Source organism: Pseudomonas sp. P110(2024) (assembly GCF_057480795.1).
The window spans coordinates 55,611-113,281 of sequence record NZ_JBLIYT010000002.1; the positions used below are offsets into that span (position 1 = coordinate 55,611).

The 57,671-nt window shown below is 63.8% G+C and carries 47 protein-coding genes and 1 pseudogene (2 of these 48 cut by a window edge); 17 read left to right on the plus strand and 31 right to left on the minus strand.

Going from position 1 to position 57,671, the window contains the following annotated elements:
• From AC25ND_RS03245 to AC25ND_RS03255, 3 genes are all read left to right on the plus strand, one after another.
• On the plus strand, positions 1 to 2,145 hold the 3' portion of the coding sequence (locus AC25ND_RS03245; RefSeq protein ID WP_028690105.1) for a transglycosylase domain-containing protein. It extends 975 nt beyond the left edge of the window; the window shows 2,145 of its 3,120 coding nt (coding positions 976-3,120); the start codon falls outside the window, past its left edge; its stop codon occupies positions 2,143 to 2,145.
• Positions 2,146 to 2,249: 104 nt separating this feature from the next.
• Positions 2,250 to 2,783 (plus strand): PadR family transcriptional regulator, encoded by a 534-nt coding sequence (locus AC25ND_RS03250; RefSeq protein WP_486976100.1) that lies wholly within the window; start codon positions 2,250 to 2,252, stop codon positions 2,781 to 2,783.
• Complete coding sequence (locus AC25ND_RS03255; RefSeq protein WP_028690107.1) at positions 2,780 to 3,541, plus strand: siderophore-interacting protein; 762 nt, start codon at positions 2,780 to 2,782, stop codon at positions 3,539 to 3,541. Before AC25ND_RS03250 ends, AC25ND_RS03255 begins: the two co-directional genes overlap by 4 nt.
• Positions 3,542 to 3,687: 146 nt before the next feature.
• On the opposite strand, the gene AC25ND_RS03260 is transcribed toward AC25ND_RS03255, so the two are convergent.
• Positions 3,688 to 4,314 carry a Pr6Pr family membrane protein gene (locus AC25ND_RS03260; RefSeq protein WP_486976101.1) on the minus strand — a complete coding sequence of 209 codons (627 nt, stop codon included), beginning with the start codon at positions 4,312 to 4,314 and terminating at the stop codon, positions 3,688 to 3,690.
• Positions 4,314 to 4,535, minus strand: coding sequence for a VF530 family protein (locus AC25ND_RS03265; RefSeq protein WP_028690109.1), 222 nt, complete (start codon positions 4,533 to 4,535; stop codon positions 4,314 to 4,316). Before AC25ND_RS03265 ends, AC25ND_RS03260 begins: the two co-directional genes overlap by 1 nt.
• Positions 4,536 to 4,904: 369 nt before the next feature.
• Here AC25ND_RS03265 and AC25ND_RS03270 point away from each other — a divergent pair, with 369 nt between their 5' ends.
• The 7 genes from AC25ND_RS03270 (at position 4,905) to cmoB (ending at position 15,939) form a co-directional block, all read left to right on the plus strand.
• Positions 4,905 to 6,956 carry a TonB-dependent receptor gene (locus AC25ND_RS03270; protein WP_486976102.1) on the plus strand — a complete coding sequence of 684 codons (2,052 nt, stop codon included), beginning with the start codon at positions 4,905 to 4,907 and terminating at the stop codon, positions 6,954 to 6,956.
• 301 nt (positions 6,957 to 7,257) lie between these two features.
• Entirely contained in the window at positions 7,258 to 8,604 is a 1,347-nt protein-coding gene (locus tag AC25ND_RS03275) for a carbohydrate porin (RefSeq protein WP_088852669.1), read from the plus strand.
• Positions 8,605 to 8,635: 31 nt separating this feature from the next.
• Entirely contained in the window at positions 8,636 to 11,047 is a 2,412-nt protein-coding gene (locus AC25ND_RS03280; RefSeq protein ID WP_028690112.1) for a glucose/quinate/shikimate family membrane-bound PQQ-dependent dehydrogenase, read from the plus strand.
• 152 nt (positions 11,048 to 11,199) lie between these two features.
• The gene (gene lon / locus AC25ND_RS03285) at positions 11,200 to 13,620 is read left to right on the plus strand and encodes an endopeptidase La (protein ID WP_062363506.1); all 2,421 of its coding nucleotides are present in this window, start codon (positions 11,200 to 11,202) and stop codon (positions 13,618 to 13,620) included.
• A 139-nt stretch (positions 13,621 to 13,759) separates the two neighbouring features.
• Positions 13,760 to 14,152 carry a protease inhibitor I42 family protein gene (locus tag AC25ND_RS03290; protein WP_186594365.1) on the plus strand — a complete coding sequence of 131 codons (393 nt, stop codon included), beginning with the start codon at positions 13,760 to 13,762 and terminating at the stop codon, positions 14,150 to 14,152.
• A gap of 90 nt (positions 14,153 to 14,242) precedes the next feature.
• Positions 14,243 to 14,986 (plus strand): carboxy-S-adenosyl-L-methionine synthase CmoA, encoded by a 744-nt coding sequence (gene cmoA, locus AC25ND_RS03295; RefSeq protein WP_028690115.1) that lies wholly within the window; start codon positions 14,243 to 14,245, stop codon positions 14,984 to 14,986.
• Positions 14,983 to 15,939 (plus strand): tRNA 5-methoxyuridine(34)/uridine 5-oxyacetic acid(34) synthase CmoB, encoded by a 957-nt coding sequence (cmoB, locus tag AC25ND_RS03300; RefSeq protein WP_062573023.1) that lies wholly within the window; start codon positions 14,983 to 14,985, stop codon positions 15,937 to 15,939. The genes cmoA and cmoB overlap by 4 nt, the downstream gene beginning before the upstream one ends.
• Before the next feature lie 70 nt (positions 15,940 to 16,009).
• Here cmoB and AC25ND_RS03305 read toward each other — a convergent pair whose 3' ends face one another.
• Complete coding sequence (locus AC25ND_RS03305; RefSeq protein WP_062364203.1) at positions 16,010 to 16,213, minus strand: hypothetical protein; 204 nt, start codon at positions 16,211 to 16,213, stop codon at positions 16,010 to 16,012.
• Positions 16,214 to 16,482: 269 nt separating this feature from the next.
• Between AC25ND_RS03305 and AC25ND_RS03310 the strand changes: the two genes are divergently transcribed.
• The gene (locus AC25ND_RS03310) at positions 16,483 to 17,157 is read left to right on the plus strand and encodes a heavy metal response regulator transcription factor (protein ID WP_062364201.1); all 675 of its coding nucleotides are present in this window, start codon (positions 16,483 to 16,485) and stop codon (positions 17,155 to 17,157) included.
• Positions 17,154 to 18,554, plus strand: a complete 1,401-nt coding sequence (locus AC25ND_RS03315) for a heavy metal sensor histidine kinase (RefSeq protein WP_486976103.1) — start codon at positions 17,154 to 17,156, stop codon at positions 18,552 to 18,554. The genes AC25ND_RS03310 and AC25ND_RS03315 overlap by 4 nt, the downstream gene beginning before the upstream one ends.
• A gap of 2 nt (positions 18,555 to 18,556) precedes the next feature.
• Here AC25ND_RS03315 and rdrB read toward each other — a convergent pair whose 3' ends face one another.
• The 12 genes from rdrB to rpoE form a co-directional block, all read right to left on the minus strand.
• Positions 18,557 to 21,307 (minus strand): antiviral RADAR system adenosine deaminase RdrB, encoded by a 2,751-nt coding sequence (gene rdrB / locus AC25ND_RS03320; RefSeq protein ID WP_486976104.1) that lies wholly within the window; start codon positions 21,305 to 21,307, stop codon positions 18,557 to 18,559.
• Entirely contained in the window at positions 21,304 to 23,961 is a 2,658-nt protein-coding gene (gene rdrA / locus AC25ND_RS03325; protein WP_486976105.1) for an antiviral RADAR system adenosine triphosphatase RdrA, read from the minus strand. The genes rdrB and rdrA overlap by 4 nt, the downstream gene beginning before the upstream one ends.
• A 74-nt stretch (positions 23,962 to 24,035) precedes the next feature.
• Complete coding sequence (gene pdxJ / locus AC25ND_RS03330; RefSeq protein ID WP_486976150.1) at positions 24,036 to 24,758, minus strand: pyridoxine 5'-phosphate synthase; 723 nt, start codon at positions 24,756 to 24,758, stop codon at positions 24,036 to 24,038.
• Positions 24,759 to 24,820: 62 nt separating this feature from the next.
• Positions 24,821 to 25,504: a DNA repair protein RecO gene (gene recO / locus AC25ND_RS03335; protein WP_062364196.1), complete on the minus strand. Its 684-nt coding sequence runs from the start codon at positions 25,502 to 25,504 to the stop codon at positions 24,821 to 24,823.
• Between the two features lie 103 nt (positions 25,505 to 25,607).
• Positions 25,608 to 26,510: a GTPase Era gene (gene era, locus AC25ND_RS03340; protein ID WP_028690122.1), complete on the minus strand. Its 903-nt coding sequence runs from the start codon at positions 26,508 to 26,510 to the stop codon at positions 25,608 to 25,610.
• Entirely contained in the window at positions 26,503 to 27,192 is a 690-nt protein-coding gene (gene rnc / locus AC25ND_RS03345; protein ID WP_028690123.1) for a ribonuclease III, read from the minus strand. Before rnc ends, era begins: the two co-directional genes overlap by 8 nt.
• A gap of 161 nt (positions 27,193 to 27,353) precedes the next feature.
• The gene (gene lepB / locus AC25ND_RS03350) at positions 27,354 to 28,208 is read right to left on the minus strand and encodes a signal peptidase I (RefSeq protein WP_028690124.1); all 855 of its coding nucleotides are present in this window, start codon (positions 28,206 to 28,208) and stop codon (positions 27,354 to 27,356) included.
• 5 nt (positions 28,209 to 28,213) lie between these two features.
• Positions 28,214 to 30,013, minus strand: coding sequence for a translation elongation factor 4 (lepA, locus tag AC25ND_RS03355; RefSeq protein WP_028690125.1), 1,800 nt, complete (start codon positions 30,011 to 30,013; stop codon positions 28,214 to 28,216).
• 270 nt (positions 30,014 to 30,283) lie between these two features.
• Positions 30,284 to 31,690: a DegQ family serine endoprotease gene (locus AC25ND_RS03360; RefSeq protein ID WP_371263124.1), complete on the minus strand. Its 1,407-nt coding sequence runs from the start codon at positions 31,688 to 31,690 to the stop codon at positions 30,284 to 30,286.
• 200 nt (positions 31,691 to 31,890) lie between these two features.
• Complete coding sequence (locus AC25ND_RS03365; protein WP_182322150.1) at positions 31,891 to 32,856, minus strand: MucB/RseB C-terminal domain-containing protein; 966 nt, start codon at positions 32,854 to 32,856, stop codon at positions 31,891 to 31,893.
• Positions 32,857 to 32,869: 13 nt separating this feature from the next.
• Complete coding sequence (locus AC25ND_RS03370) at positions 32,870 to 33,460, minus strand: sigma-E factor negative regulatory protein (protein WP_028690128.1); 591 nt, start codon at positions 33,458 to 33,460, stop codon at positions 32,870 to 32,872.
• Positions 33,461 to 33,491: 31 nt separating this feature from the next.
• Positions 33,492 to 34,073 carry an RNA polymerase sigma factor RpoE/AlgU gene (rpoE, locus tag AC25ND_RS03375; protein WP_003252049.1) on the minus strand — a complete coding sequence of 194 codons (582 nt, stop codon included), beginning with the start codon at positions 34,071 to 34,073 and terminating at the stop codon, positions 33,492 to 33,494.
• A 436-nt stretch (positions 34,074 to 34,509) separates the two neighbouring features.
• On the opposite strand from rpoE, the gene nadB reads away from it, so the two are divergent.
• Complete coding sequence (nadB, locus tag AC25ND_RS03380) at positions 34,510 to 36,123, plus strand: L-aspartate oxidase (RefSeq protein ID WP_028690129.1); 1,614 nt, start codon at positions 34,510 to 34,512, stop codon at positions 36,121 to 36,123.
• A gap of 39 nt (positions 36,124 to 36,162) precedes the next feature.
• Here nadB and AC25ND_RS03385 read toward each other — a convergent pair whose 3' ends face one another.
• Positions 36,163 to 37,125, minus strand: a complete 963-nt coding sequence (locus AC25ND_RS03385; protein WP_062364188.1) for an NAD(P)H-quinone oxidoreductase — start codon at positions 37,123 to 37,125, stop codon at positions 36,163 to 36,165.
• 144 nt (positions 37,126 to 37,269) lie between these two features.
• Here AC25ND_RS03385 and AC25ND_RS03390 point away from each other — a divergent pair, with 144 nt between their 5' ends.
• Positions 37,270 to 39,351 carry a carboxy terminal-processing peptidase gene (locus tag AC25ND_RS03390; RefSeq protein ID WP_028690131.1) on the plus strand — a complete coding sequence of 694 codons (2,082 nt, stop codon included), beginning with the start codon at positions 37,270 to 37,272 and terminating at the stop codon, positions 39,349 to 39,351.
• Positions 39,352 to 39,459: 108 nt separating this feature from the next.
• Positions 39,460 to 41,217 carry a bifunctional diguanylate cyclase/phosphodiesterase gene (locus tag AC25ND_RS03395; protein ID WP_207851271.1) on the plus strand — a complete coding sequence of 586 codons (1,758 nt, stop codon included), beginning with the start codon at positions 39,460 to 39,462 and terminating at the stop codon, positions 41,215 to 41,217.
• A gap of 69 nt (positions 41,218 to 41,286) precedes the next feature.
• On the opposite strand, the gene AC25ND_RS03400 is transcribed toward AC25ND_RS03395, so the two are convergent.
• From AC25ND_RS03400 to AC25ND_RS03455, 12 genes are all read right to left on the minus strand, one after another.
• The gene (locus AC25ND_RS03400) at positions 41,287 to 41,655 is read right to left on the minus strand and encodes a hypothetical protein (protein WP_028690133.1); all 369 of its coding nucleotides are present in this window, start codon (positions 41,653 to 41,655) and stop codon (positions 41,287 to 41,289) included.
• Positions 41,652 to 41,996 carry a helix-turn-helix domain-containing protein gene (locus tag AC25ND_RS03405; RefSeq protein ID WP_069016064.1) on the minus strand — a complete coding sequence of 115 codons (345 nt, stop codon included), beginning with the start codon at positions 41,994 to 41,996 and terminating at the stop codon, positions 41,652 to 41,654. Before AC25ND_RS03405 ends, AC25ND_RS03400 begins: the two co-directional genes overlap by 4 nt.
• 89 nt (positions 41,997 to 42,085) lie before the next feature.
• Positions 42,086 to 42,526, minus strand: a complete 441-nt coding sequence (locus AC25ND_RS03410) for a YkvA family protein (protein ID WP_028690135.1) — start codon at positions 42,524 to 42,526, stop codon at positions 42,086 to 42,088.
• Between the two features lie 279 nt (positions 42,527 to 42,805).
• The gene (gene bamJ / locus AC25ND_RS03415; RefSeq protein WP_028690136.1) at positions 42,806 to 43,528 is read right to left on the minus strand and encodes a BamJ family beta-barrel-assembly machinery protein; all 723 of its coding nucleotides are present in this window, start codon (positions 43,526 to 43,528) and stop codon (positions 42,806 to 42,808) included.
• Positions 43,529 to 43,729: 201 nt separating this feature from the next.
• Positions 43,730 to 44,734, minus strand: a complete 1,005-nt coding sequence (locus AC25ND_RS03420; protein WP_028690137.1) for a response regulator — start codon at positions 44,732 to 44,734, stop codon at positions 43,730 to 43,732.
• A 51-nt stretch (positions 44,735 to 44,785) separates the two neighbouring features.
• Positions 44,786 to 45,799 (minus strand): chemotaxis response regulator protein-glutamate methylesterase, encoded by a 1,014-nt coding sequence (gene cheB, locus AC25ND_RS03425; RefSeq protein WP_069016065.1) that lies wholly within the window; start codon positions 45,797 to 45,799, stop codon positions 44,786 to 44,788.
• The gene (locus AC25ND_RS03430; protein WP_028690139.1) at positions 45,796 to 48,090 is read right to left on the minus strand and encodes a hybrid sensor histidine kinase/response regulator; all 2,295 of its coding nucleotides are present in this window, start codon (positions 48,088 to 48,090) and stop codon (positions 45,796 to 45,798) included. The genes cheB and AC25ND_RS03430 overlap by 4 nt, the downstream gene beginning before the upstream one ends.
• Positions 48,087 to 48,752: a chemotaxis protein CheW gene (locus AC25ND_RS03435; protein ID WP_028690140.1), complete on the minus strand. Its 666-nt coding sequence runs from the start codon at positions 48,750 to 48,752 to the stop codon at positions 48,087 to 48,089. The genes AC25ND_RS03430 and AC25ND_RS03435 overlap by 4 nt, the downstream gene beginning before the upstream one ends.
• Complete coding sequence (locus AC25ND_RS03440; protein ID WP_069016067.1) at positions 48,749 to 49,996, minus strand: CheR family methyltransferase; 1,248 nt, start codon at positions 49,994 to 49,996, stop codon at positions 48,749 to 48,751. The genes AC25ND_RS03435 and AC25ND_RS03440 overlap by 4 nt, the downstream gene beginning before the upstream one ends.
• On the minus strand, positions 49,993 to 50,514 hold the full coding sequence (locus AC25ND_RS03445) for a chemotaxis protein CheW (RefSeq protein WP_028690142.1): 522 nt from the start codon (positions 50,512 to 50,514) through the stop codon (positions 49,993 to 49,995). Before AC25ND_RS03445 ends, AC25ND_RS03440 begins: the two co-directional genes overlap by 4 nt.
• A gap of 5 nt (positions 50,515 to 50,519) precedes the next feature.
• On the minus strand, positions 50,520 to 52,142 hold the full coding sequence (locus AC25ND_RS03450) for a methyl-accepting chemotaxis protein (protein ID WP_263154786.1): 1,623 nt from the start codon (positions 52,140 to 52,142) through the stop codon (positions 50,520 to 50,522).
• A 128-nt stretch (positions 52,143 to 52,270) separates the two neighbouring features.
• Positions 52,271 to 52,939, minus strand: a complete 669-nt coding sequence (locus AC25ND_RS03455) for a tellurite resistance TerB family protein (RefSeq protein WP_486976106.1) — start codon at positions 52,937 to 52,939, stop codon at positions 52,271 to 52,273.
• Positions 52,940 to 53,060: 121 nt separating this feature from the next.
• Between AC25ND_RS03455 and AC25ND_RS03460 the strand changes: the two are divergent.
• Positions 53,061 to 53,258: pseudogene (locus AC25ND_RS03460) on the plus strand (type II toxin-antitoxin system HicB family antitoxin); the annotation flags it as partial.
• A 1-nt stretch (position 53,259) separates the two neighbouring features.
• Here AC25ND_RS03460 and AC25ND_RS03465 read toward each other — a convergent pair.
• The 3 genes from AC25ND_RS03465 to AC25ND_RS03475 all read right to left on the minus strand — a co-directional run bounded on the left by AC25ND_RS03465 (position 53,260) and on the right by AC25ND_RS03475 (position 55,510).
• Complete coding sequence (locus tag AC25ND_RS03465) at positions 53,260 to 54,366, minus strand: NADH:flavin oxidoreductase/NADH oxidase (protein ID WP_486976107.1); 1,107 nt, start codon at positions 54,364 to 54,366, stop codon at positions 53,260 to 53,262.
• Positions 54,367 to 54,521: 155 nt separating this feature from the next.
• On the minus strand, positions 54,522 to 55,310 hold the full coding sequence (gene map, locus AC25ND_RS03470; protein WP_028690146.1) for a type I methionyl aminopeptidase: 789 nt from the start codon (positions 55,308 to 55,310) through the stop codon (positions 54,522 to 54,524).
• Positions 55,307 to 55,510: a ParD-like family protein gene (locus AC25ND_RS03475; RefSeq protein ID WP_028690147.1), complete on the minus strand. Its 204-nt coding sequence runs from the start codon at positions 55,508 to 55,510 to the stop codon at positions 55,307 to 55,309. The genes map and AC25ND_RS03475 overlap by 4 nt, the downstream gene beginning before the upstream one ends.
• 295 nt (positions 55,511 to 55,805) lie before the next feature.
• On the opposite strand from AC25ND_RS03475, the gene AC25ND_RS03480 reads away from it, so the two are divergent.
• Positions 55,806 to 57,671 carry the 5' portion of a bifunctional nitrate reductase/sulfite reductase flavoprotein subunit alpha gene (locus AC25ND_RS03480; RefSeq protein WP_486976108.1) on the plus strand. 2,115 nt of this gene lie beyond the right edge of the window, so the window shows 1,866 of its 3,981 coding nt (coding positions 1-1,866); its start codon is at positions 55,806 to 55,808; its stop codon lies off the right edge, out of view.

A 57,671-nucleotide genomic window follows, 5' to 3' on the forward strand; every position in this document is an offset into this window, starting at 1 on the left:
AGCATGGCCGAACGCGGCTTGGCCCTGCGCCAGGTGCTGTCGCTGATGATCGCCCAGCGCCGCCCTTCGCATTACCTGTCCAAGGGCCGCATCGAACTGGCCGAGCTCACCGATTCGCACATCCGCGTACTCGCCGCCAACGGCATCATCGAGCGTGCCCTGGCCGACGCCGCCCTGGCCAGCAAGGCGGTGTACCGCGACTGGGTGGCCCAGCCGACCATCGTGCCGATTATCACCAACAAAGGCATCAGCCTGGCCCGCAACCGCCTGGCAGCCATGCTCAACCGGCCGCTTTACGACCTCGACCGCCTCGATCTGTCGGCCACCAGCACCCTGCAGGCCGACCTGCAGGTGCAGGTCAGCCAGTACCTGAAAAACCTCGCCGACCCGGTATTCGCCGCGCAGATGGGCCTGATCGGCGAACGCCTGCTCACGGCCAAGACCACCGACCAGGTGAGCTACAGCTTTACCCTGTTCGAACGTACCGCCGACGGTTCGCGGGTACGGGTGCAGACCGACAGCACCAACCAGCCCTTCGACATCAATGAAGGCAGCAAGCTCGAACTGGGCTCCACCGCCAAGCTGCGGGTGCTGACCACCTACCTGGAAATCATCGCCGAGCTGCACGACAAGTATGCCGGCAAGCCGGCGGCCGAGCTGAAGAAGGTCCCGGTGGCCGAGCTCGACCGCATCACCCAGTGGTCGCTGGAATGGCTGATGCAGAACAGCAAGAACCAAGGCCTGGATGCCATGCTCGACGCGGCGCTCGAGCGCAAGTACTCGGCCAACACCGGCGAGGCCTTCTTTACCGGTGGCGGCATGCATGTGTTCAACAACTTCCGCAAGGAAGACAACAATCGCAACCCCACGCTCAAGGATGCCCTGCGCGAGTCGATCAACCTGCCGTTCATCCGCCTGATGCGCGACATCGTGCGCTACGTCACCTATCAGCAGCCGTTCAACCGCGAACCACTGCTCAGGGACGACAGCGATCCGCGCCGCCAGGAATACCTGGCGCGCTTCGCCGACCGCGAAGGCTCCAACTACACCATGCGTTTCTGGAAGAAGTACCAGCGCAAGACCTCGCAGCAGCGCCTGGACACCTTCCTCGACAGCATGCGGGTAACCCCGCAGCGCTTGGCCGCGGTGCACCGCTACCTGTTCCCCGAGGCCGGCCAGGAGACCTTCAACGCCTTCGTTCGCGCCCACAGCAAGGAAGACAAGAAGGCCATGGCCAAGCTCACCGACGGCCGCCTGGTGGAGATGTACGAAGCCTACGGCCCGGGCAAGTACGACTTGCCTGACCAGGGCTACATCGCCAAAGTCCACCCGCTGGACCTGTGGCTGCTCGGCTACCTGCTGAAGAACCCCGGCGCCTCGCTCAAGGACGCCCTCAACGCCAGCCGCTTCGAGCGCCAGGAGGTCTACAGCTGGCTGTTCAAGAGCCGCCACCAGGGCGCCCGCGACAGCCGCATCCGCACCATGGTCGAGATCGAGGCGTTCACCGATATCCACCAGCGCTGGAAGCGCGTCGGCTACCCGTTCGACCACCTGGTACCGTCGCTGGCCACCGCCATCGGCAGCTCCGGCGACCGTCCGGCCGCGCTCTCCGAACTGGTCGGGATCATCCAGAACGACGGCGTGCGCCTGCCCACGCTGCGCATCGACACCCTGCACTTCGCCCAGAACACCCCCTACGAAACGCAGCTGATCAGCGACCCGGACCGTGGCCAGCGGATTCTCCCGGTGGAAGTCGCCCGGGCGCTCAAGGGCGCCATGTCGCAGGTGGTCGACGCCGGCACCGCGCGGCGCATCTCCGGCAGCTTCAAGCTGCACGACGGCACCCCGCTGGTGATGGGCGGCAAGACCGGCACCGGCGACAACCGCATCGAAAGCTTCGGCGCCGGCGGCCGGTTGATCGGCTCGCGTTCGCTGAACCGCACCGCGACCTTCGTGTTCTTCCTCGGCGACAACCACTTCGGCACCCTTACCGCGTTCGTCCCGGGGCGCTCGGCAGAAGCGTTCACGTTCACCTCGGCGTTGCCGGTGCAGGTGCTCAAGGGCATGGCACCGATTCTCATGCCGTATCTGGAGCCGGGCAATCCCACCGCCTGCAAGGCACCACAAGTGGCGGGCCAGTCCTGAACCATCAAAAAAACAGATGATAATCATCTGCATTTGAGGGCTTGTCTTTAGATATATCTTGAGTAATATCTTGCGATATATCTAAACAGACGGAGCCCTTCCCCATGCGCGACCACGACCCCTTCGAACGCCGTCCCGGCCGCGGCGAACGTGGCCCGCGGGTATTCGCCCCCGGCGACCTGAAGTTGCTGATGCTTTCGATGCTGGCCGAGCAACCCGGCCATGGCTACGACCTGATCCGCCAGATCGAGACCCTCTTCGACGGCAGCTACAGCCCCAGCCCCGGGGTGATCTACCCCACACTTAGCTATCTCGAGGAAGCCGAGCTGGTCACCGGCGCCATCCAGGGCAGCAAGCGCCTCTACGCCATCACCGATGCCGGCCGCAGTGCCTTGCAGGAACAGGCCGTCGCCCTCGACGGCGTGCGCATGCGCATCGAGGTTAGCAAGCGCGCCCTGCGCGGCCACGACCGGCCGCCGGAAATCCATGAAGCGGTCGGCAACCTGCGCCACGCCCTGCACATGCACAGCGGCCGCTGGACCAGCGAAGAGATCGAGCGGGTGCGCAACCTGCTCAACGACACCGCCAAGGCCATCGCCTCCAGGCCGGCCAACCTTGTTACGGAGAACACCCCATGAGCGACACCATTCATCGCGTCAACCATGAGATTCGCCAGCGCCGCCTCGAAGTGCTGCGGGTCACCGACCTCACCCCGCGCATGCGCCGCATTACCCTCGGTGGCGCGGAGCTAACCGGTTTCACCAGTGTCGGCACGGACGACCACATCAAGCTGCTGTTCGCCTGCACGCCCGAAGAGCAGCAGGCCATCGACGCGCGCAACCTGGGCCGTGATGGCGGCGCCCGGCCGACCATGCGCGAGTACACGCCACGGCGCATCGACCTGGTGAACAACCAGCTGGATATCGATTTCGTCCTGCATGGCGATGGCCCCGCCTCCACCTGGGCGGCCCAGGCCGCGCCCGGCCAGACCCTGGACATCGCCGGCCCGCGGGCCTCGATGGTGGTGCCGGATATCTTCGACAGCTACTTGCTGATCGGCGACGAGACGGCGATCCCGGCCATTGCCCGTCGCCTGGAAGAACTGCCGGCGGGCCGCCAGGTACTGGCGGTGATCCAGATCGAGGACGAGCAGGAGCGCCAGGTGCTGACGAGCAAGGCCCAGGTCGAGGTGATCTGGGTGCGCCGGCACCAGGAGGATGTGCTGGAGCGGGTGAAGCACCTGGCGTTGCCCCAGGGCCGGTTGTATGGCTGGGTGGCGCTGGAGAAGGCTCTGACCCGCCAGGCCAAGGCGCTGCTGCTGGAGAAAGGCGTTCCCGAGGATGCCCTCAAGGCTGCGGCTTACTGGCGAGCTGACGGCACTGCCGACGACGAATGATCAGAATCTGCACACCCCGTGTAGGAGCGGCCTTGCCGAGGTGTCGGCCCGGTCGGAAAGGGCTGCAAAGCAGCCCCGGGATCTCAGCGCCAAGGCAGAAATTGCCGAGGCAAGGCCGCTACTACAGGGATTGCATATGGCCAATCTCATGAATGCCTGCGCCAGCGATCCAACCCCAGCAATACCAACCCGATCCCCCAGAATCCCGCCAGCACCATCAGGGCATTGCCCAGCACCTGCCCATATCCCAACCGTGCCACGTCGATGAACGGATAGGGATAGACCCCAATCTCATGCCCGCGTAGCAGCACGAAGGCAAAATACAACACCGGGTACAGCGCCCAGGCCGCCAGGTGCCAGAGCCGCAATTGCCCCTTGGGCACCTCCAGCCACCAGTACAGGACGAACACCAGCGGCACCACATCGTGCAGCAGTTCGTCCGCCAGCCACTGCCAGCCCCGGGGCTGCCAAAGGTGGCGCAGCAACAGGCTGTAGGCCAGTGCCACCAGCAGAATGCTCGCGGCGATGCATGAGCTCACAGCGGGTGACAAGAACCAGCGCCTGGCCGCCGACTCGCGGCCGAACGCGGCCTGGCTGAGCACGGTGGCCACCAGCGTATTGCTCAACACCGTGAAAAAACAGAATAGGTTAACCAGCCCGCCGATCAGGCTGGCCTGCTCCTGCCAGCGCGCCAGCAGCACCAGGTACAACTGGATCGCCAGGCCCGTCCAGCCGAGGACGGCCGCCAGGGTCAGCCAGGGGCGGGGCGGCATCAGCCTTTGCGCTGCAGCTTCACGTACAGCTGCTCGACCTTTTCCCGTGCCCACGGGGTCTTGCGCAGGAAGGTCAGGCTCGACTTGATGCTCGGGTCGCTTTTGAAGCAGCGGATGTCGACGCGCTCGGCCAGGCCCTGCCATTGGTAGTGCGCCACCAGTTCGGTAAGGATCTGCTCGAGGGTCTTGCCGTGCAGCGCGTTGTGATTGGCCGTGCTCATGCCAGTGCTCCAGGTTCGGGAAGGTGCGCACCTTACACGAGTGTAGTGGCATCTACAGCCTCTACCGCTGAGCCCTGTAGGAGAGTGCCCAGCCCTTCGGGCCACGCTGTCGCGCTGGAAACTGTCCTCTGTGGGAGCGGCCTTGCGTCGCGAAAGGGGCGCGCAGCGGCCCCAGGTTCTGAGCCACCATCAAAAATTGCCGGGGCTGCTGCGCAGCCCTTTCGCGACGCAAGGCCGCTCCCACAGGGCTGGACGATCGCCTACAGGGTAAACACGTTACTTCACAAAGTACTGGCCCATGGCAAACAGCTTGTGATGAAATGTTATAAAGTAACTATTAACAATTCTGCCAAGGAACGCCACATCCCCATGCGTCACATGCCGCTGCACCTCTCTCCCCTTGCCGTCGCGCTCTGGCTGGCCTCCACCTCCAGCCAGGCCGTGGAACTGCAACCCCAGGTGATCACTGCCAACCCGCTGGGCAACGCCCAACTGGCCGCGCCCAGCACCGTCCTCGAAGGCGACGACCTGCTGCAACAGCAACACGCCAGCCTCGGTGAAACCCTCAACAAACAGCCCGGCGTCGCCTCCACCTGGTTCGGCCCCGGTGCCAGCCGCCCGGTAATCCGCGGCCTGGACGGCGACCGTATTCGTATCCTGCGCAACGGCGTCGGCGCCCTGGACGCCTCGTCGCTGTCCTACGACCACGCCGTGCCACTGGACCCGGTCACCGTCGAGCGGGTCGAGATCGTCCGCGGCCCGGCCGCCCTGCTATATGGCGGCAACGCCATCGGCGGCGTGGTCAACACCTTCGACAACCGCATCCCCGACTCACCCATCGACGGCATCCATGGCGCGGGCGAGCTGCGCTACGGCGGCGCCGACACCACCCGCAGCAGCGCTGGCAAGCTGGAGGCCGGCAACGGCGCCTTCGCCCTGCACCTGGACGCCAACAGCCGCCAGTTCAACGACCTGCGCATCCCCGGCTACGCCCGCAGTTCGAAGGTCCGCGATGCCGACGAGCCCGGCGGCAAGCACCGCCTGGAGAACAGCGACGGTCGCCAGGACGGCGGTGCGATCGGCGGTTCGTACCATTGGGATCACGGCTACACCGGCCTGTCCTACAGCCGCTACGACAGCAACTACGGCTCGGTGGCCGAGCCCGGCGTGCGCCTGGACATGCAGCAGGACCACTACGGCTTCGCCTCGGAACTGCGCGACCTCGACGGGCCGTTCAGCTCGGTCAAGGTCGATGCCGGCTACACCGACTACCAGCACCGCGAAATCGAAAGCGGCGAGGTGCACACCACCTTCAAGAACAAAGGCTACGAAGCGCGCATCGAGGCCCGTCACCAGCCGCTGGACCCGGTCGAGGGCGTGGTCGGCGCCCAGGTCAGCCGCAACGAATTCTCCGCGCTGGGCGAGGAAGCCTTTGTCCCGCACACCGATACCGACAGCCTGGCGCTGTTCCTGCTTGAGCAATGGCAGGCCAGCGAACGCCTGAACCTGAGCCTGGGCGCGCGCCTGGAACACACCCGGGTCGATCCGGATGCCAAGGGCAACGAGAACTTCGCCGGGGCCGACAGCGCCAGCAGCTTCAACGCCTTGAGCCTGTCCTCGGGCGCGGTGTACCAGCTCGACCCGATCTGGTCGCTGGCCGCCAACCTTGGCTACACCGAGCGCGCGCCGACTTTCTACGAGCTGTACGCCAACGGTGCCCACGTGGCCACCGGCGCCTACGAGATCGGCGATCCGAACCTGAACAAGGAGAAGGCCATCTCCACCGACCTGGCCCTGCGCTTCGACAACGGCACCCACAAGGGCAGCGTCGGCGTGTTCTACAGCCATTTTCGCAACTACATCGGCCTGATTGGCACCGGCAACCTGCGTGAAGGCCATCATCACGACCACGACGATCATGACCATGACCACGATCATGATCATGACCACGGCGATATCCCCGAGTATGCCTATCAGGGCGTGCGGGCACGTTTCTACGGCATCGAGGCCCAGGACCGCTGGCAACTGCTGAAAAACCGCTACGGCAGCTTCGCCCTGGAACTGTCCGGCGACTACACCCGGGCCAAGAACCTCGACAGCGGCGAGCCGCTGCCGCGCATCGCCCCGCTGCGCCTGAACAGCGGCCTGGTCTGGGAGCTGGACCGCTGGCAGGCGCGTGTCGATGTGCAGCACGCGGCGTCACAGCATCGCAAACCGGCCAACGAGACCAGCACCGATGGCTACACCACCCTCGGCGCCAGCCTGGGGTATCGCTTCGACATCGGCCAGAGTGAATGGCTGGCCTTCGTGCGCGGCGAGAACCTCACCGACCAGACCGTGCGCTATGCCAGCTCGATCCTGCGTGATATCGCGCCGGCGCCGGGGCGTAGTGTGCAGGTGGGGCTGCGTACCAGCTTCTGATTGCCAGGGGCGCTATGCGCCCCTTTCGCCGGCAAGCCGGCTCCCACAGGACTGCGCTGTACCGGTGGGAGCCGACTTGCCGGCGAATAGGCTACAAAGCAGCCTCCTGCGCACTTACTGTTACCCCGTCAGCAACAATCCCCTGCGACATTTTGTCTTTTTTTCTTACAACTTCCCCTATATCCTCCCCGCCGCAAGCTGAATCGCTTCATTCGATACCCAACGCAGTCATTTCCCTTCGAAGATCTCGCACTTCGTTGCGCTTGCCGTTTCTTCAACAATCAAAAGATAGCGCTATCTCATGCTCCAGCTGCCCTATACCCGCTACTCCGGCCTCGCCCTCGCCACCCTGCTCGGCGCCCTGTCCCCCACCACCAGCGCCAGCGAAATGTTCGCCAAGGACTCGCCGTGGATGCTCGGAGACTGGGGCGGAACCCGCAGCGAGCTGCTGGAGGAAGGCTATGACTTCACCCTCGGCTACACCGGCGAGATGGGCAGCAACCTGCACGGCGGCTACAGCCATGACCGCGCGGCGCGCTACAGCGACCAGTTCACCTTCGGCGTGAACATGGACCTGCAAAAGATCCTCGGCTGGCAAGACACCGAGTTCCAGCTGACCGTCACCGAACGCCATGGCGACAACATCAGCAACGACCGCATCAACGACCCGCGCGTCGGCGGTTTCACCTCGGCCCAGGAGGTCTGGGGCCGTGGCGAGACCTGGCGGCTGACGCAGATGTGGATCAAGCAGAAATACTTCGATGGCACGCTGGACGTGAAATTCGGCCGCTTTGGCGAAGGCGAGGACTTCAACAGCTTCCCCTGCGACTTCCAGAACCTGGCGTTCTGCGGCTCGCAGGTGGGCAACTGGGTCGGCGGCATCTGGTACAACTGGCCGGTCAGCCAGTGGGCCCTGCGCGTGCGCTACAACCTGAACGACGCACTTTACGCCCAGGTCGGCGTTTTCGAGCAGAACCCCTCCAACCTCGAGAGCGGCAACGGCTTCAAGCTCAGCGGCAGCGGCACCCAGGGCGCGGTGATGCCGATCGAACTGGTCTGGAGCCCGCGGGTCAATGGCCTGAAAGGGGAATATCGCGCCGGCTACTACTACAGTAATGCCAAGGCACAGGATGTACTCAAGGACAGCACCGGCGCGCCTGCCGCCATCAGCGGCGCCGCCTACCGCAGCAGCTCGAGCAAGCATGGCCTGTGGCTCGGCGCCCAGCAGCAGGTAACCGCGCTGGCCTCCGACCAGTCGCGCGGCCTGAGCCTGTTCGCCAATGCCACGGTGCACGACAAGAAGACCAATGCCATCGACAACTATGTGCAGGCAGGTGTGGTTTACAAAGGGCCCTTCGATGCCCGCGCCAAGGACGACATCGGTTTCGCCCTGGCCCGCGTGCACGTCAATCCCGGCTACCGCAAGAACGCCCGCCTCATCAACCAGGCCAACGGCCTGGACGACTACGACAACCCCGGTTTCCTGCCCGTGCAGGACACCGAATACAGCGCCGAACTCTATTACGGCATCCACCTGGCCGACTGGCTCACCGTGCGCCCGAATCTGCAGTACATCCGCCATCCGGGCGGGGTGTCGCGGGTCGACGACGCCCTGATCGGCGGCCTGAAGATCCAGAGCAGTTTCTAACCCGACCCTTTCACACTACGGAGAACAGACGATGAGCACTGACGGTGCCAAGAATGGAACCCGCTGGCTACCGCGCCTGATGGGCGTATTGCTGCTGCTGATGGGGCTGGCCCTGCTGGCCGGCGGCATCAAGCTGAGCCAGCTGGGTGGCTCGCTTTACTACCTGATTGCCGGTATCGGCTTCGCCTTGTCCGGCATCCTGCTGCTGGCCAAGCGTCGCATCGCCCTGGGCCTGTATGGCCTGATGCTGCTGGGCAGCACCGCCTGGGCGCTGCTGGAAGTCGGCCTGGACTGGTGGCAGCTGGTGCCGCGCCTGGCCATCTGGTTCGCCATCGGCGTGGTCCTGCTGCTGCCGTGGGCACGCCGCCCGCTGGTCGGCCCCGCGTCGAAAGTCAACACCGCCCTGCTCAGCGTCGCCGTGGTCGCCTCCGGCGCCACCGCCGTGGCCAGCCAGTTCACCCACCCGGGCGAGATCCGTGGCGAGTTCACCCGCGACAACAGCGAGATGGGCAGCGCCGCTCCGGCCATGCCGGAGGGTGAATGGCAGGCCTACGGCCGCACCGAACACGGCGACCGCTACTCGCCGCTGCGCCAGATCACCCCGCAGAACGCCTACCGCCTGGAAGAGGCCTGGCGCATCCGCACCGGCGATCTGCCAAGCGAAAACGACCCGGTGGAGCTGACCAACCAGAACACCCCGCTGAAGGTCAACGGCATGCTCTATGCCTGCACCGCCCACAGCCGCCTGCTGGCCCTGGACCCAGATACCGGCGCCGAAATCTGGCGCTACGACCCCCAGGTCAAGAGCCCTACCGGCACCTTCAAGGGCTTCGCCCACATGACCTGCCGCGGCGTCTCGTACTATGACGAGAACAACTACGTCAGCCGTGACGGCAGCCCCGCGCCGAAGATTACTGACGCCGGCCAGGCCGTGGCCCAGGCATGCCCGCGCCGCCTGTACCTGCCCACCGCCGACGCCCGCCTGATCGCCATCAACGCCGACACCGGCAAGGTTTGCGAAGGCTTCGCCAACCAGGGCGTGATCGACCTGACCCGCGGCATCGGCCCGTTCACCGCCGGTGGCTACTACTCCACCTCGCCCGCGGCGATCACCCGCAGCCTGGTGATCATCGGTGGCCATGTCACCGACAACGAATCGACCAACGAGCCGTCCGGCGTAATCCGCGCCTACGACGTGCACGACGGCCACCTGGTGTGGAACTGGGACAGCAACAACCCGGACGACACCAAGCCCCTGGCCGACGGGAAAATGTACAGCCGCAACTCGGCCAACATGTGGTCGATCGCCAGCGTCGACGAAGACCTGGGCATGATCTACCTGCCGCTGGGCAACCAGACCCCCGACCAGTGGGGTGCCGACCGCACTCCGGGTGCCGAGAAGTACAGCGCCGGCATCGTCGCCCTGGACCTGGCCACCGGCAAGGCGCGCTGGAACTACCAGTTCACCCACCACGACCTGTGGGACATGGACGTCGGCAGCCAGCCGACCCTGGTTCACCTGAAGACCGACGACGGCGTCAAGCCGGCGGTCATCGTGCCGACCAAGCAAGGCAGCCTGTACGTGCTCGACCGCCGCGATGGCACGCCGATCGTGCCGATCCGCGAGATCCCGGTACCGCAGGGCGCCGTGAAAGGCGACCACACCGCGCCGACCCAGGCCCGCTCCGACCTCAACCTGCTCGGCCCCGATCTGACCGAACAGGCCATGTGGGGCGCCACGCCGTTCGACCAGATGCTCTGCCGCATCCAGTTCCGCAGCCTGCGTTACGAAGGCCAGTACACGCCGCCTTCCGAGCAGGGCAGCCTGGTCTACCCAGGCAACGTCGGCGTGTTCAACTGGGGCAGCGTGTCGGTCGACCCGGTGCGCCAGATCCTCTTCACCTCGCCGAACTACATGGCCTTCGTGTCGAAAATGATCCCGCGCGAGCAGGTAGCAGAAGGCAGCAAACGCGAAAGCGAGACCAGCGGCGTGCAGCCGAACGCCGGCGCGCCGTACGCGGTGACCATGCACCCGTTCATGTCGCCGCTGGGCATCCCGTGCCAGGCACCGGCCTGGGGCTATGTGGCGGCCATCGACCTGTTCACCAACAAGGTGGTGTGGAAGCACAAGAACGGCACCACCCGCGACAGCACCCCGGTGCCGATCGGCATGCCGGTGGGCGTGCCAAGCATGGGTGGCTCGATCGTCACCGCCGGTGGCGTGGGCTTCCTCAGCGGCACCCTGGACCAGTACCTGCGCGCCTACGACGTGAAGAACGGCCAGGAGTTGTGGAAGGCTCGTCTGCCGGCCGGCGGCCAGGCCACGCCGATGAGCTACACCGGCAAGGACGGCAAGCAGTACGTGCTGGTCACCGCGGGCGGCCATGGCTCGCTGGGCACTAAAATGGGCGACTACATCATCGCTTACAAATTGGCTGAGTAAGCGTCACGCCTGTCGCAGGGCAGGCCCGCTCCCAACCAGGGAGCGGGCTTACCCGCTATTGTTCCCCCCGCGGTTCTCCCCCCTTCGTCTACCATTGAAACCTGCCCACCACCGCCCCATCTAAGCACCATAGCCATTCACGCAGGTGCCCCATGAGCGACCAGCAGGATTTCCCAGAACATCCCGACGAACACAGCGAAGTCGAACACCTCGATCCCCAGGCCGCCCCCGGCCACCACCTCGCCCTGCCCGGCCAGCAGCTGCCGGACAAGGTCTATGTGATCCCGATCCACAACCGCCCATTCTTCCCCGCGCAAGTGCTGCCGGTGATCGTCAACGAAGAACCCTGGGCCGAAACCCTCGACCTGGTCGCCAAGACCCCGCACCACGCCCTGGCGCTGTTCTTCATGGACACCCCGCCGGAAGACCACCGCCACTTCGACACCAAGGCCCTGCCCGAGTACGGCACCCTGGTGAAGGTCCACCACGCCAGCCGCGAAGGCGGCAAGCTGCAGTTCGTCGCCCAGGGCCTAACCCGCGTGCGTATCCGCACCTGGCTCAAGCACCACCGCCCACCCTACCTGGTGGAGGTCGACTACCCACGCCAGCCGGCGGAGCCCACCGACGAAGTGAAGGCCTACGGCATGGCCCTGATCAACGCGATCAAGGAACTGCTGCCACTCAACCCGCTGTACAGCGAAGAGCTGAAGAACTACCTCAACCGCTTCAGCCCCAATGACCCCTCGCCACTCACCGACTTCGCCGCCGCCCTCACCTCGGCCACCGGCAACCAGCTGCAGGAAGTGCTCGACTGCGTACCCATGCTCAAACGCATGGAAAAGGTCCTGCCGATGCTGCGCAAGGAAGTCGAGGTGGCCCGGCTGCAGAACGAGATCTCCGCCGAGGTGAACCGGCAGATCGGCGAGCACCAGCGCGAGTTCTTCCTCAAGGAGCAGCTCAAGGTCATCCAGCAGGAGCTGGGCCTGACCAAGGACGACCGCAGCGCCGACCTGGAGCAGTTCCAGCAGCGCCTGGAGGGCAAGACCCTGCCTGACCAGGCGAAAAAACGCATCGACGAGGAGATGGGCAAGCTAGCCATCCTCGAGACCGGCTCGCCGGAGTACGCCGTCACCCGCAACTACCTGGAATGGGCCACGGCTCTGCCCTGGGGCGTGTACGGCAAGGACAAGCTCGACCTCAAGCACGCGCGCAAGGTCCTCGACCGCCACCACGCGGGCCTGGACGACATCAAGGAGCGCATCCTCGAGTTCCTCGCCGTGGGCGCCTGGAAAGGTGAGATAAGCGGCTCCATCGTGCTGCTGGTGGGTCCGCCGGGCGTCGGCAAGACCAGCATCGGCAAGTCCATCGCCGAGTCCCTGGGCCGACCGTTCTACCGCTTCAGTGTCGGCGGCATGCGCGACGAGGCCGAGATCAAGGGCCACCGCCGCACCTACATCGGCGCCCAGCCAGGCAAGCTGGTGCAGGCGCTGAAGGAGGTCGAGGTGATGAACCCGGTGATCATGCTCGACGAGATCGACAAGATGGGCCAGAGCTACCAGGGCGACCCGGCCTCGGCGCTGCTGGAAACCCTCGACCCGGAACAGAACGTCGACTTCCTCGACCATTACCTCGATCTGCGCCTGGACCTGTCCAAGGTGCTGTTCGTCTGCACCGCCAACACCCTCGACTCGATCCCCGGCCCGTTGCTCGACCGTATGGAAGTGATCCGCCTGTCCGGCTACATCACCGAGGAAAAGCTGGCCATTGCCAAGCGCCACCTGTGGCCCAAGCAGCTGGACAAGGCCGGCGTGGCCAAGACCAGCCTGAGCATCAACGACGCCGCCCTGCGTGCGGTGATCGAGGGCTATGCCCGCGAAGCCGGTGTGCGTCAGTTGGAGAAACAGCTGGGCAAGCTGGTGCGCAAGTCGGTGGTCAAGCTGCTGGAAGATCCGCAGGCCAAACTCAAGATCGCCGCCAAGGACCTCGAGCCCGCCCTGGGCATGCCGGTGTTTCGCAGCGAGCAGGTACTGGCCGGCAAGGGCGTGATCACAGGTCTCGCCTGGACCAGCATGGGCGGTGCCACCCTGCCGATCGAGGCCACGCATATCCACAGCCTCAACCGCGGCCTCAAGCTCACCGGGCAGTTGGGTGACGTGATGAAGGAATCGGCAGAGATCGCCTACAGCTACATCAGCTCGAACCTCAAGCAGTTCGGTGGCACGCCCGGCTACTTCAACGAGGCGTTCATCCACTTGCACGTGCCCGAGGGCGCCACGCCCAAGGATGGCCCCAGCGCCGGCGTGACCATGGCCAGTGCCTTGCTCTCGCTGGCCCGCGACCAGGCGCCGAAGAAAGGCGTGGCCATGACCGGCGAGCTGACCCTGACCGGCCAGGTGCTGCCGATCGGCGGGGTGCGCGAGAAAGTGATCGCCGCGCGACGGCAGAAAATCTTCGAACTGATCCTACCGGAGGCCAATCGTGGCGACTTCGAAGAGCTGCCTGACTACCTGAAGGAAGGGTTGAGCGTGCACTTCGCCAAGCGCTTTACCGACGTGGCGAAAGTGTTGTTCTGACAGCCCGTCTTCGCGGGGCCAGCCAGCTCCCACGCATACGATGTGGGAGCTGGCTGGCCCCGCGATGGCCCCCCCCACCACCCCACAAAACTGCGACAGCTTCGGTTATCCTCAGGCCATTCCAGCTTCAGGAGCCAACATGTCTCTCCCTCGCCTGCTTGTTCCCGCCGCCCTGGCCCTGCTCACCGCCTGCGCCCAGCAACCGCAACGCTCCGTCGAACTGGACGGAGAAAGCGAGTGCCCCAAGCGCCTGGTCGTCGGCCAGACCATGACCCTCACCCTGCCCAGCAACCCCACCACCGGCTACCGCTGGCTGCTGCAGAACCCGGCTTCGGAGATCCTGCGCAGCCTCGGTCCCGAGGTATACAGCTCCCCGGAACAAGCCGGCATCGTCGGCAGCGGCGGGCTTTCCACCTGGCGCTTCCAGGCCAAGGCCGCCGGCGAAGGCCACCTGATCCTGGTCTACCAGCAGCCCTGGGCCCCTGAAGTGCGACCGGTGCAGACCTTCGATTGCGCCATCCGGGTGAAGTGAGCGCACGGCGCCGGTCAGCGAGTCATGCAAGCTTGCCGTGGTTTGGCTAGAATGCCGCCCCTGTAGATTGCCAGCCGCCTGGACCCGCCCGTGAGCAAACAACCCGACCGCCTTTTCGCCCAGCCCCTGGAGCAGGTGCCCGACTTCGTCTTCAACGAAGACGTGGTGCAGGTGTTCCCGGACATGATCAAGCGCTCGGTGCCCGGTTACCCGACCATCGTCGAGAACCTCGGCGTGCTGGCCGCGCGCTTCGCCCAGCCGAACTCCGTGCTGTACGACCTCGGCGCCTCGCTGGGCGCGGTGACCCAGGCGCTGCGCCGCCATGTGCGCACGGACGGCTGCCGGGTCATTGCGGTGGACAACTCCGCGGCCATGGTCGAGCGCTGCCGCCAGTACCTCACCGCCCAGGACTCGATGTTCCAGGAGCTGCTGCCGGTACAGGTGCTGGAGGCGGACATCCTCACCCTGCCCTTCGAACCGGCCTCGGTGGTGGCGATGAACTTCACCCTGCAGTTCGTCGCCCCAGAGCAACGCCTGGAGCTGCTCGGCCGCATCCATCAGGCCCTGTTGCCGGGCGGTGCGCTGATTCTCTCGGAAAAACTGCGCTTCACCGACGCGCAGGAGCAGGACCTGCTCAACGAACTGCACCTGGACTTCAAACGTGCCAATGGCTACAGCGAACTGGAAATCGCCCAGAAACGCAGCGCCATCGAGAACGTGATGAAGCCCGACACCCTGGAAACCCATGAGCAGCGCCTGCGCGCCGCCGGCTTCTCCAAGGTCGTGCCCTGGTTCCAATGCCTCAACTTCGCCTCGCTGATAGCCCTGCCATGATCGATCTGTCCCCCCTCGTCCGCCGCCTGGCGGGCACGCCCCTTGCCACCTGGTCCCAGGGCCTGCAGGCGCAACTCGAAGCCAAGCTGGAAAAGGGCCACGGCGATCTCGACCGCTGGCGCGGCGCCCTCGAGGCACTGCCGCGGCTGACCCCCAGCGAAATCGACCTGGTCGACGGCCTGCGTCTGGACTGCGCCTGCGACGACGCCACCCGGGCGCAGATGCGGCAGGCACTGATGGGCCTGTCACCCTGGCGCAAGGGCCCGTTCGACCTGTTTGGCGTGCATGTCGACACCGAGTGGCGCTCTGACTGGAAATGGTCACGGGTCGGCCCACACCTGGACCTCAAGGGCAAGCGCGTGCTCGATGTAGGCTGCGGCAACGGCTACTACCAGTGGCGCATGCTCGGCGCCGGCGCCGACATGGTCATCGGCGTGGACCCCAACTGGCTGTTCTTCTGCCAGTTCCAGGCCGTGCAGCAGTACCTGCCTGAACTGCCGGCCTGGCACCTGCCGTTCGCCCTCGAGGAGCTGCCGGCCAACCTCGAAGGCTTTGATACCGTATTTTCCATGGGCGTGTTCTATCACCGCCGCTCGCCCATCGAGCACCTGCTGGCGCTCAAGGACTGTCTGGTCAAGGGCGGCGAACTGGTGCTGGAAACCCTGGTGATCGAGGGTGACGAAAACCAGGTGCTGGTACCCGAGGATCGCTACGCGCAGATGCGCAACGTCTGGTTCCTGCCGTCGGTGCCGGCCCTGGAGCGCTGGTTGCGCCGCGCCGGCTTCAGCGATGTGCGCTGCGTCGATGTCAGCGTCACCAGCGTCGAGGAGCAGCGCAGCACCGAGTGGATGCGCTACCAGTCGCTGGGCGACTTCCTCGACCCGAACGACCACGGCAAGACCATCGAAGGCCTGCCAGCCCCGCGCCGCGCCACGCTGCTGGCACGCAAATAAAAAAGGGCGCCCGTTCGGGCGCCCAGGTTCACCTGCGCCGAGGAGCTGTCGCGGCGCAAGTGTGTGGTACTCAGTCCTTGGCCAGTTCCCGGGCCTTTTCCTCGGCCTTGCGCTCGCGCTCGGCCAGCGCCTGCTGCTTGTCCCCGTACAGGCGCGCCTGGTCGTCGCGGAACGCTTGCCAGAATTGCTTCGAACGCTCAGCCCCGCCTTCGGCGAAAACGCTGGTGCTGCCCAGGGCGAGAATCGCCAGCAGCAGGTACTTGGTCAGGTTCATCGTGCTTGCCTCGTGATAACCGTTTCGACAGGGCCATCATCGCAAGCGGGAGCTAACACCAAGGTGAGGCGGACATTACAGTCTTGCAAGAGAGCCGTATCGCGGTGCAAGCCCGCTCCCACAGGATCGCCCTGTCAGGCACATGACCCGCGCATTACAAATCCGTTATTCCCGCCGCTTGCCCATTCGCATCCAGTAACATCCTCGCCGCTTGACCCTGATGTCACTACAGGGTCGAGAATCGCCCCCTTTCCACACAGAGCCCGACCATGCGCCTACTGATCATCGAGGACGAACCCCGCACCGCCGACTACCTGCAACAGGGCCTGCGCGAGAACGGCTACGTGGTCGACTGCGCCCATACCGGCACCGACGGCCTGCACCTGGCCCGCCAGCAGGCGTACGACCTGGTGATCCTCGACGTCAACCTGCCCGGGCTCGATGGCTGGGGCGTGCTGCAGCGCCTGCGCGCCGAATCCTCGACGCGGATCATGATGCTCACCGCCCATGGCCGTCTGGCCGACCGGGTCAAGGGGCTGGACCTGGGCGCCGACGACTACCTGCTCAAGCCCTTCGAGTTTCCCGAACTGCTGGCGCGCATCCGCAGCCTGCTGCGGCGCAACGACCAGCACCTGCAGCCGAGCACGCTGAAGGTCGCCGACCTCGAACTCGACCCCGGCCGCCACCGCGCCTGGCGCGGCGGCCAGCGCATCGACCTGACCGCCAAGGAGTTCGCCCTGCTGCACCTGCTGATGCGCCAGAGCGGCGAAGTGCTGTCACGCACACAGATCATCTCGCTGGTGTGGGACATGAACTTCGACTGCGACACCAACGTGGTTGAGGTCTCGATCCGCCGCTTGCGAGCGAAGATCGACGACCCGTTCGAGGACAAGCTGATCCACACCCTGCGCGGCGTCGGCTACGTGCTCGAGGCCCGGGCGTGAAGCGCCGCCCGAGCCTGTCGCTGCGCCTGGGCCTGACCGTCACCCTGCTCGGCGCGGCACTGGTCTTGCTGCTGGCGTGCCTGGCGGTGTTCGCCCTCGACCACGAGCTGGACAGCCGGGCGCGCAAGGACCTGGCGCGCAAGATGCTGCAAGTCGAGCACAACCTGCGCGTCGATCTGCGCAGCGATGACCTTGGCGCCCGCGCCCACCCGCTGCTCGACCTGGTCATGGGCCATGACAACCTCAGCCTCAGCGTGATGGCCATCAACGGCCGCCACCCGGCCCTGCTCAGCCTGGGGCCGGCGCTGCAGTCGCAGCACCTGCTGGACCTGGAGGCCGACAACCGGCTGACCTTCCACACCTGGCGCGACGACGATGGCAACCAGATCCTCACTGTCAGCCGCCTGATGCGCCTGCGCGACGACACCCCGGTCAAGGTGCTGATGTCGCTCAACCGCAGCGACGACAACAGCCTGTTGCAGGCCTACCTGCACTCCACCCTGCTGGCCCTGCCGCTGCTGCTGGTGCTGATCGGCATCGCCGCGTGGAAGCTGGTGCAGCGAGGCCTGCGCCCGCTGCGGCACTTTCGCCGGATCGCCGGGCAAGTCTCGGCCCAGGACCTGGAGCATCGCCTGCCGGACGAGGGCCTGCCCGTCGAACTGGCCGACCTGGCCCGCGCCATCAACGTGATGCTCGACCGGCTCGACCAGGGCGTGCGTCAGCTGTCGCAGTTCTCCGACGACCTGGCCCACGAACTGCGCACGCCCATCGGCAACCTGATGGGCAAGGCCCAGGTGACCCTGGCCCGCGAGCGTGATGGCGACAAGTACCGCGAGGCGCTGGAAGACAGCGTCGAGGAGCTGACTCGGCTCAACCGCATCATCAACGACATGCTGTTCCTGGCCCAGGTCAGCCAGCCGCAGACCCAGGTGGCTCTGGTGCCGGTAGCGCTGGCCGACGAGATCGCCCGCGTCAGCGAACTGTTTGCCTTCAGTGCCGAGCTCAAGGGAATATCCCTGCACCTACAAGGTTGGGGAACGGCGCTGGTGGACAAACTGATGTTCCAACGCGCGCTGTCGAATCTGCTGAGCAATGCAATCCGCCATGGCTCGGAGGGCAAGCCTGTGGCCGTGGGCATCGAGCGGCATGACAACGGGATTGATGTATGGGTGGAAAACCAGGGAGCTGGTATTGGCCTGGCGCAGCAGCCACACCTGTTCGAACGCTTCTACCGGGCAGGCGCCGGGCGATCACGACTCGAAGGAGGGACCGGGTTGGGGCTGGCGATCGTAAAGTCGATCATGCAACTGCACGGGGGGCGGGTCGAGGTGCAAAGCCGGGCCGAAGGGCCGACCCGGTTCACATTGGTGTTCAAGGGCATCCAATCGCAAGACTAGCCTCAAACAGCAGTAAACACCGCTTGATGGTTGCGATGGAACTGGTCGACACCATACTGGCGCAACCGCTCCAACCACTCCTCGGCCACGGTACGTGAATACCCTAGGTCGATCGCGGCCTCGCGTATCAGTTCGAACTCGGTTCGCAGTGTGGTGGGCATGATGCCCGGATCATCGGTATTGATCAGAACGCGCATCGGTCCTCTGCGCAGGCCGAATCGGTTGTATTCCCCACCTTCGTGGAGTTCGCGTTCATCGGGTGGATTCCAGCGGAAGATGGGGTGTTCGCCGTAGTGTTCCAGGCGGGCAACATACAGGTTCGAAGTAGGGTTGGCTTCGATGATCAGCCCCTTGCGATCGTATTCATCCAGCAAATGATCCTGCAGCGCCTGCATGAACGCCAGCTCTTCAGGTGTCTCGAAGTCTCGCAGCGGTGAGTCGGAGCTTTCACCAGGGCGATTCGCCAACTCGTGACGCTTGCCCTTGTCGCAGGCCTCGATGATGACCGTTCGTGGCGGTTGTTTGCTGCCTGCGCGGATGGACATATGGCGCAGCAGATAGAGTTCGGTGGCTGATTGCTCAGTGTCATTGTGCAACGCCATCGAATCCTTGCTCATGGCCAAGCGCTGGTAATCCGGCACTGAGGCCGTCAACGTTCGATCAAGCAGTGCAACGGGGTGATTCTGCTCGAACTGAAAGTGGCAGTTACGCCGCAGTTGCCAGGCGTCGAACAACAGATCCGGACTCGGCGTTGCCCCTCCCTTGCCCCTGGCCGCCCGGGTGGACGTGACAGGCGCCAACAGGTCGATATCCTTCAGCGCGCCACACCAGTCCACTTCCCTGGCGAATCGTGCAATGCGGCGCTCGAGGCGGTGGATGATACGGCTGGCCAGCTCTACTCTGCCGCCAAGCTCGCACGCGTAGTGCCACATCCAGACCAGGTTATCCAGATGTTCGTCCACGGGCAGGATCATGTCGCCCTGGCGATTAACCCAATCCAGCGGCGTAATGCCCAATGCCAACGCATGCCCCAGGCGATCGCCGCTACGCATTTCGCAGAAACGCACGGTTTCATCCACATGGCGCATGCCGGACAACGGATGCGCGTAGTCCTCGCCCGCATGAATGCTCAGGTGAAAACCTGGCGTCGCGGCATGTGTTTCGCGCTGGGTATGAATATGACTGCGCATCCAGCGCAGCACCGGAGCGAACCATTCGATGCGCAAGGCATTCTCATCGCCAGCCACGTCCAAGCCACGTAGCCAGCGGCTCGGCTGAAAATGAAAGTTGGGGTTGGCTACACCGCCGAGAAATGCCGGGTGGTCGGTGCCATCTTCCGACTCCAAGGCTTGAAGCAGCCCTGCGGCCTGCTCCCAACAACGTCTTGCATCATGCTCGGGCACCAGGCGGCGGCCCAGGTTGCTCTTCTTCTTTGAACCCGACCGGGAAAAATGCATGCAGAAGTGCCAACGCTCGTTGCTCTCCAGATACTTCTGATGCGCAGGCTTCATGGGGTTGTAATCTGGAAACCCGAACGCGCCTTCCGCTTCCGGCAGCGGAGCACCCTGGGCTTGACCTATGACACGTGCCATTTCGGCAAAACGAATGGGCTTGATCATCGACTCAGGTACCTTGAACTCGACAAGGTCACCCCGTGCTGACAGCACCCTGGCAATATTCTCGGCGTTAGTGGCGCTCTTGGCGAAGGACGCCAGACTACTGTGGGAGTAGTCCTCAGTGAAGCGTGTCAGGCCCTGACCATCCATGATCAGCTCCTTGCGCAACGTCATCAGTTCGCTGAAGAGGTAAAAAATGCTAACACGGACAGTGAGCGGCGTGTTTTGCTGGCGATACGTATGCCACAACCAGATCACCAGCCAGGCCCACCCTTCGCTGTAGCGAGCGGCGCCACCATCCAGCGGTTTCAGAGCATCGGCAACCTGCCGTAGCAGCCAGTGGCTATCGATATCCCGTTCTGGCCGGTTGCTGAACTGGAAGTAATCCCAGAAGAGATTCAAAGGCATCGGCAGATCCGAGGACTCGCTCATGCAGGCCTTCTTCAGCTTTCCAACAATGCCCTTGTTGCGCTCCTCGCCTGTGCGCTGTTCCCTCTCGATCAGCACTGCCAGCACGCGTCTTAGCCGCCTCAGCGTATCCCTGTCACCCTTCGATCCCCCCTCGATGGCGAACAGGCTGCTCGCCAGTACCACACCATCGAAAGCAATCCCGCCCAGATGCACATGACCTTCGGCGTAGGGCCTGTTGCTGGCCGTATCTGGCGCGTGGAAAAGTTTCTGGCTGTTGACGATACGCCGGAAGTCCCCAGGCTCGTGGTGTTCATGCCGATTCAACCAACCAGACAGGTTCCAGCCTGCCAGCAAGACCGGGTCCAGGTCGGCGGCCATTCGAGCGAAAGCCTGGACCTGGTCATCGCGGTAATGCAGGAAGTCGCCGTTACGCACCATCAATCGCTCGAACAATGCGTCGAGCATCGGAAAGTCAGGCGTATCGAACATGTCCTCCGCTAGCAGGCCACCGAACGCATGGTCCATGTCCGTTCGCCGGAAGCGTCGCGAATGGTTGGCATCCAGGGACCTGGCCAAGCCCTCCATGCGCTGTGCGTGCCAACGGCTGTAGTCGTCGGCAGGGGCGAACTTTACCTTGCCCTGCAGAAAGTCGAGCAGCAGGCTGGACTGGCGCGGACTGGTGAAGACTTCGCTGACGGCAAGTTCGAGGAGGGAGCGTTTGATCATGCTTTGTACGCTTTCAAATTCAGCACATACTTCATGGCTGCCTTGACTTGTCGCTCATAAACTGCAGGCATGTACTTAAACTCCGAGCTGAGCGCTTCATAGAACGCCTCTACACTCTCACGATCCGGACAAGTCTTTCTCAACCCATCTTTTATCGTATTGATACTGAGTTTGGATCCCTCCAACCCCAGGCGAGCCTTGATCCATGTGGACACGGACTCCGATAGTGGTCTCCAATCATCACTTTCTGTCCCTTCGATAATCCCTCTGAGCGGATGGTCACCCAGTGCATAAGTGATGGAACGAGTCGCTTGACCAAAATGCATCACGGACTCGCTGAAATCAGAAATATCGCTGAAATCAATATCCATCACGCCGCCAAAGGCAGCCCCTTCCCTAGGATAGAATGGCTGGACATTCATTGTATAAAGTATGCTACTTTCGAATGATGTCTGATCCGAAATATTGACTGTCGCGATCAATGAAGGCAAACCAAACAAGCGACCTTTTTCAAAACTTCCAAAAGCTGACCAGATGCCATTGAAGGCTTGCCTGGCGATACTCAGAACCTGCTCCTCAGTCAAGGCGGTGTTTGTTGGCGGATTAAACAACCACGCCTGATTCATAACCTTATTTACGACATTATAAACAAGCCAAGGGGACACTCGACGCTCAGAGAATCCGTGCCGATCACGCCATTCGTTAATTTTGGCAGCTAGCTGATCAACCCCATCAAAATATGCATCAAAATCAAAAATCGCATTAAATTTCACCTCATCATCATCATCGCCGTCATCGTCCGACGTTCGGTCGAAGTGAGCTTTGGTCGCTGCTATAGAGGCTGTGGAGTAGAACGGCGCCCGAGCCAGCAAATAACGAATGTCATCGGTATCAACTGCTTTGACCAGACTCATGACCACCAACTCAAGTAGCCTACCAACACTTACCATCCGCCCCCTACTAGTCTTTGAATAGTAGTTCACATGCAACATTAGGGCAGACACAATGCTAAATCCCGGGATGATAGGCAGATCGAATTTGAAGCCTTTTTTTATTCGACCGCCTACCTCTGGCACGGGAAAAGGCAATATCGATGCCGAAGGCAAACGATCAAGCCAATCTTGAGGCAGCCGCTCTTCGAGGGATGACTTCCAACCCGCCAGCAAATCACCTTTCTCAAAAATCTCTAGCTCAGTGGAGCCCTGCCGCTGTGGTTGGTACAACAGCGTATCGAAAATACTGATGGTACTGTCTTCCTGTCGATACCAGTGCTGCTGCGCGCACAAGACCAGGTAAGCAGATCCGCCACTCCGTTCGTATGAGAAATAATCCTTAAGCGCATCGCACCAAGCATTCTCCTGATCTTCGGAAAGTAATCGCTGGACACTATCATCACGGTCGCTTGATACCTTCGCAAAAACCGCATAAGCATTGCTGTAGTCACGCTTACGCTTGCTAGTTGCTTCGCTGTATTTCGCTTCGAACTCTCGAAGAACAGATCTCGGAACATCAGGCATTTGATAAAAATGAGCAATATCGCCTCGTTCCCCGGCGCTGAAGAAGCATGACGGCAACTCGGGTATCAGACGTCTGCAGCTATGTATCAATTGAGAGACGGCGCGCACAGAATCAAGCGGCAGTCTGAGCTGGCTTTTCTCGGCCCGGTTGACAGGCCCCATCAAGAAAGCTTCAACCCATTCATGGAACGCCCTGAGCTGAATTTTTTTATCCGTCCCCTGCCCCATTCCACTCAGATAAATATTTTTATCCGAGAGATAGGTAGAAATTTCCGGCATCCGAAGACGATACTGAAAGGGCAGTACTTTCCTTTGATACTCAGCAGCCAGCTCCTTCGCATGTTTGTAGGCCGACTCGACATTATAGTCAGAGTCTTCCTTTATGCGACCGTGAAAGTCCCGCCATGTCAACTCTTCATACAGAATGCCATCACCACTGATGACCGGCAGTACCGCAGGGCTCGTCAAGTAACGGCGAACAATTTCCAGATTCTCAAATGCCTTGCTCAGCGAGGTATCGACATCATCTACTGTCAGGACCAAGAGGTCTTTACCAATCAGCTTCAGCACCAGCTCGAAGAACAGATGCACTTCTTCTACCAGCTGCTGATTACCCATGAAGGCCCTAAGTTTGTCGAGACCTTTCGTATTATCCTGCGACTGCATTTTTTCCAGCGCATGCCCCAACCTCTGCAACTGCAACGCGAGCGACTTGCGCGCATGATCATCGCTCTTCTGCGCAAGCTTTACTGTTTCGTCAGAGAGAATAGCGGCGACAATCACATTGAGAAACAGGTCATCATGATCTTCCAACAGTGTTGGGTCAACTGGCTTTAGCACATGAACACGCCCTACCCAGTCATGATCCTGTTTCTGCCCTTCCAGGAACATCGGCAAATTCACAAGCACGGAACTTTTACCCGTGCCCCGTTTGCCATCCAAGAGAATCGCACTGTGGGAGCGGCACTTATCGAGGCTGAGTTTTTTGGTTCTAGCAGCAACTGCGCGCTGCTGGGCATCTCCTATGAAGCCCAGCAAATCTTTGTAAACCGTCTGCGCGAGCAAGGTGTTGGAATTCGCTTGATAGGCGCTTTCAACCTGATCGATTGGAATAAAACGAAGGCTCTGATCGCCCATTGCAGTACTTCCCTTTAATCATATTCCTGAAACAGGCGGCTCACAGCCCAAGTTTCAACTTGAACGTTCTTCGTTCAGCGCGAAGCGGCGACGATCAGCGCCTTCATCTCCGCCACCGCCGCCTTGAAGCCGACAAACAGTGCATGGGCCACCAGCGCATGGCCGATGTTCAGCTCGTTGATGCCCTTGATTGCCGCCACCGCCTCGACGTTGTGGTAGTGCAGGCCATGACCGGCATTGACGATCAGGTCCTGGCCAACACCAAACGCCACGCCATCGACGATGCGCTTGAGCTCCTCGGCGACCTCGGTCGGCGTCTCGGCATCGGCATAGCGGCCGGTGTGCAGCTCGATAGCCGGCGCACCGACCCGGCGCGAAGCTTCGATCTGCCGCTCGTCGGCATCGATGAACAGCGACACTTCGGCGCCGGTGCGCGACAGACGCTCGACCGCCGCCTTGATCCGCGCCTCCTGGCCGGCCACATCGAGGCCGCCTTCGGTGGTCAGCTCCTGGCGGGTTTCCGGCACCAGGCAGATATGCGCCGGGCGGATCTTCTCGGCGAAGGCCATCATCTCCTCGGTGACGCCCATCTCGAAGTTCATGCGGGTCTGCAGCACGTCCTTGAGCAGCAGCACATCGCGCTCCTGAATATGCCGGCGGTCTTCGCGCAGGTGCACGGTGATGCCATCGGCACCCGCTTCCTCGGCGTCCAGGGCGGCCTTGACCGGGTCCGGATAGCGGGTGCCCCGGGCCTGGCGCAGGGTCGCCACGTGGTCGATGTTGACGCCGAGAAGCATGCGGTTGCTGTGAGTCACGAAAGGGCTCTCCTGAAGATTGAGCCCCACAGCATACGTCGTGCTCAGCGCTTGCGAAACAGTTCCCGGCTGACCAGCGGCTTGGGCCCCAGGTGAACCGCCAGGGCCTGGCGCATCAGGCGCTTGGCGGCGAGCAACGCACCAGGCGCTTCCCAGTCGGCCTGGGCCAGGGCCAGCAGTTCGCTGCCCTTGAACAGCCCGGGCTGGAACAGCTCGACGCGCTCCAGGCCGGCGTCAACCTGCAGGCGATAGAGCCCTTCGGCGACGACGGCAGTGTCGTTGACGTCATGATCCAAAGCGAAGGCATAGCCCAGCTCGTCCAGCAGGCGCCATTCGAAGGAGCGCAGCAACGGCTCCAGCGGCCGCCCGGCGGCCAGGGCCTGCAAGGTCAGGGTGTAGTGCTCGAACAACGCCGGATGCGGCGCCTCGGCGGGCAGCAGGCGCATCAACAGCTCGTTGAGGTAGAGCCCGCTGAACAGCGCATCGCCGTGCAGCCAGGCTGCGATGCCAATGCTGTCCATGCGACCGACGTTCTTCAGTTCGCCGCGCCCGCGCAGTTCGACTTCCAGCGGCACGAACGGCCGCACCAGGCTGCCACCCTTGCCCCGCGCCCGGCGCAGCACCGCCCGCACCCGCCCCAGGGGGGTGAGGAAGTCCACCAGCGCGCTGGTTTCCTTGTAGGCGCGGCTGTGCAGCACGTAGGCGGGTTGGGGGGTGGGTTGGTCCATTCGGATCTCTCGATGCCAGAAATGCCTGTGGGAGCGGGCTTGCCCCGCGATCGCCTTCGCGGGGCAAGCCCGCTCCCACAGGAGCAAAAGCAGGGATTGGGGCTTACAGGTCGCCGTAACCCAGAGAACGCAAGGCGCGCTCGTCGTCGGACCAGCCACCCTTGACCTTCACCCACAGGTTGAGCATGACCTTGGAGTCGAACAGCACTTCCATGTCCTTGCGCGCCTCGGACCCGATACGTTTGATACGCTCGCCCTTGTCGCCAATGATGATCTTCTTCTGCCCGTCACGCTCGACCAGGATCAGCGCATGGATGTGCAGCACGTGGCCCTGCTGCTTGAACTCCTCGATTTCCACGGTGATCTGGTACGGCAGCTCCGCACCGAGCTGGCGCATGATCTTCTCGCGCACCAGTTCGGCGGCGAGGAAGCGGCTGCTGCGGTCAGTGATCTGGTCTTCCGGGAAGAAGTGCTCGTTTTCCGGCAGGTGCTTGGCGATCTGGGCTTCCAGCGCTTCGAGGTTGTGCCCTTGCTGCGCGGAAATCGGCATCACTTCCGCGTTCGGCAGTTGTTCCTGCAGCCATTGCAGATGCGGGATCAGCTCGGCCTTCTCTTCCATGCGGTCGGTCTTGTTGACCGCGATGATCAACGGGCCGGTCACGTACTGCACCCTCTCCAGCACAAGCTGGTCCTCGTCGGTCCACTTGGTACGGTCGACCACGAAGATCACCACGTCGACATCCTTGAGGGCCGCCGAGGCGTTGCGGTTCATGTAGCGGTTCAGCGCCTTGTCGTTGGCCTTGTGCATGCCGGGGGTATCGACGTAGATCGCCTGCACGTCACCCTCGGTCTTGATGCCGAGCATGTTGTGGCGGGTGGTCTGCGGCTTGCGCGAGGTGATCGCCAGCTTCTGGCCGAGGATGTGGTTGAGCAGCGTGGACTTGCCCACGTTGGGGCGACCGACGATGGCGACATAGCCGCAGCGGGTCGAAGTATTCTCAGTCATTGCCATTCTCCACGCCCAGGGCGATCAATGCGGCGGCGGCGGCGACCTGCTCGGCGATACGCCGGCTCACGCCCTGGCCACGGCTTTTCTTGTTCAGCAGGACCACTTCGCATTCGACGAAGAAGGTCCGGCAGTGCGGTTCGCCCTGGATATCCACCACTTCGTAACGTGGCAACTCGCAGGCACGCGACTGCAGGAACTCCTGCAGGCGGGTCTTGGGGTCCTTGTTGGTGTCGACCAGGGTCAGCCCATCGAACTCGTCGGTCAGCCAGGCGAGGATCCGCTCGCGGGCGGTCTGCATGTCGGCGTCCTGGTAGATCGCCCCGATCAGGGCCTCGAGGGCGTCGGCAAGAATTGACTCGCGACGGAAACCTCCGCTTTTCAGCTCACCCGAGCCCAGGCGCAGGTACTCGCCCAGGTCGAAGCCGCGGGCCAGCCGCGCCAGGGTCTCGCCCTTGACCAGGCGTGCGCGCAGGCGCGACAACTGGCCTTCACGGGCCTGCGGGAAGCGCTCGAACAGCGCCTCGCCGACCACGAAGTTGAGGATGGCATCGCCAAGGAACTCCAGGCGCTCGTTATTGCGCCCGGCGTAGCTGCGATGGGTCAGGGCCAGCAGCATCTGGTCCTGGTTCTTGAAGGTGTAGCCGAGCTTGCGCTCCAGGCGGGCCAGGGAAGCGCTCATGGGGCCACCCGTGCAATGTTCAACGCGTTGTTCAAATCAACATCCTGAAAGACGGTTTGACTGCGGTCTGTCGCCGGAACCGACGAAAGCTCTCGCTCCTTGAGAACACAGCCTATGTCAGAAATGCAATCGGCGCTGTCCGTGGACAGCGCCGTCGTTACTCAATGGATCAGCCCGACCCGCGACAGATTCGGGAAGTGGCTGAGCTTTGGCTCGGGCCAGCTCATCCAGACCGCGAACGCCTTGCCGACGATATTGTGGTCCGGAACCATGCCGTGCAGCTCCTTGGGAATGTTCGGATCATCCCAGAAGCGGCTGTCGTTGGAGTTGTCGCGGTTGTCGCCCATCATGAAGTAATGACCGGCCGGCACGGTCCATTGCTGGTCCGGCGGCATGCGGTAGCGGGTCATTTCCTTGCGGATCAGGTGCTCGGCTTCACCGAGCTTCTCCTTGTACAGCTCGGCGCTGCCCAGGGTGCCCGGCTCGCTGCCGACCAGTTGCTCGGCGATCGACTGGCCGTTGACGAACAGTCGCTTGTCGCTGGTGTAGCGCACCACGTCACCCGGCAGGCCGACCACACGCTTGATGTAGTTGACATTGGGGTCGCTCGGGTAGCGGAACACCATCACATCCCCGCGTTGCGGATCGCCCACCTCGATGACCTTCTTGTCGATCACTGGCAACCGAATACCGTAGGAGAACTTGTTCACCAGGATGAAGTCGCCCACTTCCAGCGTCGGCTTCATCGACCCCGACGGGATCTGGAACGGCTCGACCAGGAACGAACGCAGCACCAGCACGATGAACAGCACCGGGAAGAACGACTTGCCGTATTCGACGAGCAAGGGCTCCTTGTTCAGGCGTTCGACCACGGCCATTTCGGGCTGGCTGACGCTGCCCTGGTAGTTGGCGATCGCCGCCCGCCGGCGCGGGGCCAGGAACAGCAGGTCGATCAGACCCAACAGACCGCAGACGGCGACGGCGATGACGAGCAACAGCGGGAAATTTAGCGACATAGGACCTAGCTATCCAACCTGAGCACGGCAAGGAAGGCTTCCTGTGGAATCTCCACGTTACCCACCTGCTTCATGCGTTTCTTACCGGCCTTCTGCTTCTCCAGCAGCTTCTTCTTACGGCTGACATCGCCACCGTAGCACTTGGCCAGTACGTTCTTTCTGAGCGCCTTGACGGTTGTCCGCGCGATGATCTGGCCGCCGATAGCTGCCTGGATCGCCACATCGAACATCTGCCGAGGGATCAGTTCCTTCATCTTTTCGGTCAACGCGCGGCCTTTGTAGGCGGCGTTGTCGCGGTGCACGATCAGGGCCAGGGCATCGACCTTGTCGCCGTTGATCAGTACGTCCAGCTTGACCAGGTTGGCCGACTGGTAGCGGTCGAAATGGTAGTCCAGCGACGCATAGCCGCGGCTGGTCGACTTCAGGCGGTCGAAGAAGTCCAGCACCACTTCGTTCATCGGCAGGTCGTAGCGCACCTGGACCTGGCTGCCGAGGAACTGCATGTCGCGCTGCACGCCACGCTTCTCGATACACAAGGTGATGACGTTGCCCAGGTGCTCCTGCGGCACCAGGATGGTCGCGGTGACGATCGGCTCACGGAAGTCGTTGACCGCCGAGACGTCCGGCAGCTTCGACGGGTTGTCGACAGTGATGGTTTCGCCGGTCTTGAGTTCGAGCTCGTAGATCACGCTGGGCGCCGTGGTGATCAGGTCCAGGTCGTACTCGCGCTCCAGGCGCTCCTGGATGATCTCCATGTGCAGCATGCCGAGGAAGCCGCAACGGAAGCCGAAGCCCAGGGCGTCGGAGCTTTCCGGCATGTACTGCAGCGACGAATCGTTCAAGGTCAGCTTCTGCAGGGCGTCGCGGAAGTCCTCGAAGTCGTCGGAACTGACCGGGAACAGGCCAGCGTAGACCTGCGGCTGAATCTTCTTGAAGCCTGGCAGCACTTCGACTTCAGGGGTGTTGGACAGGGTCAGGGTGTCACCCACCGGGGCGCCATGAATGTCCTTGATACTGGCGATGATGAAACCCACTTCACCGGCTTTCAGATCAGCGGTCTGGGTGTGCTTGGGCGTGAACACGCCGACGCTGTCGACCAGGTGCACCTTGCCGGTGGACTTGACCAGGATCTTGTCGCCCTTCTTGACGCGGCCGTGGCGCACGCGCACCAACGAGACCACGCCCAGGTAGTTGTCGAACCAGGAGTCGATGATCAGCGCCTGCAACGGCGCGTCGATATCGCCTTCCGGCGCGGGGATGGTCTGCACGAGGCGCTCGAGCACCTCGTCGACGCCCATGCCGCTCTTGGCGCTGCAGGCCACGGCGTCGGTGGCGTCGATACCGATGATCTTCTCGATCTCGTCCTTGACGCGGTCCGGATCGGCCTGGGGAAGGTCCATCTTGTTCAGGACCGGCATCACCTCCAGGCCCTGCTCGATGGCGGTATAGCAGTTGGCCACCGATTGGGCCTCGACGCCTTGACCGGCGTCCACCACCAGCAGCGCACCCTCGCAGGCGGCCAGCGAGCGCGAGACTTCATAGGTGAAGTCGACGTGGCCGGGGGTGTCGATGAAGTTCAGCTGGTAGACCTTGCCGTCCTGCGCCTTGTAGTTGAGCGTGACGCTGTGGGCCTTGATGGTGATCCCGCGCTCGCGCTCGAGGTCCATGGAGTCCAGGACCTGGGCTTCCATTTCGCGCGCCGACAGGCCACCGCACATCTGGATGAAACGGTCGGCCAGCGTCGACTTGCCATGGTCGATGTGGGCGATGATGGAGAAATTGCGGATATGACTCAAATCACTCACGGGTCAACACTCGAAAAGGCTGCGAGCCGGACGCCCGCCGAAAAATAGCCGGGAATTGTACCTCAAGCCGGAGGGATATGGGAGAACCCTTGTCACCTGCCTATCGGTTAGCGTGGGAGCGGGCTTGCCCCGCGATGGCGTCCGATCAGCTGAAAATGTTGCCTGATCGAGCCACATTGCGGGGCAAGCCGGCTCCCACGCAGGACCATCAAGCCTGCTGCTCATGAAAAAAGGCAGCCGAAGCTGCCCTTTCCCTACCGTTCAACTCGCTTATTCAGCCAGTTTGAAGGTGATGAAGCTCGCACGCCCCTGTCGCAGCACGCGCATGGACACCGAACGGTTCTTCGGCAGTTCCTTGGCGATCTCGGTGAACTGCTTGGCCGAGGCGATGGCCTGGTTGTTCAGGTGGCTGATGACATCGCCCGGACGCAGGCCGATCATGGCCGCCGGACCATCCTGGACTTCCTTGATGACCACGCCGCCCTTGAGCTCCAGCGACTTCTTCTGCTCGGCGGTCAGGTCGGACACGGACACACCCAGGCGGTTGCTGCTGCGCTCGGCGCTGCCATCGGCACCCGCGCCCAGGCCGATGTCGGCGTCATCCTCGGGCAATGCGCCAATGGTGACGTCCAGGTTCTGGCGCTTGCCATTGCGGATGATCTCCAGCTTGGCCTTCTCGCCGTCCTTGAGGCTGCCGACCAGGTGCGGCAAGTCGGCGGACATGACGATCGGCTGGCCATTCATGCTCAGGATCACATCGCCCACCTGCAGACCGCCCTTGGCTGCCGGGCCGTTTTCCAGGACCTGGGCGACCAGGGCGCCGGCCGGCTTGTCCAGGCCGAAGGATTCAGCGAGGTCCTTGTTGACCTCCTGGATCACCACGCCCAGCCAGCCGCGGCTGACCTTGCCGTCTTTTTTCAACTGGTTCGACACATCGATGGCGACGTCGATCGGGATGGCGAACGACAGGCCCATGAAGCCACCGGAACGGGTGAAGATCTGCGAGTTGATACCCACCACCTCGCCCTTCATGTTGAACAGCGGACCACCAGAGTTACCCGGGTTGATCGCCACGTCGGTCTGGATGAACGGCACATAGGTGTCGTTGGGCAGCGTACGGCCCTTGGCGCTGACGATCCCTTTGGTCACCGAATGGTCGAAGCCGAACGGCGAGCCGATGGCCAGCACCCACTCACCGACCTTGAGTTTCTCCGAGTCACCCAGCTTGACAGTCGGCAGGTTCTTGCCCTCGACCTTGAGCAGGGCCACGTCAGTACGTGGGTCGGTGCCCACCAGCTTAGCCTGCAATTCACTGCGGTCGGACAGGCGGACGATGATCTCGTCAGCGTCTGCGACCACATGATTGTTGGTCAGCACATAACCGTCACTGGAGATGATGAAGCCCGAACCCAGCGACTGCGCCTCGCGCTGGCGATCGCCACGAGGCGAACGCGGCTGCTGCGGCATGTTGCGCTCGAAGAACTCGCGGAACATCGGCGGCAGGCCTTCGAGGTCCGGCATCTGCCCGGCGGCGACGCGACGGTCCGGCAGTTTCTGCTTGGTGCTGATGTTGACCACCGCCGGCGAGGCCTGCTCGACCAAGGTGGTGAAGTCCGGCAGGGACTCTTCGGCCTGGGCGCTGAGCACCTGGCCAAGCATGAGCACGGCGGCGAACATCGATAGGTAGGTTTTCAAGCGTGGTATTGACATACGGCTCCCGTCACAACGAGCGTAGTTAGCAGTAAGGTTCCCGCAGACGCAGGAAAGGCCAGACTCCGAGAAGCCTGACCTATAGAAAATTTGCAGCAGGATTGCAAATGACAATGCCTTAATTTCATGTCAGCTCTGTGTAACAAGAACTGTCAGAGGGCGCGCCGTCATTGGCGCGCCTGGGCATCCTGGGCCCGCATCGACAGGGCGACACGCTCGGCGGTACCCAGCGGGATCTCGCCGACCACAGTGACCATCACCTTGCCCTTGGGCGTTGTAAGGCGCCGCGACACCGCGACGGTGGGACCGAGCTGGGCACGGGTATCGACACCAGCCTCGTTGCCGATCGGCTCGAGGAACACCGAAAAACGGGCCAGGCCATCGTCATACATGAGACTGCTGACTGTATTCTTGCGCTCCGGATCGCGGCGGACCGAGCTGTTGACCAGCTCGAACCCTGGCGGCAGCCAGTCCGAACGCCACCCGACGACGGTTTCGGCGGTGCCGGACTGCGTGCGCTCAACTGGCTTGCAACCGGCGCTGGCGGCCAGTTCGGCGTCGGTTGGCGCAGCATCAGTGTCAAGGCGGGTCATCTGGAAGCGCTCAAGCAACTGGCCCTTGTCGTTGAGCATCAACGAGCGCAGGGGCAGCCCGGTGCGGCGGTCCAGATGCAATTCGAAAGCATAACGATGCTGGTCACGCGGTGTGAGCGCGACAATCACCGCATCGCGCCCGGCGACGCGCGACTTGCCTGACACGCTCAGGTCGTACCAGCTCATCAGCTTCAGGGGGTCGAGCACCCGCAGGGCGCTGTCCGGTGGTGTGCCCACGCTACTGGCAAGGTTGCCACTGACGCATTGCACCTTGCCGTCGACCCGCACGATTTCCTGGGCCGAGCCATCGAGTTGCAACAGCCGCTCGCTGACCTTGCCGTCCTGGACGCGATGCCAGATGTCATGGGATGAGAAGCTGCCGTTGCGTTCGTAGACGAAGGATCCCTGGTAACTCTGCTGCTGCTCGGCCCGTGCCAGCTTGTTCAACCACTCGCTCGCCTCGGGCGAGGAGTTGGCGGCCAGGGCCTGCACCGTCAGGCTGCTGCCAAGCAGCAGCGACAGGAGAGGTAGCGCGCGCATGATCCTCCTTAACTTAGCGGTTTTCCAGGCTGGCAGCGCGGGCGTAAGGCAGCGCGGTCTCGTTGCCCTTCAGCGCGGACTCCTGGGCGTGCTGGCGCAGGTAGCCCGGCAAGCGTTGATCCCAGCCGGCCTGGTTCTGCAGCACACCGTTAGCCATTGGCCCGGTCGGTTGCTCGTTGCTTTCACTATAGCCTGCCAAAACGGCCGGACCTTGCGCCTGCGGCATGCTCAGCCCCTGCTGGGCAGGCTGCTGGGCGGCCAGTTCGGCACCGCTGATCTCGTCCTGGTTGTAGAAGCGCACACCGGCCAGCACGGCAACGGTCACCGATGCGGCCACGGCCAGGCGACCGAGGCTGCGCCAAGGGCCCTGCTTGACCTTGGCCGGCACGGCCTCATCGGCCAGCGCTGCGGAAACCGCCGAGGCGATGTCCAACTTGGGCAGCAGCAGCTCTTTGTGCATGGCTGCGCGAGCAATCTGGTAACGCGACCAGGTAGCACGGGTTTCGGCATCGTCGACGGCATTCAGCACGCGACGCAGTTCCAGTTCGTCCGCTTCGTTATCCATCACCGCGGACAGCGATTCCTGCAAAGCTTCACGACTCATGGCGGTTCCTCTCTTGGCTGTCGCCGCTGTCTCAGGTTTCCTGCAACAAGGGTTGCAGGGCTTTGTCTATGGCCTCCCGAGCGCGGAAGATTCGAGAGCGCACGGTACCCACTGGACATTGCATGACGCTGGCAATGTCCTCGTAACTCAATCCATCGAACTCACGCAGGGTCAGCGCCGTACGCAAATCTTCCGGCAGTTGCTGGATGGTTCGATGGACGGTGCCTTCGATTTCATCCCGCAACAACGAGCGCTCTGGGGACTCGAGATCCTTGAGACCATGATCGCCGTCATAGAACTCCGCATCCTCGGAGCTCACATCACTGTCTGGTGGCCGCCTTCCGCGGGACACCAGGTAGTTCTTCGCCGTGTTGATGGCGATGCGGTAAAGCCACGTATAGAACGCACTGTCACCGCGAAAATTCCCAAGCGCACGGTATGCCTTGATGAAGGCTTCCTGCGCCACGTCCTGCGCCTCATGGGTGTCGTGTACGAAACGCACGATCAACCCGAGAATCTTGTGCTGATACTTCAGCACCAACAGATCGAAAGCTCGCCTGTCGCCACGCTGCACGCGCTCTACAAGCTGCTGATCCTCTTCCTGGGTTAGCATGAACACTCCTCAGTGATCTCGAAGGAGCGCTGCATCAGCCATCGTTCAGGCTTGCAACCATAGACTCGGGCTTTGCGCAAAAGTTCTCCCCTCCAAGCAAGTTTCCTGCGGCCCTTGGTCGGCTCGCACGAAAGACGCAGCGCGGTCACGGCCGGCTGCGTCGATATTCTGGTTTCGTTACGCAGGTGTCAGCCCAAGATAGAGCTGCCGCCTTGCGTCGCCGCGGCAATCTGTGGCGTACGGGCAGCCTTTATAGGATTTCCAGGGGTATCGGAAAGTTCCCATAAAGATCGCCAGCCACCCGTATGCACCATTGGAAATCAGGCGCCCGGGGCTGCTATAAAGGCATCCCGGCCAGGTTTCACGATAGTTTCACAGTGCCATCTGCGCTCGACTATTGTGCCGTGCCCCCTCCAAAGATTACTAGTGTCCCGACATGAGCCAACAATTCCAACATGATGTCCTGGTGATCGGCAGCGGTGCCGCCGGTCTCAGCCTGGCACTGAACCTTCCCCGCCACCTGCGCATCGCCGTACTGAGCAAGGGCGACCTGGCCAACGGCTCGACCTTCTGGGCCCAGGGCGGCGTTGCCGCGGTGCTTGACGATACCGACACCGTACAGTCCCATGTCGAGGACACCCTTAACGCCGGTGGCGGGCTGTGCCACGAAGATGCCGTGCGCTTCACCGTCGAGCACAGCCGCGAGGCCATCCAGTGGCTGATCGAACAAGGCGTGCCATTCACCCGCGACGAGCACTACAGCGTCGACGACGGCGGCTTTGAGTTCCACCTGACCCGTGAGGGCGGTCACAGCCACCGGCGCATCATCCATGCCGCCGACGCCACGGGCGCGGCGATCTTTACCACCCTGCTGGAACAGGCCAGGCAACGCGCGAACATCGAACTGCTCGAACAGCGCGTGGCCGTCGACCTGATCACCGAGCGCCGCCTGGGCCTGGACGGCGACCGCTGCCTGGGCGCCTACGTGCTTAATCGCAACTCCGGGGAGGTGGACACCTTCGGCGCGCGCTTCACCGTGCTGGCCACCGGCGGCGCGGCCAAGGTCTACCTGTATACCAGCAACCCCGACGGCGCCTGCGGCGACGGCATCGCCATGGCCTGGCGCGCCGGATGCCGGGTGGCAAACCTTGAGTTCAACCAGTTCCACCCGACCTGCCTGTACCATCCGCAGGCCAAGAGTTTCCTGATCACCGAGGCACTGCGCGGCGAGGGTGCCCTGCTGCGCCTGCCCAATGGCGAGCGCTTCATGCCGCGCTTCGATCCACGCGAAGAGCTGGCGCCACGGGACATCGTCGCCCGCGCCATCGACCACGAGATGAAGCGCCTCGGGGTGGACTGTGTCTACCTCGACATCAGCCACAAGCCGGCCGACTTCATCACCAGCCACTTCCCGACAGTGTACGAGCGCTGCCTGACCTTCGGCATCGACATCACCCGCCAGCCGATTCCGGTGGTGCCCGCAGCCCACTACACCTGCGGTGGGGTAATGATCGACGAGCACGGTCACACCGACGTGCCCGGCCTGTATGCCATCGGCGAGACCAGCTTCACCGGCCTGCACGGCGCCAACCGCATGGCCAGCAACTCGCTGCTCGAATGCTTTGTCTACGGTCGCGCCGCCGCCGCCGACATCGAGGCGCGCCTGGACCAGGTCGCCATGCCCCGCGCCCTGCCTTGCTGGGACGCAAGCCAAGTGACCGACTCGGACGAGGACGTGATCATCGCGCACAACTGGGACGAGCTGCGGCGGTTCATGTGGGACTATGTCGGCATCGTGCGCACCAGCAAGCGCCTTCAGCGCGCCGAACACCGGGTGCGCATGCTGCTGGACGAGATCGACGAGTTCTACAGCAACTACAAGGTCAGCCGCGACCTGATCGAGCTGCGCAACCTGGCGCAGGTGGCCGAGCTGATGATCCGCTCGGCCATGCAACGCAAGGAAAGCCGAGGCCTGCACTACACCCTGGACTATCCGGGGATGCTGCCCGAAGCCCGGGACACCATTCTGGTGCCGCAGAACCACGAGTGAGGTTGCAGTCTGCGCGCTCCTACAGGGGCATGCGCCAGATCACACGAGCGTCGGGTCGATCACCAGCACCAGCTTGCCGGATACCTGGTTGCTCGCCAGCTCCGCATAAGCCGCCTCGGCGAAGGCTACCGGGTAGGTGTCGACCAACTGTGGCGACAGGCGTCCCTCGGCGAAAAGCGGCCACACGTGCTGACGCAGCTCCTGTAACAACTGCGCCTTGAACGCGTCATCGCGATTGCGCAAGGTCGAACCGGTGATTTCCAGGCGCTTGCCCAGCACCAGCGCCAGGTCCAGCTCGACCTTGCGACCGCCCATCAGGCCGATGATCACCCAGCGCCCGTCACGCGCCAGCAGCTTGAGGTTGAGCGGGCCATAGCTGGCGCCCACCGGGTCGAGGATCACATCGAACGGCCCGAGCTGTTCCAGATCATCAAGATTGCCATTGCGTACCACGCCGCCCACGGCGCCGAGGGACTGACAATAGGCCAGGCGCTGCGGCGACCCGACACTGACCCACACCGGGTTGCCGAACGCCTTGCACAGCTGGATGGCTGCAGAACCCACGCCACTGGCACCGGCATGCACCAGCACTTTCTCACCGGCTTTCAATGCACCCAGCTGGAAGATGTTCAGCCAAGCCGTGGCGTACACCTCGGGCACAGCCGCCGCCTCGTGCAGGCTCAGGCCTTCGGGCACCGGCAGCACGTGCCGGGCGTCGACCACGACTTCCTCGGCCATGCCGCCACCGGCCAGCAACGCGCATACCCGGTCGCCCACGCGCCAGTCGGCGCCGGCCCCGACCTGCTCGACGATCCCTGAGCATTCCAGGCCCATATAAGGGCTGGCCCCGGGCGGCGGCGGGTACAGCCCGGCCCGCTGCAGCAGGTCGGCGCGGTTCAACCCGGCGGCGGCTACGCGAATACGCACCTGCCCGGCATCACAGGCCGGGCGCTCGGCCTCAACCCACGCCACATGTCCGTCAACGCCTTGCAATGCCTTCACAGTGCCTCCATAGTTGAATCATATGACCGAGCCTGGGAACGCCAAGTCCCAGGCTTTTTGCAGTATGCGTCCGGCTCCGATGGAACCGGCGAACGGAAAAGACGGCCTACTATGCGTGATCAATTGCCTCCACGTCGAATCAGCATGAAGCATTTCCTCCCCAGCACCGCCCTCGCCCTCATGATCGGCCTGGGCAGCCTCACGCTCGGTGGCAATGCGGCCGCCGCCAACAAGTGGGACAGCCTGCAGCCGGACCGCGACGAGGTCGTGGCCAGTCTCAACATCGTCGAGCTGCTCAAGCGCCACCACTACAGCAAGCCACCGCTGGACGACGCCCGTTCGGTCATCATCTACGACAGCTACATCAAGCTGCTCGACCCGTCGCGCAGCTACTTCACCGCAGCCGACATCGCCGAATTCGACAAATGGAAGACCCAGTTCGACGACTTCCTCAAGAGCGGCAACCTCGAACCTGGCTTCACTATCTACAAGCGCTACCTGGACCGCGTGAAGCAGCGTCTGGACTATGCCTTGGGCGAGTTGAACAAAGGCGTCGACAAGATCGACTTCAGCGTCAAGGAAGACCTGCTGGTCGACCGCAAGGACGCGCCGTGGATGAAGAACCAGGCCGAGCTCGACGAGCTGTGGCGCAAGCGCGTGAAAGACGAGGTGCTGCGCCAGAAGATCTCCGGCAAGGAGCTCAAACAGGTTCAGGAAACCCTGATCAAGCGCTACAAGAACCAGTTGGCGCGCCTGGACCAGACTCGCGCGGAAGACATCTTCCAGGCTTACATCAATACCTTCGCCCAATCCTACGACCCACACACCAACTACCTGTCGCCGGACAACGCCGAAAACTTCGACATCAACATGAGCCTGTCGCTCGAAGGCATCGGCGCGGTGCTGCAGAGCGACAACGACCAAGTCAAGATCGTGCGCCTGGTGCCGGCAGGCCCTGCCGCCAAGACCAAGCAGGTCGCCCCGGCCGACAAGATCATCGGCGTGGCCCAGGGCAACAAGGAGATGGTCGACGTGGTCGGCTGGCGCCTGGATGAAGTGGTCAAGCTGATCCGCGGCCCGAAAGGCTCGGTGGTACGCCTGGAGGTCATTCCGGCCAGCAACGCGCCGAACGATCAGACCAGCAAGATCGTCTCGATCACCCGCGAAGCGGTCAAGCTCGAAGAGCAGGCGGCGAAAAAGTCGGTGCTCAAGCTCAAGCAGGACGGGCGTGACTACAAGCTGGGGATCATCGAGATCCCGGCCTTTTACCTGGACTTCAAGGCCTATCGTGCTGGCGATCCGGACTACAAGAGCACAACCCGCGACGTGAAGAAGCTGCTCACCGAGCTGCAGAAGGAAAAGGTCGACGGCGTGGTCATCGACCTGCGCAACAACGGTGGCGGCTCGCTGCAGGAAGCCACCGAGCTGACCAGCCTGTTCATCGAGAAAGGCCCGACCGTGCTGGTGCGCAACGCCGACGGCCGTGTCGACGTGCTCGAGGACGAGAATCCGGGCGCCTTCTACAAAGGCCCGCTGGCGCTACTGGTCAACCGCCTGTCGGCCTCGGCGTCGGAAATCTTTGCCGGTGCCATGCAGGACTACCACCGCGCGCTGATCATTGGCGGCCAGACCTTCGGCAAGGGCACCGTGCAAACCATCCAGCCGCTCAACCACGGCGAGCTCAAGCTGACCCTGGCCAAGTTCTACCGGGTTTCCGGGCAGAGCACCCAGCACCAGGGCGTACTGCCAGACATCGCCTATCCGTCGATCATCGACACCAAGGAAATCGGCGAAAGCGCGCTCCCCGAGGCCATGCCGTGGGACACCATCCGCCCGGTGGTCAAGCCGGCCTCCGATCCGTTCAAGCCGTTCCTGGCCCAGCTCAAGGCGCAGCATGACGCGCGCAGCGACAAGGATGCCGAGTTCGTCTACATCCGCGACCGCCTGGCGCTGACCCAGAAGCTGATGAACGAGAAGACCGTCAGCCTCAACGAGCAGCAGCGTCGCGCCCGCCACGACGAGATCGAGTCCAAGCAGCTGACGCTGGAGAACATCCGCCGCAAAGCCAAGGGCGAAGAACCGCTGAAGGAGTTGAAGAAGGAAGACGAGGACGCCCTGCCCGCCGAGCCGGACGACACCAAGCCCGAGGACGATGCCTACCTGTCCGAGACCGGTCGTATCCTGCTCGACTACCTGAGCCTCAGCACGTCGGTGGCCAAGCACTGAAGTGATGGCGAAATAATGTGACCTGTCATCAAACAGTCACTGGACTGTCGTGAAATGGAAGGGCCGGACGTGCAAGCGTCCGGCCTTTTTCACTTCAGGAAGCAGTCCATGACCGTCACCGAACAGCTCAGCGCCTTGAGCGCCATCCTGGCTCAACGCAGTATCCACTGTCTGTTCCAACCCATCGTCTGCCTCTCTGAAAGGCGCATTCTCGGCTATGAGGCCCTGAGCCGCGGCCCGTCCAACAGCCCGCTGCACTCGCCGCTGAACCTCTTCGCCATCGCCCGCCAGGCCGGTCGCCTCGCCGAACTGGAGGTGCTGTGCCGTGAAACCGCCTGCCGCCGTTTCAGCGAGCTGAACCTGCCGGGCCAGTTGTTCCTCAACGTCTCCCCCGAATCCCTGGTCGAGCCCGACTACCCGTCCGGGCGCACCCTGAAAATGCTCGAACGGGTCGGCCTGGCGCCGAGCCGGGTAGTCATCGAGCTGACCGAGCAGACGCCTACCGAAGATTTCCAGCTGCTGTACAACGCCCTGCACCACTACCGCGACATGGGTTTCTCCATTGCCCTGGACGATCTGGGCGCCGGTTACTCGAGCCTGCGCCTGTGGTCGGAGCTGCGCCCGGACTATGTGAAGATCGACCGTCATTTCATCGATGGCATCCACCAGGACCCGCTCAAGCGCGAGTTCGTCGGCTCTATCCTGCAGATCGCCCGGGCCTCCCGCGCTCAGGTGATCGCCGAGGGCATCGAACTGGCCGAGGAACTGACAGTGCTGGGCGAGATGGGGGTGTTCCTGGTCCAGGGCTACCTGCTTGGCCGCCCCCAGGAGTTTCCAGTGGCAGACTACCTAGGCTTGCCCCCCCCGGCGCCAGACTCGGTTGTAGCGCTGGGCGAGGACAGCCGCGACCTCAGCGCCCTGCTTCTCCAGCAGCCTTCGGTCACCCTCGATACTGCCACGCAACAGGTACTAGACGCCTTCCGCCGCCAGGCCAACCTCAACTCCCTCGCCGTGCTGGACGAGCAAGGCAGCCCTTGCGGCATCGTCCATCGCCACTCGCTTGCCGATGCCCTGCTCCAACCCTTCGGCACCGACCTGTTCGCGCGCAAGCCGATCAGCCGACTGATGAGCCAAGACTTTCTCGCCGTCGAGCGCGGCCAGTCGCTGCAGCAGGTAAGCCGCCTGCTTACCAGCCGTGCGCGCCAGCGTATCGAGGAAGACTTCATCATTACCCAGAATGGGCGTTACCTGGGGCTTGGTCGGGTAATCGACGTGCTCAAGCTGATCACCGAGCAGAAGATCCAGCAGGCAAGGCACGCCAATCCGCTCACGTTGCTACCGGGCAACGTGCCGATCCAGCAGTGCCTGGCGCGCCTGTTGCTGCAGCGACGCGAGGCCGCCGTGTGCTACGTGGACATCGACAGCTTCAAGCCTTTCAACGATATCTACGGCTATGCCCGTGGCGATGAAGTGCTGTTGTGCCTGGCCCAGTGTCTGAACGACTGCGTCGACCCGAGCCGGGATTTCGTCGGCCATATCGGCGGCGACGACTTCATGCTGGTGCTGGGCTCGGCGGACTGGCGCGAACGTCTGCAATTGCTGCTGGAGACCTTTGGCCGGCAATGCCGACGCTTCTACCGCAGCGATCACCTTGAGGCAGGTTGCTTCATCGCTCATAACCGCCAAGGGCAGCGGGAGACCTTCGCCTTGCTGTCGCTGTCAATCGGCGTGGTCTGGCTGGAGCCCGGCAGCAGCGACGGGCTGGATGCCGGTCAATTGGCCGAGCTTGCCTCCCAGGCCAAGCGTCAAGCCAAGGATGACGGTGGCTCAGGGCTGAGCCTGATCGATACAACCGTGCTGAGTTAAACCTGGGGACCGCTGTGCGGTCCTTTCGCCGGCAAACCCGCTTCCACAACCAAGCCTACAGCCACGATTTCAGGCCTCTTCCGGATAGCGATACTCGAACACCCGCACCACTTCAGAGGCATGCCAGGACGCCGCCTCCATGCCATCCACCGGTCCGGAAAACCGTCCCAGGCGCTCGACGCACTCGAAGAAGCCGGTGCGCGGCAGGCGGCTGGCTCCCTGGCTGATCACCAGCGAACTGCGCAGTGGCTGCTCGGCGCGGGCGTCAAGCGCCGCCAGGTATTCAAGCGCCGCGGTCAGCGTCTGCATCGCCGGACTGGGCAATTGCAGGCGCTCAAGCAGCGCACGGTACGTGAGCAGGTGGCGTTGACGGCGGGCCAGGTCGAGCTCGGTCAGCAGGCTCTGCCATTGCTGACGGCTGATCCTGACCTGGCTCATGACGGCTCGCTCCAGCCGGCCACGCCAAGGTGCCAGGCCAGGCTGCGCAGGATCGCAGCGTCCGGGCGGCGCTCCCCGGACTCGATCATCGCCAGGTAGGCCGGGCTGATGCCGACGCTGCGTGCCAGTTGCTCCGGCGCCAGGCCCTTGGCCTGACGCAAGGACGCCAGCTGGTCCAAGGAGGACAGGCTGGCGCTTGGTTGAGTGCTCTCGTTGTGACTGGCTGAGTCGGGAGCCGCGGCCGGCGCCTGGCCTGCGGCCGCCAGCAACTTCTGATATTGCTCCCAGGGAACCACTGCGTACTCGGGCTGACCGTCCCGGCTGATGACCTGAATACCCATACAACCCCCTTGACGTTGGATTACGGCATGTAATCCGTAGGCATAACCCTTATGCCAATTATATTACCAAGCTCGGGGGTCTGTGCGAATCAGCTACCGGGCCGCTCGAGACGCAGCGCCTCCGGGGTGTCCGGAAGGCGCTCGACCACCCGCAGCCGTTCCGGCGCCTGGGCGTCGCGCCAGGCCTTGAAGCGACCCAGCTCATCGGCGACGGTCTTGAGCACCCAGCCCAGCACGGCGATGTCGTCGAGCAGGCCGACGCCCAGCAGCCAGTCGGGAATGGCGTCCAAGGGGCTTACGAAGTACAGCAGTCCGGCCACGATGGTCACCAGTGCCTTGGGGCTGACGGCGCGGTACTCGCCACGCCACCAGGCCAGGCACAGCGCCTGCATCAGGCGCAGATCCTCGCGCAACTGGCCCAGCTTCGGCCCCTTGCGGGCCACCGCGAACAACAGGGCCGGCAGCCGCCCGCGGCTGAGCAGGCGCTCGGCCAGGGGCAGGAAGCGGGCGAAATTCCAGGGTGCGCTCATGGGACCTCCAGAGGACCAGGGGTTATCCACATTTATTGTGGATAACCTTGTGAACAGGGCGACATTGGCGCCGCGTGGTGCCCGCCGGGCAAGGGCCTGGTACGAATCGGGCGTTTTTTACACAACCGTTTCAATCGCGCAAACGTTTTGCGACACCGGCCTCCGTGCCTGCGTGGGTACTGCTTGCGACAGTGAATGACGCCGACGGTTCGCGTCAAGCCGGACTGAAAACGACGACGCCCCGTCGAAACGGGGCGTCTTCTTGCAACGGGCCGGGTATTACTTGGCCGGTGCCTGGTCGGCCTTGGCCGGATCCTTGATGGCAATCAGTTCCAGGTCGAAGACCAGGACCGAGTTGGCCGGGATCAGCGGGCTCGGGCTCTGGGCGCCATAGGCCAGCTCGGCCGGGATGTACAGCTTGTACTTCTCGCCGACGTGCATCAGTTGCAGACCTTCGACCCAGCCCGGGATCACGCCGCTGACCGGCAGGTCGATCGGGCTGCCGCGCTCGACGGAGCTGTCGAAGACCTTGCCGTCGGTCAGCTTGCCTTCGTAGTGGACGGTGACCACGTCGGTCGGTTTGGGTTGCGGGCCGTCGGCCTTCTTGACCACTTCATACTGCAGGCCCGAAGCGGTGGTGATCACGCCAGGCTTCTTGCCGTTTTCCTCGAGGAATTTCTTGCCGGCGGCGGCAGCTTCCTCGCTAGCCTTGGCCAGGCGTTCTTCGGCGCGCTTCTGCAAGGCGGTGAAGGCTTCGACCAGCTCTTCGTCCTTGATGCGCTGCTCTTTCTTGCCTACCGCGTCCTCGATGCCCTGGGCGACGGCTTTCGAGTCCAGGTCGTCCATGCCTTCCTGGGCCAGGCTCTTGCCCATGTTCAGGCCGATACCGTAGGAGGCCTTCTGTGCCGGAGTCTTCAGCTCGACGCTGCTGGTCTGGGCGTCGCAGCCCGCGAGGACCAGGCCTACCAGGGCAACCGCGGCCGCCAAACGATGCTGTTTCATGTAATTTCCTTGTTCATGCGCCATGAGGGCAATCAGGGTAAAGCCGCGAGCTTAGCAGGCGGCCGCGACCAATGGCTACCGGCATAAGAGCGGGTTGCGCGCAGGAAGTTCCTGGGTGAAAGGTTGTTCATGGTCGCAGTTGCAGCCTATGGCCAGCATTGACGGCTCTTGCGCGGAGGGAACGAGCCGATGGAGACCGGATCATGCAATGCCAACCTGGTTGCGTCCGCTGTTCTTGGCCAGGTACAGCCCCTTGTCCGCCGCCGAGATCAGCTGACGGCAATGACTGCCGACACTCGGCGTCAAGGTCGCCAGACCGATACTCACGGTCAGCAGGGAGGCCGCCTCAGGCACGGTGTGGGCGATCTTCAGGCCCATGATGGTCTGGCGCAGCTTCTCCGCCACCAGCCGCGCACCACCAGGGGAGGTGTTAGGCAGCACCAGGGCGAACTCCTCGCCGCCATAACGCGCCGGCAGGTCGGTCGGCCGCGAGCAGCAGCCGCGAATGGCCTCGGCCACCTGACGCAGGGCCTCGTCACCGGCCAGGTGACCGAAGCTGTCGTTGAACGCCTTGAAGTAGTCTACGTCGACCATCAGCAGCGACAACTGCTGCTGTTCACGGATAGCCCGACGCCACTCCAATTCCAGGTACTCGTCGAAATGACGACGGTTGGACAGCCCGGTGAGACCGTCCGAGTTCATCAACCGCTGCAACATCAGGTTGGTATCGAGCAACTGCTGCTGGCTCACCCGCAGTGCGCGATAGGCCTCGTCGCGCTGCAACAGCGTGAGGTACGAGCGCGAGTGATAGCGGATACGCGCCACCAGCTCGATGGTGTCCGGTAGCTTTACCAGGTAGTCGTTGGCCCCGGCAGCAAAGGCCGCGCTCTTGACCAGCGGGTCCTCCTTGGTCGACAGGACGATGATCGGGATATCCTGGGTGGCCGGGTTGTTGCGGTACTCGCGCACCAGGGTCAGGCCATCGAGGCCCGGCATGATCAGGTCCTGGAGAATTACCGTGGGCTTGATGCGCATGGCCTGGGCCACCGCCTGGTGCGGGTCGGCGCAGAAATGGAAGTCAATGTTCTCTTCATGGGCCAGACCACGGCGCACAGCTTCGCCGATCATCGCCTGATCATCGACCAGCAGGACCATCGCCGCGCTTTCGTTGATGGTCGTGAAACCTTCGATCGGTAGATCATTCATCCGTAGTCACCCGTTGACCGCCGGCCACGCGGCGCGCCTCAATACATATCTTCATTTCGAAAAGATTTCCACCAGTCGCCCGGCAATTCGCTCCAGCGGGCGGATTTCCACCGCCGCGTCGATCGCCGCGGCGGCCTTGGGCATGCCGTACACCGCGCAGCTTTGCTGGTCCTGGGCGATGGTCAGGAAGCCCTGCTGGCGCATCAGCTTCAGGCCCTGGGCACCGTCGCGCCCCATGCCGGTAAGCAGCACGCCCACCGCGTCGCCTGACCAGTAGCGCGCCACGCTCTCGAAGAACACGTCGATCGAGGGCCGGTAGATTTCGTTGACAGGCTCGGCAGTGTAGGCCAGCTCGCCATTCCTCAGCAGGCGGATATGGTGGTTGGTGCCGGCCAGCAGCACCTGCCCCGGCTGCGGAGGCTCACCCTCGCGGGCCAGGCGCACCGGCAGACCCGACGCGGTGCTGAGCCATTCGGCCATGCCGGCGGCGAACACCTGATCCACATGCTGGACCAGCACGATGGCCGCCGGAAAACTGCGCGGCAGGCCCTTGAGCAGCACTTCCAACGCCGCCGGCCCTCCGGCCGACGAACCGATGGCCACCAAGGCACGGCGCTGCGAGGTCTCGCGTAGCGGCGCGGCCACCGTACGAGCGGCACTGGGACGCTGCTGGCCGATCAGCCAGCCAATATTCAGGATCTTGCGTAACAGCGGCGCGGCCGCTTCCCGGGCGTCACCCGCGCCCAGCGCCGGGGTATCGACCACATCCAGAGCGCCATGGCCCATGGCCTCGAACACCCGATGCACGTTCTGCTTGCGGTCCACGGTGACGATGACGATGGCGCACGGCGTCTGCGCCATGATCCGCCGGGTGGCCTCGACACCATCCATCACCGGCATGATCAGGTCCATGAGGATCAGGTCCGGGGTCTGCTCGGCGCACAGGCGCACCGCCTCGGCGCCATTGCCCGCCACCCAGATCACCTGGTGCGCGGGTTCGAAGGCCAACGCACGGCGCAGGGCCTCCACGGCCATGGGCATGTCGTTGACGATGGCTATTCTCATCCCTGTGCACCTCCGATCAGCTCCACGACCGCCTCCAGCAACGCATCGTCATGGAAGCTGGCCTTGGCCAAATAATAGTCGGCGCCGGCATCCAGTCCACGACGCCGGTCTTCTTCGCGGTCCTTGTAGGAAACCACCATCACCGGCAGCGATTGCAGGCGACTGTCGCGCCTTACCAGAGTGACCAGCTCGATGCCATCCATGCGCGGCATGTCGATGTCGGTGATCAGCAGGTCAAAATCATCGCTGCGCAGTGCGTTCCAGCCGTCCATGCCATCGACGGCCACTGCCACGTCATAGCCGCGGTTGCCCAGCAGCTTGCGCTGCAGCTCGCGCACGGTGAGCGAGTCGTCGACCACCAGGATGCGCTTGCGCGCCACACCCTTGCCGCCCCGCCCGCCCCGTTCGATACGCTCCAGGCGGCCGGTGCTGAGCAACTTGTCCACCGAGCGCAACAGGTCCTCGACATCGACGATCAGCACCACCGAGCCATCATCGAGCAAGGCGCCCGCGGAAATGTCCTGGACCTTGCCCAGGCGCGGGTCCAGCGGCATCACTACCAACACCCGTTCGCCGATCAGGCGCTCGACCGCCACCCCATAGAGCTGTTCGCGCTCGCGGATCACCACCACCCGCAGGCTCTGCTCGTCGCCCTGCGCCGCTGGCCGGTTGAGCAACTGGCTGGCGGCCACCAGGCCGATATGCCGGCCTTCGTGCCAGAAGTGCTGACGACCTTCGATCTGCACGATGGCCTCGGCCGGCACTTCGACGGTGCGCTCGATATGCGCCAGGGGGAAGGCATAAGCCTCGCCGCCCACCTCGACCACCAGGCTGCGCACCACCGACAGGGTCAACGGCACTTCCAGGTGGAAGCAGCAGCCCTGCCCCGCCACCTGGGTCAACTCGATGGACCCGCGCAGTTCGCGGACCATGTGCTGCACTGCGTCCAGCCCGACACCGCGCCCGGACACCTCGGTGACCGTGTCGCGCAGGCTGAAGCCCGGCAGGAACAGGAACGTCAGCAGCTCGGCCTCGCTCATCTGCGCCACGGTCTCGGCCGGCGACAGGGCTCGCTCGACGATACTGCGGCGCAGGCGCTGCAGATCGATACCGGCACCATCATCGGACAGTTCGAGGATCAGCAACCCGGCCTGGTGCGAGGCGCGCAGGCGTACCGTGCCCTCGCTCGGCTTGCCGGCCAGCAGGCGCTGCTCGGGCAGCTCGATACCATGATCGACCGCATTGCGCAGCAGGTGCGTCAGCGGAGCCTCGAGTTTTTCCAGCACATCGCGATCGACCTGGGTCTTCTCGCCCTCGACCAGCAGGCGCACGGGCTTGTCCAGCGAACGTCCAAGGTCGCGGACCATCCGGCTCTGCCCGGTCAGCACATCGGCGAACGGACGCATGCGACAGGCCAAAGCCGTGTCGTAGAGCAACTGCGCGCGCTGGCTGGCCTGCCAGCCGAATTCGTCCAGGTCAGCCGCCTGTTGCAACAGGATTTGCTGGGTTTCGGCCAGCAACTGCTGGGTCTGGGCCAGGGCTTCGAGCACTTCTGGCCCCTGCCCGCTCTCCTCCAGCTGGGCCTTCAGCCCGTCGAGCCCCCGCATGCCCTGGCCATGCATGCGTTTCAGGCGCTGCAGAGTGGCCAGGTAGGGTTTCAGGCGCTGGGTCTCGACCAGCGACTTGCTCGACAGGTCCAGCAGGCTGTTCAGTCGGTCGGCGGTGACCCGCAACACCCGCTCGCCGCCCTCGCCACCGCGTTTTCCAGCCTTGCGGGCAGGCATCGGTTCCGCTTCGACATCGGGCTCAGGTGGCGGCAGGGGCTCGGGCTCCGGCAGTGCGGGCTGGACGACAGGCGGCAGGCTCGGTGCACTCGGCTGTGCGTTGGCCAGCAACGGCGCCGAGGGGTCGAGCAAGGACGCCATCTGCGCCAGAAACACCGCCACGGCGGCTTCGCTGTCCTGATCGCCCGGCGTGGCGATGCGCATCAGCAGATCGGTGCCCTGCAACAGTGCGTCGATATGCTCGGGGCGCAGCAGCAGGCGGCCTTCCTGGGCTGCTACCAGGCAATCTTCCATGACATGGGCGACACTGACCCCGGCGTCGATGCCGACGATCCGCGCCGCGCCCTTGAGCGAGTGCGCCGCACGCATGCAGGCCTCGAGCTGATCGGGTTGCGCAGGGTTGCGCTCCAGCGCCATCAAGCCCGCACTGAGCACCTGGGTCTGGGCCTCGGCCTCCAGGCTGAACAGCTCGAGCAGCGACGCATCGCGCATTTGCTCCGGGGTCATGACAGGCTCCGCTTCACGGCTGACATCAGGTGTTGTTCATCCAGCACGCGCACGCTGCGCCCACGCCACTGCAGCACCGCCGCAGTGAAGTGCGCCGCATCGCGGCCGTTGTCCAGGGTCGCCGGGTCAAGGCGATGGATACCGTCTATCTCGTCCACCGGTACCACCACCGGCCCGCCTTCGGCCGCCAGGATCAGCATGCGCGGCATGCTCCGCCCACCGCGCTCGCCGCCCGCCTCGACCGATACGCCCAGCAGGTCGGCCAGCGACAGGCAAGGCACCAGCGACCCGCGCACATTGGCGACTCCCTGCAGCACCCGCGAACGCTGGTGAGGCAATGAGTGCACCGGCTGCAACGGGGAGATCTCGGCCAGGCAGGCGGTAGCCAGGGCCAACCATTCCTCGCCCAGGCGGAACAGCAGCATCGAGCGGCCGACCGCTTCTTCCTGCACGAGCGGCGCCTCGAGCGGTTCATCCTGAATCAGCGCATAACGGTCGAGCAGGCGCATTGCCGCCTCGGCATAGACCTCACAATTGCGGCAGTGCACATGCCGTGGCAGCAAGGGGCACTGCTTGTCGCCATGCACCCCGATACGATTCCAGCAGTCATCGATCTGCTCGTCATCGTGGGCGATCAGTTGCATAGGGTATTCGCCGCTCATCGTTCAGACTCCCTGCCTGCCCGAGCGGCACGCTCCTGCAGGCGTCGCGCGCCCGCCTCGTCGCCCTGCGCGGCCAGCAGCATGGCCAGGTGCATCAGCGCCTCCGGGTGCTGCGGCTCGAGGTAGAGGGCCTTGCGGTAATGGGTAATGGCCTGCGCGGCATCGCCCTCGGTATCGCTGAGCAACCCCAGCCAGTAGTAGACCTGTGCCTTGGGCGCAAACTTGCGTAGATAGCGCTCGCAGCCTTCCCTGGCCTGGGCGCTGTCGCCGGCATTGGCATGCTGGGCGATGCTGGCCAGCAGTTGCGCCTCACCTTCGGCTGGCATCACCTTGGCGACTGGCGCGGCGTTCGGTCTGCCAACCCGCGGCGGCAGCGTCAAGATACGCGGTGGCACGGATGGCGCGACTGTGGGGCGGGACGCCGGCTTGGCGATGGGGACCGGCGGCGCTTCATCCTGACGCACGTAGGCGAACGACTGGGCGATCCCCAACGGCCGCATGCCCAGGCGCGCCAGCAGGCTGCCCTCGGCCGGCCCGATGAACAGCACGCCCTGGACATGGGTCATGTGCTTGAGCACCTCGAACACTCGCTGCTGGGTCGGCACATCGAAATAGATCAACAGGTTTCGGCAGAACACGAAATCATAGAGACCTTGGCGCGCCCGCAGCGCCGGATCGAGCACGTTGCCCACCTGCAGGCTGACCTGCTGGCGCACCCGCTCATCCAGGCGATGGGCCTCGCCGACGGCGGTGAAATGCCGCTCGCGAAAGGCCAGCTCGCTGCCGCGGAACGAGTTGCGGCCATAGACCCCTAGCTCGCCCTTGGCCACCGAACTGGGGCTGATGTCGAGGCCGTCTATTCGAAATACCCCAGGGCTCAGCCCGCCGTCGAGCAACGCCATGGCGATCGAGTACGGCTCCTCGCCGGTGGAGCAAGGCAGGCTGAGGATCCGCAGCGGCCGGGCACCGGCCAGCTCCGCTACGCGTTTGTGGGCCAGGCCCGCCAGCGCGGTGAAGGATTCGGGATAGCGGAAGAACCAGGTTTCCGGAACGATGACCGCCTCGATCAGGGCTTGCTGTTCATCGGTCGACTGCAACAGGCGCACCCAGTAGTCGTCCAGGTTCTGCGCCTGCACGAGGGTGCAGCGTTGGCGCAAGGCACGCTCAACCATCGCCGCGCCGACCGACTCGACGTCCAGGCCGATACGCTCCTGCAGGAAACGAAAGAAACGCTGCTCAGTCATGCCTGCACCTGCCCTGGCTCCAGCGGATAGAGCAACTCGCGCACCGCATCCGACAACAGGTCATCCACCTCGATGCGTTGCAACAAACCCCGGGCGTCCTGGCGCACAGGCCCGAGGTAACGCGCCTCGGCATTGTCCAGCCCGTAGGGTTGGAAGTCGTCAGGCGCGCAGCGCAGGGTGTCGGTGGCCTGCTCCAGGATCAGCCCCAGCTGCAACTGCGGACGCTGTGGATCGGCGCGGTAATGCACCAGCACCAGGCGTGTGCTGCTGCGCGACTGGGCCGAGGAGCCGAAACTGAGCGCCGACAGGTCGATCACCGGCACCAGCACACCGCGATGGGCGAGCACGCCAGCCACCCAGACCGGAGCCTGGGCAATGGGCTTGAGCGCACGTTGCGGCAGGACCTCGATCACCTCGCGCACGTCCAGGGCGAAACGCTGGTCGGCGATGCGAAACTGCAGGTACAGCACGCCCTTTTCAGTGCTGGCGCGCGCCTCGCGGGGGGACATGTCGTTCATCGTCGTCAGACTTTGAACCGCGACACACCACCGCGCAGCCCGGCGGCCACCTGGCTCAGTTCGTCGATGGCGAAACTGGCCTGGCGCAGCGACTCGACGGTCTGGGTGCTGGCATCGCTTAGCTGGGCCAACGCCTGGTTGATCTGCTCGGCGCCGGTGGCCTGGGCCTGCATGCCCTCGTTGACCATCAGTACTCGCGGCGCCAACGCCTGCACCTGGTGGATGATCTGGCTCAGTTGCTCGCCGACCTGCTGCACCTCGAACATGCCGCGGCGCACTTCCTCGGAGAACTTGTCCATGCCCATCACCCCGGCCGACACCGCCGACTGGATCTCGCGCACCATCTGCTCGATGTCGTAGGTGGCCACGGCGGTCTGGTCGGCCAGGCGCCGCACCTCGGTGGCGACCACGGCGAAGCCACGACCGTATTCGCCGGCCTTCTCGGCCTCGATGGCGGCGTTGAGCGACAGCAGGTTGGTCTGGTCGGCGACCTTGACGATGGTCACCACCATCTGGGTGATGTTGCTGGCCTTTTCGTTGAGGATCGCCAGCTTGGCATTGACCAGGTCGGCGGCGCCCATCACCTGGTGCATGGTTTCTTCCATGCGCGCCAGGCCCTGCTGGCCGGAGCCGGCAAGGCTCGAGGCCTGGTCGGCGGCACTGGTGACTTCGGTCATGGTACGCACCAGGTCCCGCGAGGTGGCGGCGATTTCCCGCGACGTGGCGCCGATCTCGGTGGTGGTGGCGGCAGTTTCGGTGGCGGTGGCCTGTTGCTGCTTGGAGGTGGCCGCGATCTCGGTGACTGAGGTGGTCACTTGCACCGACGAGCGCTGGGCCTGGGCCACCAGGTTGGCCAGGGACTCGGCCATCTCGTTGAAACCACCCTCGATCGCGCCGAACTCATCCTTGCGGTCCAGGTTCAGGCGCATGCTCAGATCACCCGAGCGCAGACCGTCCAGACCGCGGACGATGCGTTGCATGGGTGCGGTGATCTGGCGCATGAGCAGCAGTCCGCAAACACCGGCGGCGATAATGGCCAGCAGCAGCGAGACGACCATGCTGCCTTTGGCGGTGTTCACCGCACTGACGATGTCGTTGGTGGCCTTGTCGGCGGACTCGCGGTTGCGCTCGATCACTTCGTTCAGGTGCTGGCGCCCTTCTTTCCAGGCCGGCGTAAGCACATCCATGATCAAGCGCTGGGCTTCGGGGTAGTTCTTCTGGCGGTAGGTCTCCAGGACCTGGTCGACGAGCTTGACGTACTCCTCCTCCAGACGGGTGAAGTCGTCGAACGCCGCCTGGTCGGCGGCGTCGCGGATGGTCGCCTGGTAGCTGGCCATGTGTTTCTTGAGGCGATCGTTGAAGCCCTTGAACAGCTCCAGGTCGGCCGAGGTGATCTCGCGGTGGTTCGACAGCCCCACCAACTGCTGGCTGGTGACGTAGCTGTCGACCCACGCACTGCGGATCATCGAGCTGTAGTAGACGCCGGGGATGCTGTCGGACCCCACGGCTTCCTCGCTGGACTCGATCGCCACCAGCCGCGAGTAGGCGGCCACAATCATCAGCAGCATGATGGCGATGATCACGGCGAAACTTGCCAGGATCCGTTGGCGCAAGGTCCAGTTCTTCACATTCAGCCCTCAGGAATTCGATACGAGCGGGAAAAATCGCCGAAGTATAGCCCAGGCTTCCCGTTCAATTGCGGCTGAATGCAGCGGTATTCAGGCGTCCGTGCCCGTTCAGGCGGCCAAATGCCGGTTCACTGACCTGCGGCAAGCCTGACCTGATTCTCCAGTTCCTGGCGCAGGTTCGGGTCGAGGCGCAGCTGGCGGGCCAGTTCATCGAGATAGGCACGCTCCATGAAGTTCTCCTGATCGACCATCATCACACTGGCCAGGAACATTTCGGCGGCCATCTCCGGCGTCTGCGCGGCGCGGGCCACCTCGGCCGGGTCCAGCGGCTTGTTCAGTTCGGCATGCAGCCAGTGCTGCAACTCACGGTCGCTGTCCAGGCGGGTGAACTCGCCTTCGATCAATGCCCGCTCTCGTTCATCGATATGGCCATCGGACTTGGCCGCTGCCACCAGTGCCCGAAGCACGGCTTGGCTATGCTGCTCGGCCTGGGCCGGCGGCAGACGGTCGAGGGTTTGCGGCTCGTGATTGCCCGCGCCCTGGCGCGCCTGCCAGTTGCCATAGGCCTTGTAGGCCAGCACGCCAAGTGCGGCCAGCCCGCCGTAGGCGAGTGCCTTGCCGCCGTACTTGCGCGCCTTCTTGTTCCCCAGCAGCAGGCCCATCGCTCCAGCCGCCAATGCGCCGCCGCCGGCACCGGACAACAGGCTGCCAAGGCTCCCGGAGCCCTTGCCCTGTTGGTTCTGCAGCATGGATTGACCGGTTTTCAATAGCTGATCGAGCAGACCACGGGTGTTCATCTGGCAGACCTCGCAAGCATCCAAAGTAGGTAGGACTGCAGAGTAGGCCGGCAAGCTGAAGCCACGCTTAACGCATTTGCATCCGGATGTTGCCCAGCTTGGTTTGTTTGTTCAGCCAATCGCTTTCGAGGAAGCCGTCGATGACTACCTCGAAACTTGCAAGCACCCGGGGCGCGAACCGCAGAAGACCTACTCCGGAACACTCAGCCTGCGCCTGGAGCCCACCCTCCACGCCAGCGTGGCGGCCGAGGCCGAGCTGGCGCAGAAGAGCATCAACCAGTGGGTCAGCGACATTCTCAGCCAGGCGGCCTGTCGCTGAATCAGTCGCGCAGGTCCGACTCGTGGATGGGGTTGGCCCGGCTGGTGGCCCGCTGATACTGCGCTGGCCAGGTCGCCTTGTTGCCGCCCAGGTCGTCGTCGGCATGCAACGGCCAATAGGGGTCGCGCAGCAGCTCGCGGGCGAGGAAGATCACATCGGCCTGGCCGGTGCGCAGGATATGCTCGGCCTGGGCCGGTTCGGTGATCATGCCGACGGTGCCGGTGGCGATTTCCGACTCCTTGCGTACCCGTTCGGCAAAGCGGGTCTGGTAGCCGGGGCCGGTGGGGATCTCGGCATTGACCGAGGTCCCGCCTGACGACACATCAATCAGGTCGACGCCCAGGGCGCGCAGGCGACGGGCTAGCTCGACGGTCTCGTCCGGGTTCCAGCCATCCTCGACCCAATCGGTGGCCGACACCCGCACGAACAGCGGTAGTTCCTGCGGCCAGGCCTTGCGTACCGCCTCGGCAACCTGCAGGGTCAGGCGAATGCGGTTTTCGAAGCAGCTGCCGTATTCATCGAGGCGCTGGTTGCTCAACGGCGAAAGGAACTGGTGCAGCAGGTAACCGTGGGCGGCGTGGATCTCGACCACCTTGAAGCCAGCCTGCAATGCCCGCTCGGTCGCGGCGACGAACGCGGCGACCACGTCCTGGATCTCGTCCTTGGTCAATTCACGTGGTGCGGTGTGCTGCGGATCGAAGGCGATCTTCGACGGCCCGACCGGCTGCCAGCCACCCTCCTCGATCTTGACGCTGCCTTGCTTTCCGAGCCACGGCCTGTGGGTGCTGGCCTTGCGCCCGGCATGGGCCAGCTGGATACCGGGCACGGCGCCCTGGGCGGTGATGAAACGGGTGATGCGTTGCAAGGGCTTGATCTGGTCGTCAGTCCACAAGCCGAGGTCCTCGGCAGTGATGCGCCCATCGGCGGTGACCGCGACGGCCTCGCTGATCACAAGACCCGCGCCACCGACCGCGCGGCTGCCCAGGTGGACCAGGTGCCAGTCGTTGGCCAGGCCGTCGACGGCGGAGTACTGGCACATGGGGGAAACGGCGATGCGGTTGGGCAGGGTCAGCTGACGCAGGGTGTATGGCTCGAGCAGCAGGCTCATGGGGCACCTCCCAGGGACTCCAATGGTTTCCGGGCCGGCGGTTGTAGTCGAGCGTGGGCCGGTACCGGTAGTTTCAGACTAGACCATGAAGATGGGAGGCGAGCCTGAGCGCCAAGTTCCGATGACGGGCTGCACCATGACCCAGGCATCCGTGCTTAGGAACCCTTTGCAGCCTGCCGCTCTTCCTCACGCAAGGTCAGCACCTCGAATCCGCTCTCGGTCACGGCCACCGTGTGCTCCCATTGCGCCGACAGCGTGTGATCGCGAGTGATCACCGTCCAGCCATCGCGCAGACCACGGGTCCCACGCCCACCCTGGTTGATCATCGGCTCGATGGTGAACACCATCCCCGGTTGCAGCTTCATGCCCATGCCGCGCTGGCCGTAGTGCAGCACCTCCGGTGCCTCGTGCATCTGCCTGCCGATGCCATGCCCGCAGTATTCGCGCACCACGCTGTAGCCAGCGGCCTCGGCGTGGACCTGGATGGCATGACCGATATCACCGAGCGTCGCGCCGGGGCGCACCTGCTCGATGCCCTTCCACAATGCGGCATAGGTGGTATCGACCAGGCGCCGGGCCTGGTCGCCGATCTGACCGATGCCGTACATCTTCGACGAGTCGGCAATGTAGCCGCCCTGCTCCAAGGTGATATCGACATTGACGATCGAGCCTTCCTTCAACACCTCGTCGGCCTTGGGCATGCCATGGCAGACCACATGGTCCACCGAGGTGTTCAGTGAATAGGGGAAACCGTACTGGCCCTTGCTCGCCGGTCGGGCCTTGAGGGTTTCGACGATGAAGGCCTCGGCGCGGTCGTTGATCTGCATGGTGGTCACTCCGGGGCGGATGAAACCGTCGAGGTCGGCAAACACCCGGGCCAGCAGTTGGCCTGCGCGGCGCATCAGCTCGAGCTCGGCGGCGTCCTTGAGGATGACCTTGCTCATTGCAGAAGCGCCTTGAGGTTGGCCTGCTCCTGGCGCAGCAACTGGCGCAGCAGTTCCTGATAGGTGGCTTGCGGGTGCAGTTCGGCCAGCATGCCGAGGCGGATCCAGTGCTCGGCCTGGGCGTTGATCGAACGCGACAGCGCGGCGCTGGCCACGCGCAGGTCTTCGTGGAGGTCGTCGCAGATCTTGACGATACCCATGGTGTAGTTACTCGCATATATGAAACGTACGCGAATCATATATCCGCCCGTATGCACGCGCCATCCGTTGGTGCGTGGTTCCCCGTATTGGTGCACGCCTTTGCCAAGCTAACCATCGAACCTGTGAGCGGGCTTGACCCGCGATGACATGGCCCGGGATTTGCTGCCTGGTTGCCATCGCGACCATCAACGCCGATGGTCCCTTTCATCACGACGAAGGCGCCGTGTTGCCCCGCTTGCCGCTTGCAGGCCGGGCAGCCGGCGCCTTTGTCGTTTCGTCAGCAGGAGATTGCCGATGAGCGACAGCCAAGTGCGCAGTGTTTGCCCGTATTGCGGGGTCGGCTGCGGCATCGTCATGCACGTGAGCGATGCCAAGGTGGTCAAGGTCAGTGGCGACAAGCAGCACCCGAGCAACTTCGGTCGCCTGTGCACCAAGGGCCTGAGCGCCCATGTGCCGCTACAGGCCGGGCGCATGACCCACGCCTTCGTGCGCGACCAGCGCAGCCAGCAGCCGGCGCGTTGCAGCCTGGACATGGCCATCAGCGAAGCCGCCGCGCGGTTGCGCGCGATCATCGACACCCATGGCGCGGATGCCGTGGCCTTGTACGTGTCCGGACAGATGTCACTGGAAGCCCAGTACCTGGCCAACAAGCTGGCCAAGGGCTTCATCCGCACCCGTCATATCGAATCCAACTCGCGCCTGTGCATGGCCAGTGCCGGCAGCGGCTACAAGCAGTCACTGGGTGCCGACGGACCGACGGGCAGCTACCAGGACTTCGAACGCGCCGAGGTGTTCCTGGTGATCGGCGCGAACATGGCAGACTGCCACCCGATCCTGTTCCTGCGCCTGCGCGACCGGCTCAAGGCCGGGGCCAGGCTGATCGTCGTCGATCCCCGGCGCAGTGCCACCGCCGACAAGGCCGACCTGTTCCTGCAACTGCGCCCGGGCACCGATCTCGCGCTGCTCAATGGCCTTCTTTACCTGCTGCATGTCAACGGCCACACCGACGCGGATTTCATCGCCCGCCACACCGAGGGCTGGGAGGACCTGCCGGCGTTTCTCGCGGACTACACCCCGGAACGGGTCGCGGCCATCACCGGGTTGGACGAGGCCGACCTCCACGAAGCCGCCCTCCTGATCGGTGAGGCCGGCGAATGGATGAGCTGCTGGACCATGGGCCTGAACCAGAGCATCCACGGCACCTGGCACACAAATGCCCTGTGTAACCTGCACCTGGCCACCGGCGCCATCTGCCGCCCCGGCAGCGGGCCGTTTTCGCTGACCGGCCAGCCCAACGCCATGGGCGGCCGCGAGATGGGCTACATGGGACCGGGCCTGCCGGGCCAGCGTTCGGCGCAGGTGGCGGCGGACCGCGCCTTCGTCGAGCGGCAGTGGCAGCTGGCGCCCGGCACATTGCGCAGCGAGGGCGGCGAAGGCGCGGTGGCGCTGTTCGAACAGCTCAAGAACGGCGAAGTGAAGGCCTGCTGGATCATCTGCAGCAACCCGGTGGCCAGCGTCGCCAACCGCCAGCAGGTGATCGACGGCCTGAACCAGGCGCACCTGGTGATCAGCCAGGACGCCTTCCTCGACACCGAGACCAACCGCTACGCCGACATCCTCCTGCCCGCGGCGCTGTGGGCCGAGGGCGAGGGGGTGATGATCAACAGTGAGCGCAACCTGACCTTGATGCCACGCGCCGTCGAGCCGCCTGGCGAGAGCCTGGAGGACTGGCGCCTGATCGCGCGCATCGCCTGTGCCCTGGGCTACGCGCATGCCTTCGACTACCCCGACGCCGAGGCGGTGTTCGAAGAGATCCGCCGCTTCCATAACCCGGACACCGGCTACGACCTGCGCGGCATCGACTATGCCGGGCTGCGCGACAGCCCCCGGCAGTGGCCCTGCGCGCCGGGGCGCGAGGATAACCGCAGCCCGCTGCGCTATCGCAACGACGCAGACGGCCAGCCAGCGGCGCTGAGCTTTCCGACTACCAGCGGCAAGGCGCGTTTTCATGCCCGACCCTGGCTGGCGCCGGCCGAGTTGCCGGACGATGCCTACCCCTTCATCCTCAACACCGGCCGCGTGCAACATCAGTGGCACACCTTGACCAAGACCGGCAAGGTCCCAAGCCTGAACCGCCTCGACCCCGGCCCCTTCGTCGAG

What these genes read in the sequence shown, in the direction of transcription:
- AC25ND_RS03250 (WP_486976100.1), top strand. Translation starts at nt 2,250, where the DNA reads ATGCGCGACCACGACCCCTTCGAACGCCGTCCCGGCCGCGGCGAACGT.
- AC25ND_RS03255 (WP_028690107.1), top strand. Translation starts at nt 2,780, where the DNA reads ATGAGCGACACCATTCATCGCGTCAACCATGAGATTCGCCAGCGCCGC.
- AC25ND_RS03260 (WP_486976101.1), bottom strand. Translation starts at nt 4,314, where the DNA reads ATGCCGCCCCGCCCCTGGCTGACCCTGGCGGCCGTCCTCGGCTGGACG.
- AC25ND_RS03265 (WP_028690109.1), bottom strand. Translation starts at nt 4,535, where the DNA reads ATGAGCACGGCCAATCACAACGCGCTGCACGGCAAGACCCTCGAGCAG.
- AC25ND_RS03270 (WP_486976102.1), top strand. Translation starts at nt 4,905, where the DNA reads ATGCGTCACATGCCGCTGCACCTCTCTCCCCTTGCCGTCGCGCTCTGG.
- AC25ND_RS03275 (WP_088852669.1), top strand. Translation starts at nt 7,258, where the DNA reads ATGCTCCAGCTGCCCTATACCCGCTACTCCGGCCTCGCCCTCGCCACC.
- AC25ND_RS03280 (WP_028690112.1), top strand. Translation starts at nt 8,636, where the DNA reads ATGAGCACTGACGGTGCCAAGAATGGAACCCGCTGGCTACCGCGCCTG.
- lon (WP_062363506.1), top strand. Translation starts at nt 11,200, where the DNA reads ATGAGCGACCAGCAGGATTTCCCAGAACATCCCGACGAACACAGCGAA.
- AC25ND_RS03290 (WP_186594365.1), top strand. Translation starts at nt 13,760, where the DNA reads ATGTCTCTCCCTCGCCTGCTTGTTCCCGCCGCCCTGGCCCTGCTCACC.
- cmoB (WP_062573023.1), top strand. Translation starts at nt 14,983, where the DNA reads ATGATCGATCTGTCCCCCCTCGTCCGCCGCCTGGCGGGCACGCCCCTT.
- AC25ND_RS03305 (WP_062364203.1), bottom strand. Translation starts at nt 16,213, where the DNA reads ATGAACCTGACCAAGTACCTGCTGCTGGCGATTCTCGCCCTGGGCAGC.
- AC25ND_RS03310 (WP_062364201.1), top strand. Translation starts at nt 16,483, where the DNA reads ATGCGCCTACTGATCATCGAGGACGAACCCCGCACCGCCGACTACCTG.
- rdrB (WP_486976104.1), bottom strand. Translation starts at nt 21,307, where the DNA reads ATGATCAAACGCTCCCTCCTCGAACTTGCCGTCAGCGAAGTCTTCACC.
- rdrA (WP_486976105.1), bottom strand. Translation starts at nt 23,961, where the DNA reads ATGGGCGATCAGAGCCTTCGTTTTATTCCAATCGATCAGGTTGAAAGC.
- pdxJ (WP_486976150.1), bottom strand. Translation starts at nt 24,758, where the DNA reads ATGCTTCTCGGCGTCAACATCGACCACGTGGCGACCCTGCGCCAGGCC.
- recO (WP_062364196.1), bottom strand. Translation starts at nt 25,504, where the DNA reads ATGGACCAACCCACCCCCCAACCCGCCTACGTGCTGCACAGCCGCGCC.
- era (WP_028690122.1), bottom strand. Translation starts at nt 26,510, where the DNA reads ATGACTGAGAATACTTCGACCCGCTGCGGCTATGTCGCCATCGTCGGT.
- rnc (WP_028690123.1), bottom strand. Translation starts at nt 27,192, where the DNA reads ATGAGCGCTTCCCTGGCCCGCCTGGAGCGCAAGCTCGGCTACACCTTC.
- lepB (WP_028690124.1), bottom strand. Translation starts at nt 28,208, where the DNA reads ATGTCGCTAAATTTCCCGCTGTTGCTCGTCATCGCCGTCGCCGTCTGC.
- AC25ND_RS03360 (WP_371263124.1), bottom strand. Translation starts at nt 31,690, where the DNA reads ATGTTCGCCGCCGTGCTCATGCTTGGCCAGGTGCTCAGCGCCCAGGCC.
- AC25ND_RS03365 (WP_182322150.1), bottom strand. Translation starts at nt 32,856, where the DNA reads ATGCGCGCGCTACCTCTCCTGTCGCTGCTGCTTGGCAGCAGCCTGACG.
- AC25ND_RS03370 (WP_028690128.1), bottom strand. Translation starts at nt 33,460, where the DNA reads ATGAGTCGTGAAGCTTTGCAGGAATCGCTGTCCGCGGTGATGGATAAC.
- rpoE (WP_003252049.1), bottom strand. Translation starts at nt 34,073, where the DNA reads ATGCTAACCCAGGAAGAGGATCAGCAGCTTGTAGAGCGCGTGCAGCGT.
- nadB (WP_028690129.1), top strand. Translation starts at nt 34,510, where the DNA reads ATGAGCCAACAATTCCAACATGATGTCCTGGTGATCGGCAGCGGTGCC.
- AC25ND_RS03390 (WP_028690131.1), top strand. Translation starts at nt 37,270, where the DNA reads ATGAAGCATTTCCTCCCCAGCACCGCCCTCGCCCTCATGATCGGCCTG.
- AC25ND_RS03395 (WP_207851271.1), top strand. Translation starts at nt 39,460, where the DNA reads ATGACCGTCACCGAACAGCTCAGCGCCTTGAGCGCCATCCTGGCTCAA.
- AC25ND_RS03400 (WP_028690133.1), bottom strand. Translation starts at nt 41,655, where the DNA reads ATGAGCCAGGTCAGGATCAGCCGTCAGCAATGGCAGAGCCTGCTGACC.
- AC25ND_RS03405 (WP_069016064.1), bottom strand. Translation starts at nt 41,996, where the DNA reads ATGGGTATTCAGGTCATCAGCCGGGACGGTCAGCCCGAGTACGCAGTG.
- AC25ND_RS03410 (WP_028690135.1), bottom strand. Translation starts at nt 42,526, where the DNA reads ATGAGCGCACCCTGGAATTTCGCCCGCTTCCTGCCCCTGGCCGAGCGC.
- bamJ (WP_028690136.1), bottom strand. Translation starts at nt 43,528, where the DNA reads ATGAAACAGCATCGTTTGGCGGCCGCGGTTGCCCTGGTAGGCCTGGTC.
- AC25ND_RS03420 (WP_028690137.1), bottom strand. Translation starts at nt 44,734, where the DNA reads ATGAATGATCTACCGATCGAAGGTTTCACGACCATCAACGAAAGCGCG.
- cheB (WP_069016065.1), bottom strand. Translation starts at nt 45,799, where the DNA reads ATGAGAATAGCCATCGTCAACGACATGCCCATGGCCGTGGAGGCCCTG.
- AC25ND_RS03430 (WP_028690139.1), bottom strand. Translation starts at nt 48,090, where the DNA reads ATGACCCCGGAGCAAATGCGCGATGCGTCGCTGCTCGAGCTGTTCAGC.
- AC25ND_RS03435 (WP_028690140.1), bottom strand. Translation starts at nt 48,752, where the DNA reads ATGAGCGGCGAATACCCTATGCAACTGATCGCCCACGATGACGAGCAG.
- AC25ND_RS03440 (WP_069016067.1), bottom strand. Translation starts at nt 49,996, where the DNA reads ATGACTGAGCAGCGTTTCTTTCGTTTCCTGCAGGAGCGTATCGGCCTG.
- AC25ND_RS03445 (WP_028690142.1), bottom strand. Translation starts at nt 50,514, where the DNA reads ATGAACGACATGTCCCCCCGCGAGGCGCGCGCCAGCACTGAAAAGGGC.
- AC25ND_RS03455 (WP_486976106.1), bottom strand. Translation starts at nt 52,939, where the DNA reads ATGAACACCCGTGGTCTGCTCGATCAGCTATTGAAAACCGGTCAATCC.
- AC25ND_RS03465 (WP_486976107.1), bottom strand. Translation starts at nt 54,366, where the DNA reads ATGAGCCTGCTGCTCGAGCCATACACCCTGCGTCAGCTGACCCTGCCC.
- map (WP_028690146.1), bottom strand. Translation starts at nt 55,310, where the DNA reads ATGAGCAAGGTCATCCTCAAGGACGCCGCCGAGCTCGAGCTGATGCGC.
- AC25ND_RS03475 (WP_028690147.1), bottom strand. Translation starts at nt 55,510, where the DNA reads ATGGGTATCGTCAAGATCTGCGACGACCTCCACGAAGACCTGCGCGTG.